At 69.5% G+C, this 54,255-nt stretch carries 52 protein-coding genes and 7 pseudogenes (1 of these 59 only partly in view); 23 read left to right on the plus strand and 36 right to left on the minus strand.

The window, feature by feature from the left end; all coding sequences use genetic code 11:
• Nucleotides 1-299: pseudogene (locus ACFWP7_RS08130) on the plus strand (DMT family transporter) (its annotated part extends 538 nt beyond the left edge of the window); the annotation flags it as partial.
• A gap of 45 nt (nt 300-344) precedes the next feature.
• Here the strand turns inward: ACFWP7_RS08130 and ACFWP7_RS08135 are convergent.
• Entirely contained in the window at nt 345-1,175 is an 831-nt protein-coding gene (locus tag ACFWP7_RS08135) for an alpha/beta fold hydrolase (protein ID WP_384377874.1), read from the minus strand.
• 214 nt (nt 1,176-1,389) lie between these two features.
• Between ACFWP7_RS08135 and ACFWP7_RS08140 the strand changes: the two genes are divergently transcribed.
• Nucleotides 1,390-2,280, plus strand: a complete 891-nt coding sequence (locus tag ACFWP7_RS08140; RefSeq protein ID WP_384377877.1) for an RNA polymerase sigma-70 factor — start codon at nt 1,390-1,392, stop codon at nt 2,278-2,280.
• A 276-nt stretch (nt 2,281-2,556) separates the two neighbouring features.
• A complete protein-coding gene (locus ACFWP7_RS08145; protein ID WP_384377880.1) occupies nt 2,557-3,318 on the plus strand; it encodes a GntR family transcriptional regulator in 762 nt (253 codons plus the stop codon).
• 107 nt (nt 3,319-3,425) lie between these two features.
• Here the strand turns inward: ACFWP7_RS08145 and ACFWP7_RS08150 are convergent, their stop codons facing one another.
• The 3 genes from ACFWP7_RS08150 to ACFWP7_RS08160 all read right to left on the minus strand — a co-directional run bounded on the left by ACFWP7_RS08150 (nt 3,426) and on the right by ACFWP7_RS08160 (nt 6,517).
• The gene (locus tag ACFWP7_RS08150) at nt 3,426-4,583 is read right to left on the minus strand and encodes an ROK family transcriptional regulator (RefSeq protein ID WP_384377883.1); all 1,158 of its coding nucleotides are present in this window, start codon (nt 4,581-4,583) and stop codon (nt 3,426-3,428) included.
• A 99-nt stretch (nt 4,584-4,682) separates the two neighbouring features.
• Complete coding sequence (locus ACFWP7_RS08155; protein ID WP_384377886.1) at nt 4,683-5,345, minus strand: response regulator; 663 nt, start codon at nt 5,343-5,345, stop codon at nt 4,683-4,685.
• 14 nt (nt 5,346-5,359) lie between these two features.
• Nucleotides 5,360-6,517 (minus strand): sensor histidine kinase, encoded by a 1,158-nt coding sequence (locus ACFWP7_RS08160; RefSeq protein WP_384377889.1) that lies wholly within the window; start codon nt 6,515-6,517, stop codon nt 5,360-5,362.
• A 107-nt stretch (nt 6,518-6,624) separates the two neighbouring features.
• On the opposite strand from ACFWP7_RS08160, the gene ACFWP7_RS08165 reads away from it, so the two are divergent.
• Nucleotides 6,625-7,560, plus strand: a complete 936-nt coding sequence (locus tag ACFWP7_RS08165; protein ID WP_384377892.1) for an ATP-binding cassette domain-containing protein — start codon at nt 6,625-6,627, stop codon at nt 7,558-7,560.
• A gap of 2 nt (nt 7,561-7,562) precedes the next feature.
• Nucleotides 7,563-8,285 carry an ABC transporter permease gene (locus tag ACFWP7_RS08170; RefSeq protein ID WP_384377895.1) on the plus strand — a complete coding sequence of 241 codons (723 nt, stop codon included), beginning with the start codon at nt 7,563-7,565 and terminating at the stop codon, nt 8,283-8,285.
• Between the two features lie 153 nt (nt 8,286-8,438).
• Here the strand turns inward: ACFWP7_RS08170 and mug are convergent, their stop codons facing one another.
• The 3 genes from mug to ACFWP7_RS08185 form a co-directional block, all read right to left on the minus strand.
• Complete coding sequence (gene mug / locus ACFWP7_RS08175) at nt 8,439-8,987, minus strand: G/U mismatch-specific DNA glycosylase (protein ID WP_384378242.1); 549 nt, start codon at nt 8,985-8,987, stop codon at nt 8,439-8,441.
• Entirely contained in the window at nt 8,984-10,426 is a 1,443-nt protein-coding gene (gene purB / locus ACFWP7_RS08180) for an adenylosuccinate lyase (protein WP_384377898.1), read from the minus strand. Before purB ends, mug begins: the two co-directional genes overlap by 4 nt.
• 313 nt (nt 10,427-10,739) lie before the next feature.
• Nucleotides 10,740-11,036 (minus strand): hypothetical protein, encoded by a 297-nt coding sequence (locus tag ACFWP7_RS08185; protein ID WP_384377901.1) that lies wholly within the window; start codon nt 11,034-11,036, stop codon nt 10,740-10,742.
• Between ACFWP7_RS08185 and ACFWP7_RS08190 the strand changes: the two genes are divergently transcribed.
• Nucleotides 11,035-11,454, plus strand: coding sequence for a carboxymuconolactone decarboxylase family protein (locus tag ACFWP7_RS08190; protein WP_384377904.1), 420 nt, complete (start codon nt 11,035-11,037; stop codon nt 11,452-11,454). The two genes, ACFWP7_RS08185 and ACFWP7_RS08190, sit on opposite strands and share 2 nt — an antisense overlap.
• Nucleotides 11,455-11,680: 226 nt before the next feature.
• On the opposite strand, the gene ACFWP7_RS08195 is transcribed toward ACFWP7_RS08190, so the two are convergent.
• The 8 genes and pseudogenes from ACFWP7_RS08195 to ACFWP7_RS08230 all read right to left on the minus strand — a co-directional run bounded on the left by ACFWP7_RS08195 (nt 11,681) and on the right by ACFWP7_RS08230 (nt 19,275).
• Entirely contained in the window at nt 11,681-12,031 is a 351-nt protein-coding gene (locus ACFWP7_RS08195) for a DUF4326 domain-containing protein (protein WP_384377907.1), read from the minus strand.
• 44 nt (nt 12,032-12,075) lie between these two features.
• Nucleotides 12,076-12,858, minus strand: coding sequence for an SGNH/GDSL hydrolase family protein (locus ACFWP7_RS08200; RefSeq protein WP_384377910.1), 783 nt, complete (start codon nt 12,856-12,858; stop codon nt 12,076-12,078).
• A gap of 117 nt (nt 12,859-12,975) precedes the next feature.
• Nucleotides 12,976-13,989, minus strand: a complete 1,014-nt coding sequence (locus tag ACFWP7_RS08205; RefSeq protein ID WP_384377913.1) for a hemolysin family protein — start codon at nt 13,987-13,989, stop codon at nt 12,976-12,978.
• Entirely contained in the window at nt 13,986-15,311 is a 1,326-nt protein-coding gene (locus tag ACFWP7_RS08210) for a hemolysin family protein (RefSeq protein ID WP_384377916.1), read from the minus strand. The genes ACFWP7_RS08205 and ACFWP7_RS08210 overlap by 4 nt, the downstream gene beginning before the upstream one ends.
• Before the next feature lie 177 nt (nt 15,312-15,488).
• A pseudogene (locus ACFWP7_RS08215) lies at nt 15,489-15,713 on the minus strand (GNAT family N-acetyltransferase); the annotation flags it as partial.
• A gap of 39 nt (nt 15,714-15,752) precedes the next feature.
• The gene (locus tag ACFWP7_RS08220) at nt 15,753-16,172 is read right to left on the minus strand and encodes a GNAT family N-acetyltransferase (protein WP_384377919.1); all 420 of its coding nucleotides are present in this window, start codon (nt 16,170-16,172) and stop codon (nt 15,753-15,755) included.
• A 569-nt stretch (nt 16,173-16,741) separates the two neighbouring features.
• Complete coding sequence (locus ACFWP7_RS08225) at nt 16,742-17,470, minus strand: spermidine synthase (protein WP_384377922.1); 729 nt, start codon at nt 17,468-17,470, stop codon at nt 16,742-16,744.
• A 119-nt stretch (nt 17,471-17,589) separates the two neighbouring features.
• Nucleotides 17,590-19,275: a ribonuclease J gene (locus tag ACFWP7_RS08230; protein ID WP_384377925.1), complete on the minus strand. Its 1,686-nt coding sequence runs from the start codon at nt 19,273-19,275 to the stop codon at nt 17,590-17,592.
• 230 nt (nt 19,276-19,505) lie between these two features.
• Between ACFWP7_RS08230 and ACFWP7_RS08235 the strand changes: the two are divergent.
• From ACFWP7_RS08235 to ACFWP7_RS08245, 3 genes and pseudogenes are all read left to right on the plus strand, one after another.
• Nucleotides 19,506-19,852 (plus strand): annotated as a pseudogene (locus ACFWP7_RS08235) (helix-turn-helix domain-containing protein); the annotation flags it as partial.
• 419 nt (nt 19,853-20,271) lie between these two features.
• Complete coding sequence (locus ACFWP7_RS08240; protein WP_384377928.1) at nt 20,272-22,431, plus strand: hypothetical protein; 2,160 nt, start codon at nt 20,272-20,274, stop codon at nt 22,429-22,431.
• 337 nt (nt 22,432-22,768) lie between these two features.
• On the plus strand, nt 22,769-23,131 hold the full coding sequence (locus ACFWP7_RS08245; protein WP_384377931.1) for a hypothetical protein: 363 nt from the start codon (nt 22,769-22,771) through the stop codon (nt 23,129-23,131).
• A gap of 323 nt (nt 23,132-23,454) precedes the next feature.
• Here the strand turns inward: ACFWP7_RS08245 and ACFWP7_RS08250 are convergent, their stop codons facing one another.
• Genes ACFWP7_RS08250 through ACFWP7_RS08260 form a run of 3 tightly spaced genes read right to left on the minus strand, consistent with a single transcriptional unit; the run spans nt 23,455 to nt 27,968 of the window.
• Nucleotides 23,455-24,327, minus strand: coding sequence for an LLM class F420-dependent oxidoreductase (locus tag ACFWP7_RS08250; RefSeq protein WP_384377933.1), 873 nt, complete (start codon nt 24,325-24,327; stop codon nt 23,455-23,457).
• Between the two features lie 40 nt (nt 24,328-24,367).
• On the minus strand, nt 24,368-26,935 hold the full coding sequence (locus ACFWP7_RS08255) for an ABC transporter permease (protein ID WP_384377936.1): 2,568 nt from the start codon (nt 26,933-26,935) through the stop codon (nt 24,368-24,370).
• A 7-nt stretch (nt 26,936-26,942) separates the two neighbouring features.
• Entirely contained in the window at nt 26,943-27,968 is a 1,026-nt protein-coding gene (locus tag ACFWP7_RS08260; RefSeq protein WP_384377939.1) for an ABC transporter ATP-binding protein, read from the minus strand.
• Between the two features lie 205 nt (nt 27,969-28,173).
• On the opposite strand from ACFWP7_RS08260, the gene ACFWP7_RS08265 reads away from it, so the two are divergent.
• Entirely contained in the window at nt 28,174-28,449 is a 276-nt protein-coding gene (locus tag ACFWP7_RS08265) for an antitoxin (protein WP_384377942.1), read from the plus strand.
• Nucleotides 28,450-28,453: 4 nt separating this feature from the next.
• A complete protein-coding gene (locus tag ACFWP7_RS08270; RefSeq protein ID WP_365442790.1) occupies nt 28,454-28,828 on the plus strand; it encodes a fic family toxin-antitoxin system, toxin component in 375 nt (124 codons plus the stop codon).
• Here the strand turns inward: ACFWP7_RS08270 and ACFWP7_RS08275 are convergent.
• Together ACFWP7_RS08275 and ACFWP7_RS08280 are read right to left on the minus strand one after the other, a co-directional pair.
• Nucleotides 28,823-29,533: a class I SAM-dependent methyltransferase gene (locus tag ACFWP7_RS08275; protein ID WP_384377945.1), complete on the minus strand. Its 711-nt coding sequence runs from the start codon at nt 29,531-29,533 to the stop codon at nt 28,823-28,825. The two genes, ACFWP7_RS08270 and ACFWP7_RS08275, sit on opposite strands and share 6 nt — an antisense overlap.
• A 137-nt stretch (nt 29,534-29,670) precedes the next feature.
• Nucleotides 29,671-30,354, minus strand: coding sequence for an esterase/lipase family protein (locus ACFWP7_RS08280; RefSeq protein WP_384377948.1), 684 nt, complete (start codon nt 30,352-30,354; stop codon nt 29,671-29,673).
• A gap of 250 nt (nt 30,355-30,604) precedes the next feature.
• Here ACFWP7_RS08280 and ACFWP7_RS08285 point away from each other — a divergent pair, with 250 nt between their 5' ends.
• Nucleotides 30,605-33,184 carry a LuxR C-terminal-related transcriptional regulator gene (locus ACFWP7_RS08285; RefSeq protein ID WP_384377951.1) on the plus strand — a complete coding sequence of 860 codons (2,580 nt, stop codon included), beginning with the start codon at nt 30,605-30,607 and terminating at the stop codon, nt 33,182-33,184.
• Nucleotides 33,185-33,256: 72 nt separating this feature from the next.
• On the opposite strand, the gene bioD is transcribed toward ACFWP7_RS08285, so the two are convergent.
• From bioD to bioB, 3 genes are read right to left on the minus strand one after another with little or no spacing between them, the layout of a single operon-like run.
• Entirely contained in the window at nt 33,257-33,973 is a 717-nt protein-coding gene (gene bioD / locus ACFWP7_RS08290; protein WP_384377954.1) for a dethiobiotin synthase, read from the minus strand.
• A gap of 1 nt (nt 33,974) precedes the next feature.
• Nucleotides 33,975-35,267 (minus strand): adenosylmethionine--8-amino-7-oxononanoate transaminase, encoded by a 1,293-nt coding sequence (locus ACFWP7_RS08295; RefSeq protein WP_384377957.1) that lies wholly within the window; start codon nt 35,265-35,267, stop codon nt 33,975-33,977.
• Nucleotides 35,260-36,420, minus strand: coding sequence for a biotin synthase BioB (gene bioB / locus ACFWP7_RS08300; protein WP_384377960.1), 1,161 nt, complete (start codon nt 36,418-36,420; stop codon nt 35,260-35,262). Before bioB ends, ACFWP7_RS08295 begins: the two co-directional genes overlap by 8 nt.
• 368 nt (nt 36,421-36,788) lie before the next feature.
• Between bioB and ACFWP7_RS08305 the strand changes: the two genes are divergently transcribed.
• Both ACFWP7_RS08305 and ACFWP7_RS08310 read left to right on the plus strand, forming a co-directional pair.
• The gene (locus ACFWP7_RS08305) at nt 36,789-37,052 is read left to right on the plus strand and encodes a transposase (protein WP_384378245.1); all 264 of its coding nucleotides are present in this window, start codon (nt 36,789-36,791) and stop codon (nt 37,050-37,052) included.
• 43 nt (nt 37,053-37,095) lie between these two features.
• The gene (locus ACFWP7_RS08310) at nt 37,096-37,524 is read left to right on the plus strand and encodes a DUF4240 domain-containing protein (protein ID WP_384377963.1); all 429 of its coding nucleotides are present in this window, start codon (nt 37,096-37,098) and stop codon (nt 37,522-37,524) included.
• Between the two features lie 82 nt (nt 37,525-37,606).
• Here ACFWP7_RS08310 and ACFWP7_RS08315 read toward each other — a convergent pair.
• A pseudogene (locus ACFWP7_RS08315) lies at nt 37,607-37,696 on the minus strand (AraC family transcriptional regulator); the annotation flags it as partial.
• Between ACFWP7_RS08315 and ACFWP7_RS08320 the strand changes: the two are divergent.
• Nucleotides 37,684-38,186 (plus strand): annotated as a pseudogene (locus ACFWP7_RS08320) (DJ-1/PfpI family protein). The pseudogenes ACFWP7_RS08315 and ACFWP7_RS08320 overlap by 13 nt on opposite strands.
• Nucleotides 38,187-38,725: 539 nt before the next feature.
• On the opposite strand, the gene ACFWP7_RS08325 reads toward ACFWP7_RS08320, so the two are convergent.
• From ACFWP7_RS08325 to ACFWP7_RS08335, 3 genes are all read right to left on the minus strand, one after another.
• Entirely contained in the window at nt 38,726-39,781 is a 1,056-nt protein-coding gene (locus ACFWP7_RS08325; RefSeq protein ID WP_384377966.1) for a CU044_5270 family protein, read from the minus strand.
• Nucleotides 39,778-40,497, minus strand: a complete 720-nt coding sequence (locus ACFWP7_RS08330; protein WP_384377969.1) for an RNA polymerase sigma factor — start codon at nt 40,495-40,497, stop codon at nt 39,778-39,780. The genes ACFWP7_RS08325 and ACFWP7_RS08330 overlap by 4 nt, the downstream gene beginning before the upstream one ends.
• A 353-nt stretch (nt 40,498-40,850) precedes the next feature.
• Entirely contained in the window at nt 40,851-41,162 is a 312-nt protein-coding gene (locus tag ACFWP7_RS08335) for an HAD-IA family hydrolase (RefSeq protein WP_384377972.1), read from the minus strand.
• Nucleotides 41,163-41,293: 131 nt separating this feature from the next.
• On the opposite strand from ACFWP7_RS08335, the gene ACFWP7_RS08340 reads away from it, so the two are divergent.
• Entirely contained in the window at nt 41,294-41,551 is a 258-nt protein-coding gene (locus tag ACFWP7_RS08340) for a hypothetical protein (RefSeq protein WP_384377975.1), read from the plus strand.
• Nucleotides 41,552-41,654: 103 nt separating this feature from the next.
• Here the strand turns inward: ACFWP7_RS08340 and ACFWP7_RS08345 are convergent, their stop codons facing one another.
• Nucleotides 41,655-41,900 (minus strand): DUF6233 domain-containing protein, encoded by a 246-nt coding sequence (locus ACFWP7_RS08345; RefSeq protein WP_384377978.1) that lies wholly within the window; start codon nt 41,898-41,900, stop codon nt 41,655-41,657.
• Between the two features lie 631 nt (nt 41,901-42,531).
• Between ACFWP7_RS08345 and ACFWP7_RS08350 the strand changes: the two genes are divergently transcribed.
• From ACFWP7_RS08350 to ACFWP7_RS08365, 4 genes are all read left to right on the plus strand, one after another.
• A complete protein-coding gene (locus tag ACFWP7_RS08350; RefSeq protein ID WP_384378254.1) occupies nt 42,532-42,816 on the plus strand; it encodes a hypothetical protein in 285 nt (94 codons plus the stop codon).
• Entirely contained in the window at nt 42,798-43,298 is a 501-nt protein-coding gene (locus ACFWP7_RS08355; protein ID WP_384378248.1) for a transposase family protein, read from the plus strand. The genes ACFWP7_RS08350 and ACFWP7_RS08355 overlap by 19 nt, the downstream gene beginning before the upstream one ends.
• A gap of 97 nt (nt 43,299-43,395) precedes the next feature.
• Nucleotides 43,396-44,265, plus strand: coding sequence for a DUF3592 domain-containing protein (locus tag ACFWP7_RS08360; protein ID WP_384377981.1), 870 nt, complete (start codon nt 43,396-43,398; stop codon nt 44,263-44,265).
• 652 nt (nt 44,266-44,917) lie between these two features.
• Nucleotides 44,918-45,595: a transposase family protein gene (locus ACFWP7_RS08365; RefSeq protein WP_384377984.1), complete on the plus strand. Its 678-nt coding sequence runs from the start codon at nt 44,918-44,920 to the stop codon at nt 45,593-45,595.
• Nucleotides 45,596-45,711: 116 nt separating this feature from the next.
• Here ACFWP7_RS08365 and ACFWP7_RS08370 read toward each other — a convergent pair.
• From ACFWP7_RS08370 to ACFWP7_RS08380, 3 genes and pseudogenes are all read right to left on the minus strand, one after another.
• Nucleotides 45,712-46,251: pseudogene (locus ACFWP7_RS08370) on the minus strand (reverse transcriptase N-terminal domain-containing protein); the annotation flags it as partial.
• 948 nt (nt 46,252-47,199) lie between these two features.
• Nucleotides 47,200-47,679 (minus strand): hypothetical protein, encoded by a 480-nt coding sequence (locus ACFWP7_RS08375; RefSeq protein WP_384377987.1) that lies wholly within the window; start codon nt 47,677-47,679, stop codon nt 47,200-47,202.
• Entirely contained in the window at nt 47,676-47,876 is a 201-nt protein-coding gene (locus ACFWP7_RS08380) for a hypothetical protein (RefSeq protein ID WP_384377990.1), read from the minus strand. Before ACFWP7_RS08380 ends, ACFWP7_RS08375 begins: the two co-directional genes overlap by 4 nt.
• Before the next feature lie 553 nt (nt 47,877-48,429).
• Here ACFWP7_RS08380 and ACFWP7_RS08385 point away from each other — a divergent pair.
• Nucleotides 48,430-49,008 carry a peptidase inhibitor family I36 protein gene (locus ACFWP7_RS08385; protein WP_384377993.1) on the plus strand — a complete coding sequence of 193 codons (579 nt, stop codon included), beginning with the start codon at nt 48,430-48,432 and terminating at the stop codon, nt 49,006-49,008.
• A 107-nt stretch (nt 49,009-49,115) separates the two neighbouring features.
• Here the strand turns inward: ACFWP7_RS08385 and ACFWP7_RS08390 are convergent, their stop codons facing one another.
• Both ACFWP7_RS08390 and ACFWP7_RS08395 read right to left on the minus strand, forming a co-directional pair.
• A complete protein-coding gene (locus tag ACFWP7_RS08390; RefSeq protein ID WP_384377996.1) occupies nt 49,116-49,685 on the minus strand; it encodes a maleylpyruvate isomerase N-terminal domain-containing protein in 570 nt (189 codons plus the stop codon).
• Nucleotides 49,686-49,740: 55 nt separating this feature from the next.
• Nucleotides 49,741-50,430 (minus strand): annotated as a pseudogene (locus ACFWP7_RS08395) (IS630 family transposase); the annotation flags it as partial.
• Between the two features lie 286 nt (nt 50,431-50,716).
• Here ACFWP7_RS08395 and ACFWP7_RS08400 point away from each other — a divergent pair.
• Complete coding sequence (locus tag ACFWP7_RS08400) at nt 50,717-51,841, plus strand: 8-amino-7-oxononanoate synthase (RefSeq protein WP_384377999.1); 1,125 nt, start codon at nt 50,717-50,719, stop codon at nt 51,839-51,841.
• 63 nt (nt 51,842-51,904) lie between these two features.
• Here the strand turns inward: ACFWP7_RS08400 and ACFWP7_RS08405 are convergent, their stop codons facing one another.
• Both ACFWP7_RS08405 and ACFWP7_RS08410 read right to left on the minus strand, forming a co-directional pair.
• Complete coding sequence (locus tag ACFWP7_RS08405; RefSeq protein ID WP_384378002.1) at nt 51,905-52,129, minus strand: DUF397 domain-containing protein; 225 nt, start codon at nt 52,127-52,129, stop codon at nt 51,905-51,907.
• Between the two features lie 9 nt (nt 52,130-52,138).
• Nucleotides 52,139-52,996 carry a helix-turn-helix domain-containing protein gene (locus ACFWP7_RS08410; RefSeq protein WP_384378005.1) on the minus strand — a complete coding sequence of 286 codons (858 nt, stop codon included), beginning with the start codon at nt 52,994-52,996 and terminating at the stop codon, nt 52,139-52,141.
• Between the two features lie 212 nt (nt 52,997-53,208).
• Between ACFWP7_RS08410 and ACFWP7_RS08415 the strand changes: the two genes are divergently transcribed.
• Nucleotides 53,209-53,670 carry an ATP-binding protein gene (locus ACFWP7_RS08415; RefSeq protein WP_384378008.1) on the plus strand — a complete coding sequence of 154 codons (462 nt, stop codon included), beginning with the start codon at nt 53,209-53,211 and terminating at the stop codon, nt 53,668-53,670.
• Between the two features lie 30 nt (nt 53,671-53,700).
• On the opposite strand, the gene ACFWP7_RS08420 is transcribed toward ACFWP7_RS08415, so the two are convergent.
• Nucleotides 53,701-54,222: a DUF6328 family protein gene (locus ACFWP7_RS08420; protein WP_384378011.1), complete on the minus strand. Its 522-nt coding sequence runs from the start codon at nt 54,220-54,222 to the stop codon at nt 53,701-53,703.
• Nucleotides 54,223-54,255: the final 33 nt, after the last annotated feature.

The raw sequence follows: 54,255 nt of genomic DNA on the forward strand, positions 1-54,255 counted from the left end.
TGACGGCCGCTGTCTGCGGGATCGCCGCGGTCGAGTCGGCGGCGGTCGGCGTGCTCGCCGACGGCGGCGCCTGGCTGCGGAGGCCGGACGCGACCGAGGTCGCCGCGCTGCTGTGGCAGGCGGCCGTCGTCACCGTCGTCGGCTTCCTCTGCTGGTACACGGGCATGCGGCGTATCGGCGTGGAACACGCCACGCTTTTCACCGGCCTCATCCCCGTCGCGGCGGTCGGTACCGCGCCGCTCGTCGGCACGGGCTCCTACGGCGCCGCGCAGGCCGTCGGTAGCGCGCTGGTCGGCGCTGGAGTCGCCCTGGGATCAGGTGTGTTGGCGCGGGCGGCGCGTCGGTCAGCGGCTGCCGTCGAGGATGACGCGGGCGACGAGCGCCGGGTCGTCGTTCATCGGGACGTGGCCGCATCCGGGCAGCCTGACCAGCCGGGCGCGCGGAATGATGTGCTTCGCGCGGATTCCCTGGCGGCGCACCAGCAGCCGATCCCTGGTGCCCCAGGCCACGGTGACCGGAAGCCCGGGGACGTCGTCGGTGAACTGGACGGTGGCGCCGGCCCGGAGGGTCTCCGCGAAACCCTCGGCGTGGGCCAGTGCAAGGGTCTCCGCGACGACGGCCTCGGGTGAACGGCGGCCCGGACGGGCGTAGATGGTGCCCGTCAGTACCGCACGCCCGGCCGCCGTACGGGAGAGCCGCTCGACCGCCGGGACGGGCATCCGCCGCGCGGTGTGCCGCATCGCGAGCAGCACGCCGAAGGCGTACCGCCGCTCGGCCTGCGACCAGAACCCGGCCGGCGAGAAGGCCGTGACGGACCGTACGAGCTTCTCGCGGCCCAACTCCAGTGCCAGCAGGCCGCCCAGGGAGTTGCCCGCCACATGCGGACGGTCGATCTCCAGCGCCTCGCACAGCGCGCCGAGTATGGGCACCACCGTCCCGAGGTCGTGCGTGAGCCCTTCCGGCAGCGGCGGGGACTCGCCGAAGCCGGGCAGGTCGACGGCTATGACGTCACGCTCGGCCGCCAGGATGTGGACGACCGGGTCCCAGGCCTGCCGGTGGTGGCCGATGCCGTGCAGCAGGAGAAGCGGCTCGCCGGTGCCCACGCGCGCGTAGGACACGGTCACGGTCCTCGGGCCGCGCGGAGAGGGGAGGCTGAAGGAGACCGTGGCGGACATGATGCTGCTCCTCGTCTGGGACACGCTGACAGACCGTCTCGTAGACAGCTTGTCAGCAACTGCTACCGACGGGTAGCCCCCGGTCGTCACGAACTCCACGCGCGCGGGTCGTCCTGAATCAGGCGCGCGAGGGTCGTCACGAACCCCCCGCCCGTACGCGCTTTGGACCGATTCCGCCTGGACACGGGCACGGTGAGTCGGATGGGATGGAACCGTGACCACCGACACCGCGACCGAGATCTTCGAAGAGCACCGTCCCGTCCTCATGGGCGTCGCCTACCGCATGCTCGGGCGGGTGGCCGACGCGGAGGACGTCGTCCAGGAAGCATGGCTGCGGTGGTCGGGCGCCGACCGGGCGGAGGTGCGCGAACCACGCGGCTACCTGGTCCGGGTCACCACCCGCCTCGCCATCGACCGACTGCGCCAGGTGAAGTCACGCCACGAGTCGTACGTGGGTCCGTGGCTCCCCGAGCCGTACGTCACCAACTTCGGGGACACCGTCCCCGATGCCGCGGAGCGGGCCGTACTCGCCGACTCCGTCTCGGTCGCCGTCCTCGTCGTCCTGGAGTCCCTGTCGCCCCTGGAGCGTGCGGTGTTCGTCCTCAGGGAGGCGTTCGGCTATCCGTACGCGGACATCGCCGTCGTCCTCGACCGGGGCGAGCCCGCGGTACGCCAACTCGCCGCACGGGCCCGCCGGCACGTCGACGAACGGCGTCCGCGCTACGAGGTCGACCCGGCCGAACGCCGCGAACTCACCGAGCGGTTCCTCGCCGCGGCGGCCGAGGGCGACCTGGAAAGGCTCATGTCCCTGCTGGCGCCGGACGTACGGCTGGTCGCCGACAGCGGCGGGCTGTCCCAGGCGCCGCTGCGGGTCATCGAGACCGCCGACAAGGTGGGCCGGTTCCTCCAGGGCGCGGCGCGCAAGGGACTGGTCGGCGCAGACGTGTCGTTCCGCCTCCTGGAGGTCAACGGCGGCGCCGCGATCCTGGCCCTGTTCGACGGCAAGCCCGACAGCGTCTTCCAACTGGACGTCACGGACGGCCGGATCCAGTGCGTCTACATCGTGCGGAACCCCGAGAAGCTGCTTTCGTTGCCCGAGCAGTAGCCCGGCGGAAGTCCGCGAGCAACCGCACCGGCCCCTCTGGTCCACCGCCGGCCCCCGTCACTTGGACGGGGGCTTTCGGCGTTGTGTCGCGAACATCACCCAGCACCAACGTCGTGTGAACGCTCTGCGTCATCGCCCCTGTGCGGTCCGTAAGGGATTGAGGATTGGTCTTGACCAAGGGGGGAGGTGGACATATGGTCACAGGGATAGTGCAAGAACCTTTAATAAACAAGGGCGTTAAAACGCCGCCGGGCCACGGCGATTGCGGAGGACAGGGTGGGGACCCAGCAGCTGGAAGCGGTGCCGGAGCCTAAGTACTGGCATCTCAAGACCGTGCTCAGTGAGGCATTGGACTCCGACTTCACGGTGGGCGAGATCCTGCCCAACGAACGTGATCTGGCAGCACGGTTCGGGGTCGCCCGCGCCACGCTCCGCCAGGCTCTGGAGCAGCTTGAACTGGAAGGCCGTCTGCAGCGCCGTCGCGGGGTGGGCACCACCGTCGCCCCGCCGCGTGTGGGTGTGGCCGTCGGATCCGAGCAGCACGTGTGGCCGGGGGCAATCGGCGACGCCTGGCAGCCCGCGGACTGCACGGTGGCGGTCCCGCCGACGGCCGTCGTCGGCATCCTGGAGTCAGGCGACGACGAGCAGGTGCACACGGTGCGCCGGTCCCGGGTGACACACGGTCAGCCGGTCGCCGCCGAACTGCTCTACATCCCGGCGTCCTCGGTGCCGGACCTGTCCGCCATAGACGCGCCCTCGGGTCCGGCACGCGCGCGTGCCGTACTGCGTGAGCTGCAGCGCCTGGACCTGGACGGTCAGGACAGCGCCGTGGAACTCGGCTCGGCCCGCGCGGACGACGCCAGGGAGCTCGACCGGCTTCCCGGAGCGCCCGTCCTCGTCGTGACGACCCGCTTCTTCACCGAGGGACGCACCGCCGCGGTGTCCATCGCCACCTACCGTGCCGACACCTGCCGGCTGACCTTCGGAGACTCCGGCGGCGTGGAGATCCACCACGACGCGGAGCGCAGGGCTTCCTGAGCCGCGAGCGGGGCGGTCTGCCATCGAGCAGCAGCCCACCGTACGACCGTCCCGCCCCGGAGGACTCCGGGGCGGGACGTTTTGCGTGCCCCATGGGCCGGTTCCGCTCAGCGGCGCGCGGTCACGGTCCCCTCCACCGCGAACAACTGCTCCTCCACATGGTCCAGAGCCAGCCGCAGGGCACCCGTCGCCACGGCCGCCTCACCCAGGAGGGAGAGCGCCACCTTCGGCGGGCGCAGACAGTAGCGCGCCAACTCCCGCCGCAGCGGCTCCAGTACGCCGTCCAGACCGGCCGCCCAGCCGCCGATGACGACCAGCTCCGGGTCGAGCGCCAGGACGAGCGCCGCGACGTCGTGGACGAGACGCTGGATGAAACGGTCGACCGCAGCGACGGCCCGCTGGTCGCCGCCCCGGGCATAGGCGAACACCTCGGCGACCGCCTGCTCGTCGAGCGGGTGCAACGGCTCGTCCGTGGTGGACAGCAACGTCTCCGGCGTAACCCCACGGCCCAGCAGATGCAGAGCGCCGATCTCCCCGGCCGCGCCGCCGTACCCCCGGTGCAGCCGTCCGCCGATCAGCGAACCGGCGCCCGGGCTCAGCCCGGCCAGTACGAACACCATGTCGTCGGACTCGGTGGCCGCACCCTTCCAGTGCTCGGCGACCGCCGCCGCGTTGGCGTCGTTCTCGACCAGTACAGGGCACTTGAAGGAGCGGCTCAGCCGCTCGCCCAGGCGCAGGCCGGTCCACTCGGGCAGCGCCGTGCCCAGGCGTACCGTGCCGTCCGCCTCGACGATCCCGGGGCTGCCCACCCCGACCGCGCGCAGCGAACTCCGGGCGACACCCGCCCGGCGCAGCAGCTCGGCGACCGCCGTACGCAGCCGCTCCAGCCGCTCGTCGGCCGACGCCGCCTCCTCCACGTCCTTGGACATGGCGCCCAGCACCCGGCCGTCCAGATCCGCGAGCAGCGCGGACACCCGGTGCGGGCCGATCTCCAGGCCCAGCAGATGCCCCGCCTCGGCCCGGAACCGGTACCTGCGCGCCGGACGTCCCTGGCGCCGGGCAGCGCCCTCCTCGGCCGCCTTCTCGACCACGAGGCCGGCTTCCATCAGCCCCTCGACCACTCCCTCGACCGTGGGCCGGGACAGTCCGGTCACCCGGGTGATCTCGGTGAGGGTTGCACAGTCCGCGGTGCGCAGTGCGTGCAGCACCACCGCGGAATTGATCCTTCGCAGCAGAGAGGGATCCCCGCCGGTCAACTGCCCCAACGTCTGTCCTCCCAGCTCGTGCGCGTGTTGGCCGGATCGTACTCGGCGCGGCGGACCCCGGCGAGTGCCGGGGACCAGTTGGCTCCTGACGAGTCGGATTCACCCGGGCGCCACGAACCCCGACTCGTACGCCGCGATGACCGCCTGCGTACGATCCCGGGACCCCAGCTTCGTCAGTACGGCGCTGACGTGGGACTTGACCGTCTCCGTCCCGACGATCAGCCGTGCGGCGATCTCGGCGTTCGACAGGCCCCTGGCCATCAGCCGCAGCACCTCCGCCTCACGCTCGGTCAGGGAGGCCCGCTCCATGGCGGCCCGCGCCGCGGGATTTCCTGCGCTGTCCCCGTATTCGGCGGCCAACTGCCGTACGGAGGCGGGGAACAGCAGTGACTCGCCCTCGGCAACGAGCCGTACGGCATGCACGATCTCGGCGGGCCGCGCCCGCTTCAGCAGAAACCCGTCGGCTCCGGCGCGCAGCGCCTCGTAGACGTACTCGTCGTTCTCGAACGTCGTCACCACGAGGATCTTCGGCGGATCGGCCACCGTCCGCAGCACCGCGCGGGTGGCCTCTATGCCGTCCATCAGGGGCATCCGTACGTCCATGGCGACGACGTCGGGCCGCAGCCGCCGCACCAGGGGGATCACCGCGGCCCCGTCGGCCGCCTCCCCGACGACCTCGATGTCGGGCTGGGCCTCCAGGACGGCACGCAGACCGGCGCGGACGAGGGCCTCGTCGTCGACGAGGAGAACGGTGACCGGCATCGGGCCAGCGTAGATCAGCTCAGTGGCAGTTCCACATGCACCTGCCAGTCACCCTCGTCCGGTCCCGTCCGCGCCCGGCCGCCGAGCAGCGCCGCGCGCTCCCGGATGCCGCGCAGGCCGCTGCCCCGGCCCGGCCCCGGTATCTCCGCGGTGAGCGGATTGCGGACCTCCAGGACGAGCCTGCCGTCCTGGACCTCGATACGCACGCGCGCCGGGACACTCCCCGCATGCCTCAGGACGTTCGTGAGCGACTCCTGGAGGATGCGGTACCCCTCGCGGGACAGCGGCGCCGGTACGGTCTCCAGCGGGCCCGTGACCTCGGCGTCGACCTTGGCGCCGGAAGCGCGCGCCGACTCCAGGAGCCGGTCGGCCTCGATCAGCGTGGGGCGGCCGCCCACCGGGCGCTCCGCCTCCCGCAGCACCCCGAGCACCCGCTCCAGATCCTCCAGGGCGGCCCGCCCGGTGTCCTCGATGGCGCCCAGCGCCCGGTCGGTGAACGCGGGGTCGCCGGCCGCCCGGGCCGCGCCCGCCTGCACCACCGCGACGGTCAGCGCGTGGCCGATGGAGTCGTGCAGCTCACGGGCGATGCGGTTGCGCTCCAGGAGCTGCTCGGTGCGCTCCTCCAGCGCGGCGAGCCGCTCGCTGGGGGAAGGACCGAGCAGACGGCGCGCTATCACCGTGATCAGCTCACCGAGGCCGACGACCGCGCCGTACAGGGCGAGCAGCGGGAAGGGCAAGAGCAGCGCGTAGGCCCAGTGCGGGTGCGAGACCGGCACGAAGGGGTTGTCGGTCGTCGTGTGGCCGGTCGCCGCCGCGTGAACCAGATCGAAGGCGATGAGCGGCAGCCAGACGGTGATCTCGGAAGCCACCCACCCGCTCGCCAGCCGGATCTCCAGCCAGAGCACGGTCCGCCACCGGTCACGCCACGTGACCGAAGGAGCGACGGAGAAGGCCGCTTCCCCGCCGTCTCGCGCCAACATGAACTGCGCCTGGACGCCCTCGCCCCGCCGGACGGCCGGAATCAGCCCCAGTGGAACCAGCAGCACGGCGGGCACCCACGGCTTCGACGTGTCGATGAACATCCACACGCCGGTGAACAGCATCGGCACCGACAGGTGTAACCAACGTGTGTACGTCGTCCCCCGAAGCAACGGGCGCAGAAAACGAGCCATTGGGTCATCGTGACAGGCCGCACTGACCACAGGCTTCCCCCGGGCGGGGGAGACGAAGTCCCCCCGCGGGGGAGGTGACGCGCCCTCACGGCGGCAAGGCTGGGGCCATGACCAGCATCGACGTCCAAGGCCTCACCAAGGAGTACGGCAGCAGGCGCGCCGTGGACCAGCTCACCTTCAGCGTTGTCCCCGGCCGTGTCACCGGCTTCCTCGGTCCCAACGGCGCCGGAAAGTCGACCACCATGCGGCTCGTGCTGGGCCTGGACCGGCCCACCTCCGGCACCGCCACCATCGGCGGCCGTGCCTACGCCGCCATACACGAGCCCCTGCGCCACGTCGGCGCCCTGCTCGACGCGCAGGCCCCGCACGGATCGCGGACCGCCCGGGACCATCTGCGGGCGCTCGCCGCGAGCAACCGCATCCCGGAGCGCCGCGTGCACGCCGTGCTTGAGGAGGTGGGGCTCGCCTCTGTGGCGCGGCGCCGGGTGAAGACGTACTCCCTGGGCATGCGCCAGCGGCTGGGCGTCGCGGGGGCGCTTCTCGGGGACCCGCCGGTGGTGCTGCTCGACGAACCGTCGAACGGGCTCGACCCCGAAGGGATCATCTGGATCCGGGAGTTGATGCGCGCGCTGGCCCGCGAGGGCCGTACCGTCCTCGTCTCCAGCCACCTCATGAACGAGACCGCGTCCTTCGCCGACCACCTCGTCGTCCTGGGCCGGGGTCGACTGCTCGCCGACACGCCCATGCGGGACTTCATCGACGCGCGTGTGCAGCCCCGCGTCCGGGTGCGCACCACCGATGGCGGCGCTCTGGGCGGCCTGTTCGCGGAGCACGGCATCGAGGCGGTCGAAGGTGACGACGGACGTTGGACCGTGCTCCACGCACGCCTGGAGGACATCGGTCTCCTCGCCTCGGCCGCTCGGGTGCCCATTCTCGAACTCGCCGCGGAGGAAGGCACGTTGGAACAGGCCTATTTGGATCTGACGGCCGCCGAGACCGAGTTCGCCGCCACGCCGTCCCCGACGCAGACCCAGGAGGCCTGACCATGACGTTCGCACCCGCACTCCACGCGGAGTGGATCAAGATCCGGACCCTGCGGTCGCTGGTCGGAGGGCTGTGCGGCGTTCTCCTCGCCACCGCGCTCTTCTCGGCAGTCGCAGGGCTCGACACCGAAGGGGAGGACTTCGACCCGCTGTTCTCGGCGTTCTTCGGCGTCAGCTTCGGACAGATCGCGGCGATCACCTTCGGCGCGCAGGCCGTCTCGGCCGAGTTCCACGGCGGTGCGCTGCGCGTGTCGTTGGCCGCGGTGCCCGACCGGCTGCGGTGGTTCGCGGCCAAGGTGGTGGCGATCGCGGTTCCCGTGCTGGTCGTCGGTCTGGTCACGGGGGCGGTGAGCCTGGCCGTGGGAAAGGCGACCCTCGGGACGAAGGCGAGCGGGCTGAGCTGGGGTGAGGCGCTCCGTGGTGTCGTCGGCTGCGGCATCTATCTGACGCTCATGGCCCTGTTCGCGGCCGGTCTCGCCGCCGTCCTGCGCAGTGGTGTCGCCACGCTGAGCACCCTGATCCCGTTCCTCCTGATCGTCTCCTTCGCCGTCGGGAACGCCTCGGGCGGCGCGGCCGACTTCCTGCCCGACAAGGCGGGCCAAGTCGTCTTCCACGAGACGTGGGACGGCGCCCTCGGACCCTGGACGGGGCTCGCCGTGACCGCGGCCTGGACGGCGGCGGCCCTGGCGGCCGGTGCCTGGTGCATTCGGCGCCGCGACGCCTGACCCGTCGGGAAGGCCGACGTGGACGTCGGCCAGTCGAGGTGGGGCCGTGCCGTCCCTGGTGTGTCGAGGTGGACCCGTGCCGCCCCCGGTCTGCCGAGGGCGAGCCACGGCGCCCCCGACCGGCCGAGGGTGAGCGGGGCCGTCCCCGACCCGTTACCCCTCGGCGGAAGCCGTCCGCAACCGCCCGAACTCCTCCGCCATCGTCGCCGCCGTCCAGTGCGCGTTGAGTCCACTGGGATTGGGCAGCGCCCACACCCTGCTGGCCCCGATCAGCCCCTCCTGGGGACCGATGGCTGCCTTGCGGTCACCGAACGCCGCCCGGTACGCGGTCACGCCCACCACGGCCAGCCAGCGCGGCCGTAGCCGCTCCACCTTGGCGGTCAGCAGCCGCCCGCCTTCGAGGTACTCCTCGGCGGTCAGTTCGTCGGCACGAGCGGTCGCGCGCGCCACGACGTTCGTGATGCCCAGTCCGTACGACGGCAACTCGCCCTGTTCCGCGGGCTTCATGAGCCGCGGCGTGAAGCCGGACAGGTGGAGCACCGGCCAGAACCGGTTGCCGGGACGCGCGAAGTGGTGGCCCGTGGCGGCCGTCATCAGACCGGGATTGATCCCGCAGAAAAGCACCCGGAGGCCGGCCGCGGCCACGTCGGGGACGAGACGGTCGCGGGCGGCCTCCAACTCCTGTGGGGTGAAGCGCGTCAGAGGATCGCCCCCGGCGTGTAGGCCGCGGCCTCCGGGTGCTGCTTCACGATCTCCTCGACACGGCCGACGACGACGGCGACCTGGTCGGCGGCGGCGCCGGTGAAGGACAACTTGTCGGCCATCAGCTCGTCGAGCCGGGCGCGGTCCAGCGGGATACGGTCGTCCGCGGCGAGCTTGTCGAGCAGTTCGTTGCGCTCGGCGCCCTGCTCACGCATGGCGAGGGCCGAGGCGACCGCGTTCTCCTTGATGGCCTCGTGCGCGACCTCCCGGCCGACGCCCGCGCGCACCGCGGCCATCAGGACCTTGGTCGTCGCGAGGAACGGCAGGTAGCGGTCGAGCTCACGTGCCACGACGGCCGGGAACGCGCCGAACTCGTCGAGGACGGTGAGGAAGGTCTCCAGCAGGCCGTCCAGCGCGAAGAACGCGTCGGGCAGCGCGACCCGGCGTACGACCGAGCACGACACATCGCCCTCGTTCCACTGGTCGCCCGCCAGCTCGCCCGTCATCGACGCATAGCCGCGCAGGATCACCATCAGGCCGTTGACGCGCTCGCAGGAGCGGGTGTTCATCTTGTGCGGCATCGCCGAGGAGCCGACCTGGCCGGGCTTGAAGCCCTCGGTCACCAGTTCGTGCCCGGCCATCAGCCGGATCGTCTTGGCGGTCGAGGACGGGGCGGCCGCCAGCTGCACCAGCGCGGTCACCACGTCGTAGTCGAGCGAGCGCGGATAGACCTGGCCGACGGAGGTGAACGCCTGCGAGAACCCGAGGTGCCGGGCGATCCGCTGCTCCAGGTCCGCGAGCTTCGCCGCGTCGCCGCCGAGCAGGTCGAGCATGTCCTGAGCCGTGCCGACCGGGCCCTTGATGCCACGCAGCGGGTAGCGGCCGAGCAGCTCCTCGACCCGGCCGTACGCCACCAGCAGCTCGTCGGCGGCGGTCGCGAAGCGCTTGCCGAGAGTGGTGGCCTGCGCGGCCACGTTGTGCGAGCGGCCGGCCATGACCAGCTCGCCGTACTCGCCCGCGAGCTTGCCCAGCCGCGCCAGGACGGCGACCGTACGGTCGCGCACCAGCTCCAGCGAGAGCCGGATCTGCAGCTGCTCGACGTTCTCCGTGAGGTCCCGGGATGTCATGCCCTTGTGGACCTGCTCGTGCCCGGCGAGATCGTTGAACTCCTCGATCCGCGCCTTCACGTCATGCCGCGTGACCTTCTCGCGCTCGGCGATGGATGCCAGGTCCACCTGGTCGAGCACTCGCTCGTAGTCGGCGAGGGCAGCGTCCGGCACCTCGATCCCGAGATCCTTCTGAGCCCGCAGCACGGCAACCCAGAGCTGACGCTCCAGCCTCACCTTCTGCTCGGGCGACCAGAGCGTGGCGAGCTCGGCGGAGGCGTAACGTCCGGCGAGGACGTTGGGGATACGGGGCTTTGCGGGCGCGGGGGTCACGTGTACGGAGTTTACCCGGCGTCTTTGGGGGTCCGGACCGTGCGCACCGTCCAGGGAGACCAGGTCGGAGGCCTCCCGGAACACGCATCACGCGCAGCGTGTGAGAGACGCGCGAGACACCGCCTCGCTGCGCATCTCAGTCGGGCGGTGCTGCTTCGAGATGTATCTGAACGGGCGGGGGTACAGGCCGCGCGGCGGGTACCGGGAGATCTGTTGCGTGCAGCGCGGTCGTCCGCGGAGATCTCACGCGGCCATGTGGCAGGCGAGGCGCCGTCCGAGCGCGCGGACTGCACACGTCCGAAGGCCCGGGGGTTCACCAACGCCGGAGCGTCGGCGTGGCGTGGTGCAGGATGCCGTCAGCGGCCGCCTGCCTCATCGCCACCGCCAAGGGGGCTTGCCTGCCCGCCCTCTCGGCGTTTGACCTGGAGCGCACTTCAAGTCCTAGGGTCAAGCCATCACTGTCAGACACTCCTTTCCCTGGCAGCAACTGGCGTTCCCCGAGCGCCGGGCGGGCATCGACGAGCAGGTCCGCAGCGTTCTGGCAGAGAAGTTTCACCACTACCAGTTGCCGCTCGCCGACCCCGGCGACCAGCAGAAACGGGAGCACCATGAGCAATCCCTCCTCGGCCGAGGCCCGCCAGGATCGTTTCGACCACGGGATGGAGACTCTCGTAGGCGTTGTTGGCGAAGGGGGCCGACGCGTCATCGATGCCCTTGCCGACATCAACCCCGAGTTCGCCCACCAGATCGTCGCCTGGGGCTTCGGGGAGATCTACAGCCGCCCCGGCCTGCCTCCCCGCGATCGGCAGCTGGTCACCCTCGGTATGCTCACCGCCCTCGGCGGCTGCGAGCCGCAGCTGGAGGTGCACATCAACGCGGCACTGAACGTCGGCCTCACCCCCGTAGAGATCACCGAAACGCTGCTGCACGCCGCGGCGTACTGCGGCTTTCCCAAGGCAATCAACGCCACCCTCGTCGCCAAGAAGGTGTTCGGCGAGCGGGACCTGCTTCCGGTCGCGAACCAGTAGGGCACTGCACGGTCGGGGGCCTTGGCGAGTTCACCGGATTTGCTGCGGCTCAGCGCAGGTCCCACACCAGTGCGCGGTAGAACGGGGGTTCATCCCGCGGATGCGGCCCGCCCCACCTTCTGCACAAGGCTGCCGACTGTCTCGGCCGCGCCTTCGTCGGCCTCTCCGGCCCGCACCAGACCGCGCGTGAGGTGAGCCGGTACAGCGTCCGGTTACGACGGGGAACCTACGAGGCCGGGTCGGAGCTCTCCGCGATCTCGGCCAGGATGTCGGCGTGGCACAGTTCGGGGGCGCACCAGCAGGCCAGGGTCCTGCCGCGGAGGGCGGGTACCTGGGCGAGCAGGGCGGGGTGGTCGAGGAGATAGGCGCGGTACTTGTCCATGACCTCGGCACGGGTGCCGTCCCGCTTCTTGGTGGGGGTGTCGTAGGCGAACGGGTTGTAGAGCGGGTGCTGGGGGAGATCCCAGTGGCCCATGGTCCAGCGGCGGCCGACGTAGACGAGGTCCGCGGGGGCGTGTTCGAGCCGGGGGCCGAAGTCGTGGATACGGCCCTTGAGGTTGATGACCGTGGCGCTCACAGGCGGCTCCGTTCTGTCGGGTGTGACCTCCGGTGCCCAGCGGCCTACGCCGGCGGCTCCTCGTACGGATGCAGCTCGGGGCGCTTCGGCAGGAGTCCGTCCCCGGACGAGCGTCCCGTGAGGCGGCGGCCGATCCACGGCAGCAGGTGCTGTCCGGCGAAGCGGGCGTCGGCGGTCCGGCGGGAGATCCAGCCGGGCGGGGGAGTGGGCGGCATCGGGGTGTGCCAGTCCGCGTCCTCCGGGTCGTATCCGAGTACCTGCCACACGGCCTCGGCGACGCGGCGGTGACCCTCGCCGGTCAGGTGCAGCCGGTCCACGTCCCACATACGGGGGTCGGCGAGCGAGGGCGCGCCGTACAGGTCGACCACCAGCGCGCCGTGCCGCTTGGCGAGGTCGTCGACGTGGTTGAAGAGCTCCTCCATGCGGGGGCGGAACCGTTCGAGAACCGGGCCGGTGCGGCCCGGGCTGCGCATCAGGACCAGTTGCTCGCACGCGGGGGCGAGACGCTCGACGGCCTGCTCCAGGAGCCCGCGGACACGTCCCATGTCGACCTTGGGCCGCAGCGTGTCGTTGAGCCCGCCGACCAGCGTGATCACGTCGGGCGCCATCGCGACCGCCACGTCCACCTGCTCGTCGACGATCTGTCCGATCATCTTCCCGCGCACGGCGAGGTTGGCGTACCGGAACCCGGGTGTCCGCGCGGCCATCCGGGACGCCAGGAGGTCGGCCCAGCCCCGGTAGGAGCCGTCGGGCAACAGGTCCGACATGCCCTCGGTGAAGGAGTCGCCGACCGCGACAAGGCTGGTGTAAGTGGCATTCGTCTGCATGGCTCAAAAATGTTAACCCGCGCGCATACCGGTCGGTAGGTCGGGCCCGCCGGAACACGCGAGCCGATCCCGACCCCGTCGACGCGGCCTATCGCCCCCTTCACCGCCGTCTCGCCCTCACACCGGCTGCCCGAACAGCTCCCGGAGCACGTCCTCCATCGTCACCAGACCCGCGAGCCGCCCGTCGCTGCCCAGCACGGCCGCAAGGTGCGTACGACTGCGCCGCATCGCGGTGAGCACGTCGTCCAGCCGGGTGCTCTCACGGACGCGGGCGATGGACCGCATGTCCTGCACCTCGAAGGGGACGTCGCGCGGCGTCGCGTCCAGGGCGTCCTTGACGTGGAGGTAGCCGACGATACGGCGTCCCTCGTCCACGACGGGGAAGCGCGAGAAGCCGGACTCGGCGGACAGCTGCTCCAGTTGCTCCGGAGTGACGCCCACGCGCGCGTAGACCACGCGTTCCAGCGGGAGGACGACATCGCGGACCGGTCGGCGGCCGAGCTCCAGGGCGTCGTTCAGCCGCTCCTGGGCGCGGTCGTCGATGAGTCCCGCGGCGCCGGAGTCCTTGACGAGACGGGCCAGCTCGTCATCCGTGAAGGTCGCGGAGACCTCGCCCTTCACCTCGACCTTGAGCAGCTTGAGCAGCGTGTTCGCGAAGGTGTTGATGGTGAAGATCACCGGACGCAGCGCCCGGGCGAGCCACACCAGCGGCGGTCCCAGCAGCAGCGCGGTGCGCACCGGCTCCGCGAGCGCGACGTTCTTCGGCACCATCTCGCCGAGCAGCATGTGCAGATAGGTCGCCACGGCGAGCGCGATCACGAAGGAGACCGCGTGACCCGCACTGTCCGACACCCCCACCGCGTGGAACACCGGCTCCAGCAGGTGCTCGATCGCCGGCTCGGCCACGATGCCGAGGACGAGGGTGCACAGGGTGATGCCCAGCTGCGCGGCCGCAAGGAGCGCGGAGACATGTTCCAACCCCCACAGCACGCTGCGCGCCCGCCGGTCCCCGTCCTCGGCGTGCGGCTCGATCTGGCTGCGCCGGACCGAGATCAACGCGAACTCGCCGCCTACGAAGAACGCGTTCACGACCAGCGTCGCGAGGCCGATCAGCAGTTGTACGGCGGTCATCGTTCGCCCTCCTCCTCGGTGCGCGGCGCGTGCAGCAGCACCCGTGCGGCCCGGCGGCCCGAGGCGTCCACCACGTCCAGCCGCCACCCGGCGACCTCGACGCTGTCCTCGACGGCGGGAATCCGGCCGAGCTCGGTCGCGACCAGGCCCGCGAGGGTCTCGTACGGACCGTCGGGCACCCTGAGCCCGACCCGTGCCAGCTGGTCGGTGCGGACGGAACCGTCGGCCGAGTACAGCGCGCGGCCGTCGTCGTCCGTGCCGACCGGGTCCAGGTCGGACAACTCGTGCGGATCGTGCTCGTCGCGTACCTCGCCGACGACCTCCTCGACGATGTCCTCCAGCGTGGCGACCCCGGCGGTGCCGCCGTACTCGTCGATGACCACGGCCATCGTGCCTTTGCCGGACAGCCGGTCGAGCAACCGCTCCACGGTCAGCGACTCCGGTACGAACAGGGGTTCGCGCATGATCTGGGAGACGGGGGTGCGGGCCCGGAGCTCCGCCTGTACGCCCAGCACGGCCTTGATGTGTACGACGCCGACGACCGAGTCGAGGCCGCCGCGGTGGACGGGGAAGCGGGACAGCCCCGTCGCCCGGGTCGCGTTCGCCACGTCCTCGCAGGTGGCCTGGACGTCCAGCGCGATGACCTGGACGCGCGGGGTCATCACGTTCTCCGCGGTCAGGTCGGCGAGGTTCAGCGTCCGCACGAACAGCTCGGCGGTGTCCGCCTCCAGGGCACCCTCCTTGGCGGAGTGCCGGGCGAGGGCCACCAGCTCCTGCGGTCCGCGCGCGGAGGCCAGCTCCTCCGCGGGTTCGAGGCCGAAGCGTCGTACGACACGGTTCGCCATGTTGTTGAGATGCGCGATGAACGGGCGGAACGCGGCACTGAACCAGCGCTGCGGCGTCGCCACCCGCTTGGCCACCGCCAGCGGCGAGGAGATCGCCCAGTTCTTGGGCACCAGCTCGCCGACGACCATCAGGAAGACCGTCGACAGGCCCGTACCGATGACCAGCGCCACCGAGTGCGCCGCGGAGGTGGAGACGCCGGCCGACTCCAGCGGGCCCGCGATCAGCTTCGCGATGGACGCCTCGGAGAGCATGCCGACCACCAGGTTGGTGACGGTGATGCCGAGCTGGGCGCCGGACAACTGGAAGGTCAGGTTCCGTACGGCCTTCAGGGCGCCCGGGGCGCCGACCTCGCCGCGCTCGACGGCCCGCTCCAGCTCGCTGCGCTCGACCGTGGTCAGCGAGAACTCCGCCGCGACGAACGCGCCGCAGGCCAGCGAGAGCAGGACGGCCACCAGGAGGAGGAGCAGTTCGGTCATCGGGTCACCTCCGTCCCATGATCGGCCAGGGGCGGGGGGACCGCGCGATGTCGCCCGACGCCCCGACAGTCACGGCGTCGGTGATTGGAGGCTCGCCCATGGGCGGACGCTCACGCACCTTTCAGAGGGCCGACAGATCGACCCATGGTAAAGAGATGGCAAAGGAGCCCGGCTGTCGAGGGGTTTCACCCAACGGCGCCACTGCTCCTCGGGCGCATACCCCGCCGCCCGCCACGCATGTTGCGCGGTCTCGTTCCGTTGGGGCACCCTCGCGTCCGCGCGGCGCCCGCCCAGTCGTACGAACCGTTCCTCGGCGGCCGGGAGGAGCGCCGAGCCGGTTCCCGGCCGTCGCCGCCCGGGACGCACCGCGAGCCGGGACAGATGGCAGCGCCAGCCGTCGAATCTTTGCTTCTGGCAGATATCCGGCAGACGGGCCTGTGCCTACAGGGGCTTGACCCAGCGCCGCCAGTGGTCTTCGCGATGGTAGCCAGCCGCGGCCCAGGTGCGGTGGGCCTGTTCGTTGGCCTCCAGGACCATGGCATCGACGCGTCGCCCGCCCAGGGCGGTGAATCGTTGTTCTGCAGCTTCGAGCAGGGCGGTGGCAATGCCCTGCCGGCGGTGGTCAGGGTGTACGGCGAGTCGGTAGGCGGAGCATCGCCATCCGTCGAAGCCGGCTATGACGGTTCCGGTGAGGATGCCGTCGCGCTCTGCGAGGAGCAGGACTTCGGGGTCTCGGGTGAGGAGTCGGGCCACTCCGTCGTGGTCGTCGCTGATGCTGGTTCCTTCTGCGGCGTCGCGCCAGAACTGCAGCACGGTGTCGACGTCCGAGAGAGTGGCGTGGCGGATGTGGAGATCGCTCATGTGGCGAGCCAAGCAGAGCGCCGGCCTGCTGGCGAGCGGTTTCCGTGGCGGGGAATCGACGGAGGGGAGGGTGCTCGGTCTCGGTTTTCTGCAGGCCGCGAGCTCGTCGGCCGATTCCTCGTACACGGCCCCCACTCCGGCGGATGTCGGAAAGGGGCGCAAATCCGGCGGGCCTTGAGCTCGTCGAACGTAAGGGTGGGTGTCCGGCCGCACGGACTCCCGACCTGCTGTTTTGTCGGTGCGTTATGCGTTATGCGTTATACGCGCTGTGGGTGTTAGGGGCGATACCTTGACGCCGAAATGACACTTGCGGCGGTCGTTCTGATCGGGCGTCAGGTGTGTTCATGGGCTGGTCAGGCCCTGAAATGACGGGTGCAAGGGTTTCTTCGACGGAATAAGACGTCAGTCAAGTCCTCGCGGACGAGCGCCGGCACGACCTCTGCTGTCAGTGAGGTCGTGCCGGCCCACGCGCCACCGACCATCCAGCGATGGCTCGGGTCGCTGACGGCGAACGCCGCGACGTCGGCTCGCTCGTACTCCCGGTTCAGCAACAGGGAGTACGCGTTTGCCTACGCTGGTCCCGGCTGTGTCCCGGCCACGTAGACGGTGTTGGTCGAGGTGCCGCCTTGCAGGGGATTGTCGAAGTCGACGACATGGGCCGCTGATTGCGGGAAGACCTCGGTGAGTGTGGAGGTGAACTGTTTGTCCGGCGGATCGTTCGACCACAGGGCGAAGATCCCGCCCGGGTGGAGGTGTTCGGTGAGAGCGCGGAGCCCTGCAGGCTGGTAGAGCGCCGCGTGGCGCGGGTGGAGCACATGGCGCGGCGAATGGTCGACATCCAGCAGAATGGCGTCGAAGCGGCGGCCCGGCTCCCTCGGGTCCAGACCGCACGAATCGGCCGCCATCGCGAAGAAGTCGCCTTGAACCAGGCGGCATCGGGCGTCCGAAGTCAGTCGGGCGCCGAGAGGGACCAGGCCCCGCTGATGCCAGTCGATGACTTCGGCGAGCGTGTCGATCACGGTCAGCGAGCGCACCCGGGGATCGTCCAGCACCGCCGCGGCGGTGTACCCGAGCCCGAGTCCGCCGACGGCGATGTCCAGTTCGGTGCCGGGCAGTTTCGCCAGTCCGAGTTCCGCAAGCGCGATCTCGCCGGTTGTGAAGAGGCTGGACATCAAGAACTCGTCGCCGAGCTTCACCTCGTACACATCGGTGTCCGATGCCGGGTTGCGTCGGCGCCGCAGGCTGATGTCGCCCATCGCTGTCGGGCGCCAGTCGATCTCCTCGAAACGCGCGCTCATCCGTTTACCTTTCTGACGCACCGTCGGTTCCCGAAGCCGGTGCCTGGAACGCCGCTCTGCCCAGGTGCCTCTGTGACAGGGCAGGCAGGCAGGGCAGGGCAGGGGAAGGGGGCTGTCGGTCAGGCGTCGATGATGACGGGGATGATGAGGGGCCTGCGGCGGTGAGTACGGAAGGCCCAGTTCGCCACGGCACGGGCGATGAGCTGTTCCAGCTGGTGTGCGTCGCCGACGCCTTCCTGGGCTGCGGTCGCCAGAGTCTTCTCGATGACAGGGATGACCGATTCGAAGGTGGTGTCGTCGTGGACAAACCCGCGGGCCAGGAAGTCGGGAATCTCGGCAAGGGCGCCCGTGTCGGCGTCGACGATGGCCACCACGGTGACCACGCCTTCCTCCGCGAGAGTGACGCGGTCCTTCAGGGACGCCTCGGTGGCGCCGCCGACCTCCATGCCGTCCACGTAGACGTTGCCCGCGGGCACCTTGCCGGTGATCGACGCACGCCCGTCCACGAGGTCGACGACGACGCCGTCCTCGGCGATGACCACCCGCTCGGGATCGACCCCGGTACGGATGGCCAGGTCGGCGTTGGCCCGCAGGTGGCGCCATTCGCCGTGCACGGGCATGACATTGCGGGGCTTGACGATGTTGTAGCAGTACACGAGCTCACCGGCGCTGGCGTGCCCGGAGACGTGCACCTTGGCGTTGCCCTTGTGGACGACATGGGCGCCCCACCGGGTCAGCCCGTTGATCACCCGGTAGATGGCGTTCTCGTTGCCGGGGATCAGGGAGCTGGCGAGCAGGACGGTGTCGCCCTTGCCGATGCGGATCACATGGTCGCGGTTGGCCATCCGGGACAGAGCCGCCATCGGCTCGCCCTGGGATCCGGTGCACACCAGGGTGATCTTGTGGTCCGCCAGCTTCTCCATTTCCTTGGTACTCACGACCAGGCCGCTGGGAACCTTCAGGTACCCGAGGTCGCGGGCGATGCCCATGTTGCGGACCATGGAGCGGCCCACGAAGGCGACCTTGCGGCCGTGCTGGTGCGCGGCATCCAGGACCTGCTGGATGCGGTGCACATGGCTGGCGAAACTGGAGACGATCACCCGGCGCGGGGCGGTACGCATCACCTGCTCGATCGCCGGGTTCAGGTCGCGCTCGGAAGTGGTGAAGCCAGGGACCTCGGCGTTGGTGGAGTCGGTGAGGAAGAGATCGACGCCTTCCTCGCCGAGGCGGGCGAAGGCGCGCAGGTCGGTGATGCGGTCGTCGAGCGGGAACTGGTCCATCTTGAAGTCGCCCGTGTGCAACACCAACCCGGCACCGGTGCGGATCGCGACCGCGAGACCGTCCGGGATGGAGTGGTTGACTGCCACGAATTCGCAGTCGAACGGGCCGAAGGTGCGCCGCTCGCCCTCACGTACCCGGACCGCGCGCGGCCGGATTCCGTGCTCTTTGAGCTTGGCCTCCAGGAACGCCAGTGTCAGCTTCGAGCCCACGACAGGAATGTCGGAGCGCTCTCGCAGCAGATACGGCACGCCACCGATGTGGTCCTCGTGGCCGTGGGTGAGCACCACGGCCACGATGTCGTCCAGGCGATCACGGATCGAAGTGAAGTCCGGCAGGATCACGTCCACGCCGGGCTGGTTCTCTTCGGGGAACAGCACGCCGCAGTCGACGATGAGCAGCTTGCCGGCATGCTCGAAGACGGTCATGTTGCGGCCGATTTCACCCAGACCGCCCAGGGCGACTACCCTCAGCCCTCCTTCGGGCAGGGGAGGGGCGGCTTTCAGTTCGGGATGCGGATGACTCATATTCCGACGTTACCGGAGAGTCTGCCGAGGTGATCACTGGCCGCCCGATAAGCCGGTTGAACACGGCGCGGCCGAGGCGGTCAGTGGGGGGAGCGGCACTGCCAGGTGTACTGCCCAGGCAGATTGGTCGATTTTGTGCTCTGACACCGTCCGGGTCTGGGTGACAGGTGAAGGCCGCCGGTTGTGGAGTGGAGCTGTCGAGGAACCGCTCCGCCAAGCAGGAGGCCTTCGTGTCTCACGCTCACGCTGCTTTGACGCCTCGTGCACGTCTGCGCCTGGCACGTCTGATGGTTGATGACGGATGGCCGATGATTGTTGACGACGGATGGCCGATCGCCCGTGCGGCCGAGCGCTACGACGTGTCCTGGCCCACCGCCAGACGGTGGCCGAGCGTTACGCCGAGCCCGGACCGGCCGCAATCCTCGGCCGGTCCTCACGGCCCTACCACAGCCCGGCCCGAACCACACAGCCTCAGGTCCGCAAAGTCGTGCATCTGCGCGGGAAGCAACACCTCGGCCCGGTCCAGATCGCCGGACGGCTGGGCATGCCCGCCTCGACCGTGCATGCGGTGCTGACCGGGTGAGTGCGTGGTGGAGATGCGGGTGTAGCGCGGTGCAGGAGACCGGCCCGTCCGTCCGCCAGGTCTTGACGACTCGGAAGAGAACCGGCCGTTCCGTCGTCCCGGTGACTACGGGCGGCATCCGCTCACGAGCTCTTCTGTACGGCCGGGGACTTGAAGCTCCAGCCCGTACGTTTCTCATGAGACGCCGCCTGCGCTACTCGACCTCGCACATCTTGTTCTCCACCGAGGCGATCCAGATCCGGGCCTGCGTCAGCTCCTCGATCGAGCGGCGCTCAAAGGCAGTAGCCCAAGGACTGTCCTGTAGTTGCCGTCGAGGGTGGGATGATCTTGCTGCGGCAGGTGTGATCATGGGGTCGGAGCGCGTACAGAAAACTCCTGTGTGCCGGCTTGCACACCTCTGCGATCATCCCCGAATGGCGCACAGTCTCGAATCGCTGGTCATCCGGCACACCCACCGCCTTTCCTCCCCCAAGGGCTCCGCCGGGGAAGGAGCCATCGCCGCGCGGCAGTTCGACGCGGCGCTGACATCCGTGGGCTTCAAGCTCTCGGCGGAGCTGCTGGAGCGGCTGTCGGGGCTGTCCGAGGCCGCGGTCGTGCACACCGCCAAGCGGACGTTGCGCACCGTGGGCGAGATGGTGGGCGACCACGTCCGGCACAACTCGTACTTCATCGACTTCCCGGCGAACGTGCCGGACACCGAAGAGTTCTGGATCAGGTGCGTGGCGAAGGCACTCGGCGACGAGAAGTCGCGCGAGGACGTGCTGACGCAGCTGGCGCATGGGGTGCTGGACCTGCTCGGCCTCCCCACGTACGGCCGGTACCAGCACACCTACGAGGAGATGCTCGCGGTGCAGGACGAGCTGATCGCCTCGGCGGGAGACCGGGTGACCGTCCTGCACCTCGGGCGGGACCTGGACGACGAACTCACGGACCTGTACCAGGCCTTGGCGGGCAGCACGACGCCACTGGGTGAGGACCACCTGCGTGATCTCAGGACCCTTGCCGAGCGGTGCGCGCTGGGCCCCCAGCCGGAGGCGATCCCGGTCCGGGAGAACCGGGCGGTCGTCAACGAGGCCCGTCTCGCTGTCGGCGCGGACCTCCTGCTGGACACCGTCATCGATGTGCTGCGGCTGGCCTGCGCGCTGTCGGGCGGCGACGTGACGCTGCAGGAGCCGACCCGGTTTCGGGCTCTCGCGCGGCCGGTGCGCCGTGCGCTGCTCGCGGGCCTGGATGCCGTGGTCGCGGCGAACCCCGCCAAGCTGGCCGATGTGCACGCGCACCGCGAGCCCTTCAAGCGGCTCGGTGAGCGTCTCCATCCACACGAGTACCCGCGCTGGCCGCACGCCGCCGAGGTGTTCGCCGTCGCGCGGGGCGAGAAGGAGGCGCGCTCCTTCGACGGCCGGGTCGAGATGCTGCTCGACGCGTTCGACGTCCTCGGTGCGGCGCAGTTGCTGAAGTCCGCTCCGGGCAAGCTGTTCCGCGCCCTGGATCTCCTGCTGCGCACCGCCGCGGACCAGGAGGAACGGGACGCGGTGGTGGCCGCCGCGGTACAGGTCGCTCCCGACGTCTCCGGCCGGGTCGTGCTCTCGGTGCGCGAGCATCTCCACAACCGGGAGCGGGAGAGCGACGAACCCCGCATCTTCGTCAACCGCCGGGGCCGCGCCTGGGTGACCCCCGACTTCCGGCCGCCTCTACCGGCGGCCGACCGCGACCGGCTGATCGCCGCCCTCGACGCCGAGGTGGGTCGTCGGCTCCCGGCGCCGGACCGGCTGCTCATCGACCCGGACGTCCTCGATGTGGCGCTTCCGCTCAGCGGCAGGGCGACCACGGCCGGGCTCGGTGTCCTGCCGCGAGGATCGGTCTCGGCGGTCGACGGCGAACAGCTGCGCTTCTTCGTGTACTGGAAGGAGACCGAGCGTCGGACCGACTACGACCTGTCGGCGCTGCTTCTCCACTGCGACTCCTGGCTCTCCTACACATCACTCACGGCCGTCGGGGGTGAGCACTCGGGCGATGTCATCGAGGCGCCCGAGGGGGCCTCGGAGTTCATCAACCTGTCCCTGGACCGGGTGCGCAGCACATTCATCGTTCCGCAGGTCAACATCTATGCCGGCGAAAGCTTCGAGGAGGTCGAGGAGTCGTTCTTCGGCTTCATGCTGCGTGACGGTGAGCAGAAGGGCCGGCCGTTCGAGCCGCGCACGGTGCGGATGAAGTCGGAGCTGCGCGGGGTGGGCCGGGTGGCGCTGCCGCTGGTGTTCCGGCGCGGGGATGACGGCCGGTGGCGTGCGAAGTGGCTGCACCTGTACCTGAAGGGCATCTCGTCGGCCAACGGGGTCGAGGAGAACCAGGTGTCGGTGTCCAAGGTGGTGCGCGCCATCGTGGAGCGCGAGCAGCTGACGGTGAGGTACCTGATCGACCTGATGTCCGGCGACACCACGGCGGTGGACCTGTGGGACGGCGAGCCGGTCCCGGACGAGCCCGTGATGTACATCGGCCTCCAACGTCCCGAAGGACTGCACCCCGACTCCCGGATCATCACCCTCGAAAATCTGCGCGACTTGATCCCGGGCTGAGTGCTAGCGTTGCCCACGGCGAGGCCATGAAAGGGCTTCCTTCTCAATCATTGCAATGAACTCAAGTCCTTTCGCTCTCCTCGCCGTCGACGTCGCGCCGGGTGGCGCCCGCGCTCACCGCGTGAGCGTCACCCGTGCCGTGTCCAGGGCCTGTTCCGCGTAGCCACGGCCGAAGCGCACGGAGTGCACCGGCAGCACCCGATCCTCCAGAGGTCCCCCGGTGGCCGACCCTTACCGGCGGCGTCCGCGCCCTCTCGCCGCAACACGGCCGCCGACCTCCCGAACAGACGCGGGCTTAGTCCCTTCAACTTCCACATCAACCCGTAAGGATCTCGCGGTGGGGTCGGTACTGATTGACCGCTCGTCCTGGCCGCGGGACGGCAGGATCGGTCGTATCACCGCAGGCGAGTACGCGAGGTCGTACCTGCTCCTCGCTGCGGAGATCAACGACTCATGGGCCTTCTACATCAGTGAAGACCCGAGAACCGAAAGAGTCGACGAGCTTGAAGCCGATGACTTCTGGGCCACAGATGAGGACACACTCCAGCTTGTCGGGGAAATGGCGGTTGTCTGGGCCGACGAGTCGCAGGATGCGGCACTGGAGAAGGAGATCTTCGACATCCGCAGCGAATGGCACAGACGGCGCCGTAGGGGCTCCATGATCCGGTCACTGTTCCGACGTCCGGGACAGTCCGACTGATCTACCTCGGGGCCACCGGCCGGAGCGGACTTCCGGCCCGTGGCCCCACCCGCCGAAGCAGCCGCAGTTTGCGGACAACCGCATCGATGGCCCACCTCACCGCGACCGGTGCCGGCCTCTGCGGCGTCTCACGCGGCAGTCGGCGCCTGTCCTCCGGAGCCAGAGAACTCAGGGACATCTCTCCCCGCGTGCCGTCCTGCACGACCAGCCGTGTCCGGCACCCCGGCAGCGTCCTCGTCAGCAGGCAGGCCCCGGCCATCCGCTCATGGCGCCCCGCTGCACGGGCCGACACATCGCGGAATTCCCCTGTCCGGGCAGCGGGTTCACTCCCCGCGCAGCGCCTTGATCACTGGCTCGAAGGCTTCCATGTACGGCTCCAGGACGGTCAGATAGGAGAACCCGTACCGTTCCCGCTGTGCCCGTACCTGCGCGGTGATCTGTTCCAGTGTGCCGATCAGGAGGATGGGAAGGTCCAGGACCTGTTCCACGGTCAGATGGGGCATGTGGGAGAGCAGTTCCCGCGCCGCGGCCTCGCGGTCGTCGGTGACGACGACCATCTGGATCAGCACGTTCAGCTCGGCGGGTTCCTTGCGGCCCGCCGCCAGGCGCCGGTACGCCGCCACCCGCTCGTCCAGCTCCTCCGAAGTGAGCGGCGCCAGCGTCCCCGTCGTGCTGCCGGGCACCGACCGCGCTCCCGTGAACGCCGCGATCTCTGCGTGCTCGGCGGTGAGCCGCAGCATCCGGTTGCCGTTGCCCCCGATCAGCAGCGGTACCCGCGATGGCTGTTCGGCCGAGCCGAGCAGCCGCTCCAACTCCTGGACCGTACGCAGGAGATGGTCCACCCGCTCGCCTGCGGAGCCGAAGGGGAGGCCCGCGGCGTCGTGCTCCGCCTGTACGTAGCCGGTGCCGAGCCCGAGTTCGAGGCGGCCGCCGGTCAGCGCGTCCGTGGTGGCCACCTCGCGGGCCAGCAGGGTGGGATTCCAGAAGCCCGCGTTGAGCACGAACGTACCGACGCGGGGCCGCTCGGTCGCCTCGGCCGCGGCCACCAGGGACGGGAACGGCGCGGGCATGTCGAGGTGATCGGGGACCAGGATCACGTCGTAGCCGAGCTGTTCGGCCCGGCGGCACTTCTCGCGCCACTCGTCGGCGGGGGCGGGGTTCGTCAGGTTGACGCCGAAACGGAAGCAGCGCGGCATGAACTCTCCTCAGCCATAGGCGACTTGGCAGAGCGATACATTACTCGTGCGCGATGGCTGCCAGCACATTCATACGGGACGCGCGCAGCGCCGGGAGCAGCGCCGCCACGATGCCCACGAGCGCCGAACCGACCACCACCGCGATGATCGTCGTCCACGGAACGGCGAACGCCTTCATGCCCTGAAGGGCCAGCACCTGCTGCACACAGACACCCCAGACCAGACCGAGCGCCAGACCGAGGATCGCGCCGAACACGGCGATCACCACCGACTCGAGGCGGATCATCCGGCGCAGCTGACGCCGGGAGAGCCCGATGGCGCGCAGCAGCCCGATCTCGCGGGTGCGCTCCACGACCGACAGGGCAAGGGTGTTGACCACGCCGAGCACCGCGATGACGATCGCGAGCCCGAGCAGCGCGTACACGAGGTAGAGGAGCACGGCGATCTGGTCGTGGACCAGCTTCTTGTAGTCGGCCAGGTCGCGTACCTGCACCTGCGGATACTGATCGAGCGTCCTGTCCAGATTCGAGCGCAGCGTGTCGGCGCCGGTGCCCGAGGCCGCGTTCACGTACAGCGCGGAGTCCTGGCCGCCCGGCACGTACTTCTCGATCGTGGCGAAGCCGAAGAACAGCCCGCCCTGCATCCCGAACCCGTCGGAGCCGTCCTGGTCGGTGAGCGCCCCCACCGTCAGCTCGGTGTTCCGTCCGGCCGGGAACTCGACGGGGATCGTGCTGCCGATGCGTACGTCGTGATCCTTCGCGAAGTCCGCGTCCATGGCGATCCTCCCGTCGCCGAGCGCGGCCGCGCTGCTCCCCTGCGTGTACGTGACGTGGGCGACGTCGTCGAGTTGCGGATCGTAGGCGGTGGCGGTCGTCTCGATCCGCTTGCCGTCGGGCAGCCCCACCGCGACCGGTGAGAAGCGTTGGCGGACGACGAGCCCGGCGCCCTCCGTGCCGCGCACCTTGTCGGTGACCTCCTGCGAGAACGGCACGAAGTTGCTGTTCTGGATCACGAAGTCGGCGCCCAGCGTCTTGTCGATCTGCTCGTCGAAGGACTTGGACATGGACGCGCTCGCCACGGACATCCCGCCGACCAGGGCGAGACCCACCATCAGGGCGGCCGCGGTGGCGCCCGTGCGGCGCGGATTGCGCAGCGCGTTGCGCTGGCTCATCCGGCCGACCGAGCCGAACAGGGCGGGGAAGGCCCCGCCGAGGACCCGGATCACCGGCCGCACCAGCAGCGGACCGGCGATCACCGTGGCGATGAGCGTCAGGACGACACCGAGTCCCAGGAGCGAGGACGAGGTCGCGGTGCTCGACGACGCGGCGCAGCCCGCGAGCGCGGCGGCGCCTGCCGCCCCGACGACCGAGCCGACCACCGCGCGCACCCGCAACGGCCGTCCCACACCGGCGACTTCGGCGTCCGCGAGCGCCGCCATGGGGGAGACACCCGACGCGCGCCGCGCCGGGAGATAGGCCGCCACGAAGGTGACGCCGACCCCGACGACGTACGCAGCGACAGGAGTCACCACCCCGATCACCATCTCGGTGGACTTGAGGTTCATGCCGAACACGCCCATGAGCTCGATCAGTCCGGCGGCGAGCCCGATTCCCGCCGCGAGGCCGAGTGTGGAGCCCACCAGACCGAGCAGCAGTGCCTCGGTCAGCACCGATCGGCGCACCTGGCGGCGGTCGGCGCCGAGTGCGCGCAACAGGCCCAGTTCGCGGGTGCGTTGGGCGATCAGCATCGAGAAGGTGTTGACGATCAGGAAGACGCCCACCAGGACGGCGATTCCGGCGAAGCCGAGCATCACGTACTTGATGATGTCCAGGAATCCGCCGAGTTGGGCGGCGGCGTCCTCGGCCTGCTCGTCGGCCGTCTTCAAGTCGTAGGTGCCCGTGCCGAGTTCGGCGGCGATGCGCTGTTTCAGTACGGCGTCGGTGACACCCGGGGCCGCGTCCACCGAGATGCTGGTGGCGGCGTCAGGACTACCGAGCAGCTGATCCGGCGCGGTCCGGCTGTCCAGGAACACCAGTGCGGCACCGGGGTTGGTGGTGGTGAAGGTGGCGATGCCGACGATCTCCACCTTGAACGTGCCGGGCTGCGCGAGCACGGTCAGGGTGTCGCCGACGCCCACGTCCTTGCCCTCGGCGGTGTCCGCGTCGAGCAGTGCCTCGCCTGCCCCTTCCGGTGCGCGGCCGGAGGTCAGCTTCACCGGGCTGCGGTCGGTGAGGTACCAGTCGGTGGCGATGGTGGGGGCGCCCGTGGTCGGTCCGACCGACTCGTTCTTGCTGTCGACGACCGTGATGTTCTCGACGGACGCGTCCGCGTGGGTGGACTCGACGCCGTCGATCTCCGAGATACGGCCGGCCAGCGAGGCGGGCACGGTCTCGGCGGCCCCGGACGGGATCTGGGAGTTGAGATCGTCCTTGGGGCCCACCGTCACATCGGCAGAAGTGGAGGCGAAGAGCCGGTCGAAGGTGCGGGTGACCGTGTCCGAGAAGATGAGGCTGCCCGCGACGAACGCCACGGACAGCACGACCGCCAGCGCCGAGAGGAGCAGCCGCCCCTTGTGCGCGAGAAAGCTCCGCAGTGTCGCCTTGAGCACGACCGCCTCAGTCCTTGTCGAGGGTTACGTCGCGGGAGCCGCCGTCGGTGCTTGCGCGACGGGCGTCGGGGTCTTCCGTTACGTCACCGGTGTTGGTGTCGGTGGTTACGTGACCGGTGTCGGTGGTTACGTGACGGGAGCCGCCGTCGGTGGTCACGGCATCGGAGCTGACGTCAGGAGTCCCGGCACCGGAGCTGGTGCCGTGCCCGTCGTCCAGGGGCACCGGAGTCGCGTCCGGACCGGGCGTCTGCCGGCGACCCTGGCCCCCCGTGAAGCGGCGCAACCGCTCCAGCACCGCGTCTGCCGTCGGCCGCTCGATCTCGTCCACGATCCGCCCGTCGCCGAGGAAGAGCACCAGGTCGGAGTGGGCGGCGGCGCTCGGGTCGTGCGTGACCATGACGACGGTCTGGCCCAGGGTGTCGACCGCCTCGCGCAGGAAGCCGAGGACTTCGAGGCCCGCGCGGGAGTCGAGGTTGCCGGTCGGCTCGTCGGCGAAGATCAGCTCGGGGCGCGACGCGAGCGCGCGGGCGCAGGCCACGCGCTGCTGCTGGCCGCCCGAGAGCTGGGACGGCCGGTGCTTCAGCCGGTCCCGCAGGCCGAGCGTGTCGATGACCTGGTCCAGCCACTTCTGGTCGGGCTTCTGGCCCGCGATGTCCATGGGCAGGGTGATGTTCTCGGCCGCGTTCAGCGTCGGGATCAGGTTGAACGACTGGAACATGAAGCCGATCCGGTCCCGCCGCAGCCGGGTCAGTTCTCGGTCCTTCAGCCCGGTGATCTCGGTGTCGCCGAGCCATACCTGTCCGGCCGAAACGGTGTCGAGCCCCGCCAAACAGTGCATGAGGGTGGATTTCCCGGAGCCCGACGGACCCATGACCGCGGTGAAACGGCCACGCGCGATGTCGACGTCGACCGCGTCGAGGGCCAGCACGGTCGTCTCGCCCGAGCCGTACGCCTTGGTCAGGCCGCGGGCGCGGGCGGCGGTCCCCTCGGCCTCCGCCCGGCCGACGACGTGCTCCGCAGCAGGTGTGGACAAGGCCGCCTCCTCAGTGATGGACGTCCCGACTCCCTTGTCGCGGCCGAGCCTAGTGTGATCCTGGGCACACCCGGTATCCCCCCGAGGTGCCGGGTCCTCTCCGCCCCAGGTCCTGCCCCTGATGCCCGTGTAAGGGGCAATCTCCACCCCCAGGGTCAGGGATGCCCTCTTGCCTGTGCTAGCGATTCAGCGCTAGCTTCGAGGTATGGCGAAGACTCAGCTGAACGTACGGGTGGACGAGGGCACGGCCAGGGCCGCCCGCGAACGAGCCCTGGAGCGCGGGATGAGCGTGAACCGCTACATCGAAGAACTGGTCAGACAGGACACCGGGGAAGTCGGCCACACCTTCGTCGACGCCGCCTCCGACTTCATGAAGCAGTACGAGTCCGTCTTCGCCGAGGAGTTCGGCACGGACCGCGAAGGCAGTCGAGCGGTCGGCCGGGCCGGCAACCACGAAAGCACGCGCGAAGGTCGTCGTTGATCCCTTGAGTAGTCTCAGAGTCGACCTTGCCTGGCTCCTCATGATCGCCGAACATCAGACGCCCGGAGACCCCCAGGTCACCGACTGGGGAGCCCTCGTCGCCGCCGTCAGTCGGCATGAGGCGGAGATATTCGGCATTCCCGTCTACGACAGCCCGCACGCCCGAGCCGCCGCGCTGCTCCAACTCCTGCTGCACGTACCCGCGCTCGAACGCTCCAACGCGATGTTCGCCTCGGCCGTCGCCTACGGCTATCTCGTCGCCAGCGGCCTCAAGGTCGTCACCTCCCCCGAGCAGGTGCGGGAGCTCGCCCGCCTGGTGAAGGGCGGCGACGCGACCGTGCACGACATCGCCCAGGAACTCCGTCAGTGGAGCCTATGAGGCCTCCGCCGAGGGTTCGCGCTCGCCGGCGGCGGGGCGACGGGCGGTGCCCAGTACGCAGTACGAGGTGGGCAGCCGCGGTCCCTTCTCGGGCATCAACATCCGCTTGTACGGGCCCAGTTCGAACCCGGCATCGCGCAGCGCGGCGATCGGGTCGCGTGCCAGATGGCAGCCGCCGTTGAGCCGCGGCCACACCGTGCGGTCCAGACCGCGCTGGGTGTACGTCATCGAGCGGCCGCCGCCCCTGCCGTGCTCGAAGAACCGCAGGGTGCCGCCGGGCCGCAGCACGCGGCGCAGTTCGGCGAGGGTTCGCGGCACATCGCGCACGCTGCACAGCACCAGCGAGACCACCGCCGCGTCGAAGGCCTCGCTCTTGACCGGCAGCGCCTCTGCCGTGCCCGGCGCCACGTCGACGGGCACCTCGGCGCGCAGGGCGGCCTCGACCGCCAATTGCCGCAGTATCCGCTCGGGTTCGATGGCGACGACCTCCGAGACGGTGCTCGGATAGTGCGCGAAGTTCAGACCGTTGCCCGCGCCGATCTCGATGACCCGCCCCGAGAGCCCGGCGAGCAGCCGGTCTCGTACGCCGCCCAAGCCCATCCGTGTCTCGGCGGCGACGCTGACACGGGCGTAGTAGCGGGCGAACAGAGGATGGTGCACGGGATCCCGCGACACCTTGCCGGAGCTGGCGGAGCGGAGCGGCATGACGGACCTCCCGGGAGGACGGGTCTTACCGTGATTGTCCCCCGTACGGGTCCGTGGCACCCCCGCTGTGGGGTCCCGGCGGCGCAGGCCCCCCACAGCGGGGACGCTCCGACGGCTGTTCCGGCTGTTCCGGTGCGTCAGGCGATGAAGTCGCGCACCTGCGTGTAGACGCCGTAGTCGTTGTTCGTGTCGGTGTGCCCGATGCAGCCGACTCCCACATTCGTGGCGCCGTTCAGAAGGGCGGTGCTGTCCGGGTCGAGGTACTCGTCGCAGTTCGACCAGTAGCTGGCGTAGGAGACGCTGCCCGGTGTCTCGTCATCCGAGTTCAGCGCGGTCAGGAACGAACTGCCGGTGTTCATCTGGGCGCAGGACGTGTAGAGCCACGCGCACCAGCCGGCCAGGCTCGTGCCGTGGTTCGTCCCGGCGACCGAGACGAAGTCGTCCACGTACGCCGTTCCGCCGAGGTTCTTGAGGTAGTAGCGGGAGCTGAGCGGGCCCATGGAATGGGCGACCAGGTCGACCTTGGACGCGCCGGTCGCCGCGAGCACGCTCTGGACCTTGGTGGCGAGCTGCTGGGCGGTCGTGACGTTGGACTGTCCCCAGCTGTACGACCACGCGTACAGCTGGGAATCGGTGTAGCCGTCGGCCTTGAAGTCGGCGATCCAGTCGTCCCAGCTGCTCGCCGAACTGTTCAGCCCGTGGACGAAGATCACGGGGTTGTGGGTCGCGGCCTGTGCGGGCGCGGAGAGGGAGAGTGACAGAAGGAGAACTGCGGCCACGGTGGAGAAGAACGCGGCGATGCGACGCATGCGGGTCTGCATGGTGCCTCCTGAGTCGGGTGGGGTAATCAGGAGTGTCAGCCGGGGTCTACGCGCGCCGCATCGGTGAACTCGCCGGTCTTTACTTGCCAGTTAACTCGCCAGTAACGTCATGGGTGTGGTGACTCCGGTGAACCCCCCACGTCTCCCGCCCACTTCGCCACCGCCGCGCACACCCGCGTGGCAGCATCCCGGCCCGGCACAGCGCGGACCAGCCCCACAGTCCGGGCTCGGCCCCTCACTTTCCGAGGGCGTGCGCGTACGGGTGCTGCGCGCAGCCCACGGCGACCGGCACGCGGCCGCGGAACTCGCCTCGCTGCTGACGGAGCGTCAGCTGACCGGTCTGGACCCGCTTCCGGCGGGCCCGCCCGCGCTGCTGCGCGCGTACCGCCAGGAAGTCCGCGCCCTGCCGGACAGCACTCGCTTCCTGCTGCTCCTCGCGGCGGCCGACCAGCACCCGGTGACCACCCACGCCTACCTGCGCGCGGTCACCGCGGCCCGGCTCGACACGCGGCACCTCGACGCCGCCGAGGCGGCCGGGCTGGCCCATGGCACGGCCGACGGGATCGTCTTCCGCGACCAGTGGACCCGGATCGCCGCGTACGAGACGGTCCGTCCGTCGGACCGGCGCGAGGTCCACCAGCTGTTGGCACGTGTCCTGCGCGGCGAGGGCGAGGAGCCGCGCCGTGCCTGGCACCACGGCGCCGCCGCGCTCGGCCCCAGTCGAAGGCTTGCCGCTCGGCTCCGAGTGGCCGCGGACCTGGCACGTGCCGCGCGCGAACACGCCCTCGCCTGCGCCCTTCTGGAGCGCGCCGCCGCTCTGGCGCCCGATCCGCGCGACTGCATCCATCTGCTCGCCCGCGCAGCCACCGACGCCTGGCACTCCGGCGACACCGACCGCGCCCGCCGCCTCGCCGCGTCCACCCCCGACGACGCACTCAGCGGCCTGCTGGACCTGCGCGCGGGTAACGCGACGGACGCGTTCGACGCACTCCTCACGGCGGCGGTCCGCTGCGTGGGGCAGGGGGCGAGCGGGTCCACCGGGGCCGCCGGCGGCGAGGGCGCTTGCGCAGCGCGCCGGCACGCAGTCGATGCCGGTTCGGTTGTTCGTGGTTCTGGTGGTGAGCGGTCGGAGGCTTCCGTTCGGGCCGACGGTGAGGGCGCTTGTGCAGTGAGTCGGCCTGCGCCTGACGGTGGTTCGGTTGTTCGTGGTTCTGGTGGTGAGCGGTCGGAGGCTTCCGTTCGGGCCACCGGTGAGGGCGCTTGTGCAGCGCGCCGGCCAGCGCCCGACGATGGTCCCGCTGTCCGGGGTCCCGGTGGTGAGCTGCCGGAGGCTTCCGTCCGGGACACGCCTGGCGTGCACGACGCCGTTGGCGAGCTGCCGGTTGCTGGGGTCGGCACTGTCGGTGGGCTGTCAGTGGCCGATGCCGGCACCGTGCTCTCCGTCGGGTCGCCGCCGGACACCGATCGTCTGGGGGCCGGCTTTCGAAGACCTGGCAGGAATCGGCCGACCGCCGAGGCCCGGCCCGCACATGGTGCCGCCGCCGTCCACCTCCTCGCCCGGGTCACGGAAGCCGCCATCTACACCGGCGATCTGCGCCGGTGCCGGGAGGCGGTCGCCGTCGCAGACCGGCTCGGGATCGCGCCGCCCGGCACGCTGGGCGGGCTGGCCGCCGCCTTCGAGGGACGCTACGAGGACGCGCGGGACCTGCTCGAAGCGGCAGCCGGGCGGTGCGGACCCGGTGGAGACCCCACTCTGCTCATCCACGCCGCGATCGCGGCGCTGCTTCTCGGCGACCACGCGCGAGCTGCCTCCGCCGCCCTGCGGGCCGCCGCCTCGGCCCGCGCCAGGGGCGAGACCGTGACCGTGCCGCAGGCGATGGAGTTCAGGGCCTACGCCGAGTTCTGGACCGGCCGCTCCCGCGCCGCGGAGGCCGACACCCTCGACGCGCTGCGTCAGGCGTACGCCACAGGTCAGGACAACGGGGCCTGTCATCTCCAGGCCGCCCTGGCCATGTTCGCCGCCCTCACCGGCGACGAGGACGTATGCCGGGAGCGCGCCGAGTCCGCCCGCTCCTACGCCCTGGCCCGCGGGCTCGGCCTGCCCGCCGCACTGGCCCTGTTCGCGCTCGCCTTCCTCGACCTCGGCGCCGGCCGGTTCGCCGCCTCCGCGGCCAGACTGCGCGCCCTCGCCGGATTCGGACCGGGCCACGGGCACCGCGCCATCCGCCACCTCGCGACCCCGCTCTACGTCGAGGCGGCCGTCCGCAGCGGCGACACCCGCGTCGCCCGGGCCGCCCACGCCGACTACGACCGCTGGGCCCGTACCATCCGCAGTGCCGACGACCTGGCCCTCAGCGCCCGCTGCCACACACTCCTGGCCTCCGGCCCCGAAGCCGTCGCCCACTACCGCACCGCCCTCGACCTGCACGCCGCAGGCACCCGCGACTTCGAACGGGCCCGCACGGAGCTGCTTTTCGGCGGCGCGCTACGACGACTGAGGCACCGTACGGAGGCACGCGACCGGCTGCACAGCGCCCTCGAAGCATTCGAGCACTTCGGGTCGCCGCGGTGTGCTGCACAGGCCCGGGCGGAGCTTCGCGCCCTGGGGGAGCCGGCCGTCCCCACCCCCGGCCAGGTGGACCTCGAGACCCGCCTGACCGCTCAGCAACTGATGGTGGCTCGCATGGCCGCCGAGGGTGCCACCAACCGGGAGATCGCCGCGCGGCTCGCGCTCAGCCCGCGCACGATCGATCACCATCTGCGGGGTGTTTTTGCCCGGTTGGGCATCCGGTCGCGGATTGAACTGGTGCGGTTGCTTGGGGAGAGGTAGGGAGAGGTAAGGGGGACGGGTGTGGTTTTCGGCTGCGGGCTCGTCGTGGCTGGTCGCGCAGTTCCCCGCCCCTCAAGAGGCGTACCCGGCGCTGAAAGCGACCGCGTCCCAGCCCCCGCCGAGCCTCGGCGCCAGCCAACTCGGTGCCCCCGCGCGAAAGTCGGCGGGATCAAGTACCCCCGCCCCCTCCGGCATCGCACCCAGCAGCGGAGCCCCCGCCACCACCGGAAGGTCCGCGAGGTTGCAACGGGACGCCAGGTCAGGCTCGTTGGGCCAGCTTCCGATCACCACTCCCGGGAAGTTGAGCCCCCGGCGCCGGAGTTCACGCGCCGTCAGCTCCGTCGTGTTCAGCGTGCCCAGCCCCGCCGAAGCGACGACCAGCACCGGCGCGTCCAGCAGCCGTGCCGCGTCCGCCAGCGTTCCGCCCTCGTCGTCGAACCGTACGAGTAGGCCGCCCGCCCCCTCCACCAGCACCAGGTCGTGCTCGGTGGCCAGCTTGGCCGCCGCCTCCGCCACCTCGTGGGGCCGCACGGGCGCGAGACGGGCCCGCCGCGCGGCCGTGGCGGGCGCCAACGGCTCGGGATACCGGGCGAGTTCGAGTGTGGTCACAGCGCCCGCGAACCGGGCCACCTCGTCGGCGTCACCGCGCTCGTCCGGACGTACGCCGGTCTGCGCGGGCTTGAGCACGGCCACGGACCGGCCGGCCTCGACGGCCGTGGCGGCGACGGCGGAGGTGACGATCGTCTTGCCGACCTCGGTGCCCGTCCCCGTGATGACCAGGATCGTCATGTCAGCCTTCCCGGGCCGCGGCGCACACCGCGCGCGTGATCCGTGCCAGGTCCGTGTCGCCGGTGACGTAGGGCGGCATCGTGTAGACGAGGTCGCGGAACGGCCGTAGCCAGACCCCCTCGCGAACAGCGGCCCGCGTGGCCGCCCTCATGTCCACCTCGTGGTCGAGCTGGACGACGCCGATCGCCCCCAGGACACGTACATCCCGAACTCCTCGCAGCTCAAGGGCGGGCTCAAGACCCTCCCGCAGGCCCGCCTCGATCCGCTTCACCTCGGTCCGCCAGTCCTGACCGAGCAGCAGGTCGATCGAGGCGCAGGCTACGGCGGCGGCCAGCGGATTGCCCATGAACGTGGGCCCATGGGCCAGCACCGGGACCTCGCCCCGCGAGATCCCGTCGGCGACCCGTGTCGTACACAACGTCGCCGCCATCGTCATATAACCGCCGGTCAGCGCCTTCCCGACGCACATCACGTCGGGCGTCACACCCGCGAGCTCCGCCGCGAACAGCGCGCCCGTGCGCCCGAACCCGGTCGCGATCTCGTCGAAGACGAGCAGCACGTCGTGCGCGTCGCACGCCTCTCGCAGCACCCGCAGATACGCGGGGGAGTGGAACCGCATCCCGCCCGCGCCCTGCACCACCGGCTCGACGATCACGGCGGCCAGTTCGTCGGCGTGCCGCTCGATGAACGAGTGCAGCTGGTCCGCGTACGACTCCTCGTACGCGTCCGGCGGTGCGTCCGCGAAGATCTGCCGCGGCAGCACGCCCTGCCACAGCTCGTGCATCCCGCCCTCGGGATCGCATACGGACATCGGCTGCCAGGTGTCGCCGTGGTACCCGCCGCGCCAGGTCAGCAGGCGTTGCTTGGCGGGGCGGCCGAGCGAGCGCCAGTACTGGAGGCACATCTTCACGGCGACCTCGACCGAGACCGAACCGGAGTCGGCGAGGAAGACGTGCTCAAGCCCCTCGGGCGAGATGTCGACAAGGCGCTTCGCCAGCCGTACGGCCGGCTCATGGGTCAGCCCGCCGAACATGACATGGCTCATGCGCTCCAGCTGGCCGCGCGCCGCGGCGTTGAGCACCGGGTGGTTGTAGCCGTGGATGGCCGACCACCAGGACGACATGCCGTCGATCAGCTCGCCCGAGCCGTCCGCCATCCGCAGCCGTACGCCGCTCGCCGACTCCACGACGAGCGGTTCCTGCCGGCCGGGCATCGGCCCGTACGGATGCCACACATGCCGTCGGTCGAGATCGAGCAGCTCGCGTACGGACCCGGCCACGGGCAGGTCAGGCATTGGGCGCGAGATCCGTTCCGGCACCTCGACGGCGTACGGCGACGAGGTCCGTACGCGCCTCGGGCGACGTTTCCACGGAAGCCGAAGCAGAAGTGGAACCGCATGCTCCACCGCCTTCCTCGTGCGAACCGCAGCCCCCGCCCCCGGCAACCCGGTGCTCCGGCAAGGTCACCTCGCCCGCGCCCTCCACCTCGAACCCGGCGTCCGCGATCATGTCGAGGTCGGCCTGGCCGGCCTGGCCCTCGCTGGTGAGGTAGTCGCCGAGGAAGATCGAGTTGGCGAGGTGCAGGGCGAGCGGCTGCATCGTGCGGAGGTGGACCTCGCGGCCACCGGCGATACGGACCTCGGCGTCCGGGCAGACGAACCGGACCATCGCCAGGATCCGCAGGCACCTCTGAGGCGTCAGGTTCCACTCCTTGGCGAGCGGAGTGCCCTCGAAGGGGATCAGGAAGTTCACCGGAACGGAGTCGGGGTCCAGTTCGCGCAGTGCGTAGACGACATCGACCAGGTCCTCGTCGCTCTCGCCCATGCCCGCGATCAGGCCCGAGCACGCGGACAGGCCCGCCGCGTGCGCCTTCTGGACGGTGTCCACCCGGTCGGCGTACGTATGGGTGGTCGTGATGTCCCCGTACGTCCCCTCGGACGTGTTCAGGTTGTGGTTGTACGCGTCCGCGCCCGCCTCGCGCAGCCGCTCGGCCTGGCCGTCGCCCAGCAGGCCGAGGCAGGCGCACACCTCGACGTTCTCGTTCCCGTCCTTGATGGCCCTGATCGTGTCGGAGACCCGGTCCACGTCACGGTCGGTCGGACCGCGTCCGCTGGCCACCAGGCAGACCCGCTTGGCGCCGCCGGCCAGGCCTGCCGCCGCGGCCTTGGAGGCCTCGTCCGGCTTGAGCCAGGTGTACTTGAGGATCTCGGCCTTCGACCCCAGCCGCTGCGAGCAGTACGAGCAGTCCTCGGGGCACAGACCCGACTTGAGGTTGACCAGGTAGTTGAGTTTCACCCGTCGGCCGAACCAGTGCCGGCGCACCTTTCCGGCCGCGGCCACCACGTCGAGCACGTCGTCGTCGGAGGTGGCCAGCACGGCCAGAGCTTCGTCGCGGGTCGGCAGCTCGCGCCGAAGCCCCTTGTCCACCAGCGTGTTCAGCAGGTCCATGAGGTCCGATCCTGGCGTATGCGACCGCTCGCGGCCAAGGAGAGTTTGCACAACAGACGCGGTTCGACGTGTGGGGTATGTAACACGACCACCCCAGTACGTAGGGTCAACAGAGAGCATGGAAGACCAGGTCAGAGGCCCAAAGTCCGCATCTCGCCGCCGATTTGGTGAGAGACATGAGTGAGACGACAGGGCCAGTGGATCAGTATGGAGGGTTCCTACAACACCGCCGAAGGGGCTGGGTCTCCACGCATGTACGCGGAGAGGATGCCGATCGCGTCAACGGCTCCTGACCGTGCGATTCTGCCGTCCTCGCCCAATGCCCAGAACTCACCCTCCTCCAAGGGCACGTCCGCATCTTCGCTGAGATCCTCACAACGCGCTCCGGCCAGCACCTCAAAGACTGGATTACCGCCACCCGCGCCGAGGATCAACCCGAACTCCACACGTTCACCCCCGGCCTGGAGGAAGACTGGGACGCCGTCGTCCGGGGCCTCACCACCTGTTGGAACTCCGGTCCGGTGGAAGGACGGGTCAATCACATCAAAATGATCAAACGCCAGATGTTCGGACGCGCCAAGCTCCCCCTGTTACGCAAGCGCGTCCTCCTCACAGCAGCAGCAAACAGGTGACGCGGGAACCGGAGTGTCAGACCCTTGCGTCATGATCGCCAGCATGAACGAAGACACCTTCTGGCAGCTCATCGAGGAATGCAGGCCCGCAGGACCGGACCCTGACGCCGAGCAGCTTGCAGTCGCGCTGACCGAACACCTTGCCCAGTCCCCGGTCTACGTGGTCACCGGTTTCGCCGAGCAATTGTCATGGATGCTCTACCGTCTGGACCGCAAGGAGCTCGGACAGAACCTGTCCAGCGACGCCTTCCTCTACACACGCAGCGCCGTCGTCGCCGCCGGCCGTACGACATTCGAGAGTGTCCTCCAGGACCCTGCGGCCTTCGCCCCGTTCGCCACCGATCTCATCTGGGCCGAGAGCCTGCTCTACGCACCAGACCACGCCTACGAACGGATCACCGGCGAGGAATGGGACCGCAACACGCGCTACTCCTACGAGTCCCACATAAACACCGCCGGCTGGGCTGTCTGACCGCCGCCGCCCCTCTGGCGACATCGCCAAATCTCGTTGATCGCCCTCACGGAATTTGTGCCTGATCCCACTCGTGGATAAAGCCAGCCTTGCTTTGAGGAGATGCCAGCGCGGAGGCGATGAAACTGTCGAGCTCGTTGAATCCGTCAAAGGTGACCACTGCCACCTGCATGGCAGATCAACCGGTGCCGAAAGGACGGCTTGGAGGCCTTCATTAGGACGCCGCACCGGTGGTCACCTCCATGACCGGTGTCGACGTAACCGGACAGCGCTCGATGGAGTTCGTGACCGAAGCCGACGTCGTGCTGATCGGTAGCGGGGTGAAGGCGCGAGAGGTGGTCGCAGACGACCGGCTGATCGCCAGGCTGCCGTTCGACCCTTCGCGACAGCTGATCGGCGCGCAGTGCTCCGGCGCGCTGGTGCTCGCCCGGCTCGGATTGCTGGACGGCATGCCGGCTTGCACGGACATGAAGAGCCGCCCCTTTATGGAAGCCCGCAACGTCACGGTGCTGGACGAGCCGTTCCACGCCGAGGGGAACATCGCTACGGCGGGCGGTTGCCTGGCGTCCCAGTATCTCACCACGTGGGTGATCACCCGAATGCTCGGGGAGGACGCCGCGCGCGATGTCATCGAGTACGTGGCGCCGGTCGGCGAAAACTAGGAGAGCGTCGAGCGCGCCATGCGCGCGGTCCACGCGGGCGAGGTCGCACTACGCTGAGCGCCTCCGCGAATCAGCCCTCTGGACTGCCGCTCCGTCGGCCAAAGGGCCTTCTCGGCCCGGCCTTGGGGCGGCGGGCGCGGACGCCGATCCCGCTCCGATGCAGCCCTTGCTCAGGGACGTGGCCGATCGGCCTTTGAGTGGCCGTCGGTTGTGCGGTTCGGCCACGGAATCTGAGATCCCGCAACCGTGGAGCCGTAGGTTCTCAGGTCGCGTGTCACTCATCGAAGCTGTGACCTGCCGCTTGCCGGATGTCTCACGCTGGCGGCCGAGAACGCTCGCGACTGACTGGTCGAATGCATGGCGTCGACCGCGTCTTGGTCCGCGACTGTGGCATCGAAGAGCGCCGCAGTTGCCGCGCGGGCGGTTGTCGCGGCTGACGGGTCCCGGTCCATGCGCGCAGATACTCCGGCGCCGTCGTACAAGCAGCTCACCGCTCCGGGGGGCGTCCGCCGGAGCGGACACCCCCCGGAGCGGCTTACTCAGGATGAGCTCACCGGCACCTCACCCGCTTTGTCCGCGACGCCGACTTCCAGGAGAGCGGCGTCGGTTGTTCCGAGATAGACGAGGCTGGACGAGTCGAAGACCCAGGCGTAGCCCTTCGGGGTGCCGTCGAACGTAAGGCCGATACCCTGCCGCCCTGCGGCGTCCTCGACGTGGTCCACAACGCGCACTCCCGGGAGCTTGGCGGTGGCACGGTAGAGCGCGGCACTGAGGTCGGGCAGCAGGGTGGCGTCGTCGAGTATGGCTCCGAGGTTCTCGACGACCACTTCCGTGACGCGGCTCGATTCCACATTCTTGGCGTCGCCGGAGAGCTTCTTCAACAGCGCGTCGGGATCGGTGGGCAGAGCCTGAAGCTGCCGGAAGGTCAGGTATCCGGCGCCGATCATGGTCATTTCGTTCTTGTGGGAAGGGTCGGGTTCGCCCGTTGAGGACAGCCCGACGGACTTCCTCAGTCCCTCCCGGTTGCCGTCCACCGAATCCCATTGCTCTTGTCGGACGGTCCCCTTGTACGCCACCGGGGCCGTGGTGAACTCCTTGGTGTCCTTGGGGGGCGTCGCGGGCCAGCCCAACTCGTCCGACGACCCCTGCAACTTGGTGTAGATGTACTGGCCGTCGCGTACCGTGACCGCCGGGCGATCGGCCGCGGCCAGGGCGATCCGGTCCAGCAACTGCGTGGCCTTCTGGTGGTCGTCCCCGGTGACACCCGCGGCAGCTATGCCGCGCTTGCCGTCCTGCGCGCCGCCGACCGCCACCACGCCCAAGCCCACGACGGCGGCCAGTGCCAGCGGCGCTGCGAAAAGAACGAGGCGCCGCCCGGGGTGCCGGCGTGCGGGGGGCGCAGGTGATGCGCTCAGTGATGTGTTCGTCGCACCCGACTGCTCATGGGTGGTCTCGTTTGTGATGTGCTCCATCAGGTTTTCCCTCAGTACGCGGTGGCGGTCCTGCGCGAGCACCGGACGGCCCGGCGCGGGCAGCAACTCGGCCAGATCCTGGTACTCGACCGGCTGATCGCGCCGTCGCGGGTTGGTGTTCATCGCTTCTTCTCCTGCGTGGACCGAGCCGCCTGATGGCGGCTGACCGGTAACTGTCCGACCGTGGCTGGGCGTTGCACTCCGCTGTGCCCAGTGCCGCGTTCCGTGCCGCGGCTGCCGCCCGTGCCGTTGATACCGTCCGTGCTGCCGGTGTCGCCTGTGCCGGCCGTGCCGCCGTCGAGTTCGAGTTGGGTGAGCCTGCGCAGGCGTTTTCTCGCGCGCGAGAGCCGGGCCCGTACGGTGCCGACGGCCACGCCCAGGGCCTCGGCCGCCGTGGCGGCGTCCAGGCCCTCCCACACGCAGAGTGTGAACACCTCGCGCTCACCGCGACGCATCTTGCTCAACGCCTTCTGCGCGGCGGCCAGTTCCTCCGTGTCTGCGATGCGCTGTGTCACCTCGTCGGCGAAGTCCGGCACGGGGTCGGGGGGTGGGACTCTGATGAGCGCGGCCTGGTGTCTTCGCGCCGCCCGCGCGGTGTTGCGCGTGACGTTCGTCGCGATCCCCAGCAGCCACGGGCGCAGGCTGTCGTCCCCCGGAAGCACCCGCTCACGCAGCCGCCATGCCTCCAGGAAGGTCAGGGACACGATGTCGTCGGCCATGACCCAGTTGCCGGTCATCCGGACGGCGTGCCGGTGGACCACCGAAGCGTGCTCGTCGAAGAGTTGCCTGAACGCATCTGGATCCCCGGCTCGCACGCGGGCCCGCAGTGAAATCTCCACACTCCTCCCTGTCCTCTGCGCGGATCGCGCTGCGGTGATACGCGTCACACCGTGGCCGGACCGACAGTGCACAGAGCATCGGTGTTCCCGGGAAAGCGCCGAACGGCCTCCCTCAATGCGACACCGTCCAGGTGGGTGCGGCGTATCTCCTGAAGGAGCCCAGGACTGAACAACCAATCGGGGCGGTAGCCCGCCAGGAAGCGGATGTTCTCCAGCTCTGTTTCCGGCGGTTCGGTCCACACCTCGTAGCGTCACCCGCGTGTCATACGTGATGGCATCAGCCTGCTGTCTCAGACGCGTGTCATTTCTTCAGTTGCGTAGCTCTGACCTGGGTTCTTTCACGCTGTCTCGTGTCAGGTGTCATTTCCACGTGGCTCGTCGAGTCGGCAACCAGGTGTCGATGACGGCGCCAGCTCGTCGAGTTCGGTGAAGACGTGTCCCTTCAGGCCCATGGCCTGCGCGGCGAGCACGTTCTCCTCACGGTCGTCGATGAAGAGGAGGTCGGTCGGGGCAGCCCGCATGGCGACGACGCAGTGATGGAAGGCTGCTGGGGCCGGTTTCGCCGCTTTGATCTTCCCGGAGAAGGCAACGTGGTCCAGATTGTGCAGCCAGGGCTGCGCGGCGAGGAAGGCGTCCGCGTGATCCGAGGGGATGTTGGACAGCAAGTCGACCTCGGCGACATCGCAGAGGGCCCAGCGCGACGGCCAGCTGCTGGCAGCGCATGCCCTCCCGGCCCGCTTCCGACTCCAGCACCGACAGGATCCGCTGGTAGTCCGGCGCGAGGACCTGCGCCGCCATGCCCGCATCCCGCCGGGGCACCGTCGACCCCGCCACCGGCGCCCCGTGCCGACTCCCCGACCACGGAAGGTGGACTGGCCAGCACTTCGACCACCGTCGCCCGGGCATCCACCAGCCGCTGAAGCACATGTTCGGCATTGCCGAGCGCGGCCTGCACCCGCTCGGCCTCCTCCCGCAGCCGCGCGATCTCTTCCCGGACCCCCTTCTCCCGGGCCTCCAGCAGACCGAGCACCGACGGCACCAGCCACCTCCGTAAGCGAGAAGAACGGACGAACCACGCCCATCTTTCCCGCTACAAAGCGGAGTTCATGCCCACCCACCCCGAACCAATCGATCACGTTCGGAAAGCGGATGGCGTCTCAGTCGATGATGTGCAGCTGGATGTCGGGGTGGCAGAACGGGCACGCCGGCACCCCCTCCGTGGTGAGGAGACGGCGGGCTTCGTCGCGGTCGATCGCGCGGTGTTCTTTGCCGGTCATGCCGCACTCGCCGTCGTGGACCTGGAGCGGCTTGCCTGTACCTATGCTGAGTTGGACGACCCAGTCCGGGGGGCGCGGCACGGTTGCGGCGGCCGCGATCCACTTGGGCCTGCCGCTTCTGGACACAGGTGATCTTGCCGTCGGTACGCTCCAGCCACAGGGCGAGCCAGATCCTCAGAGCGTTCAGTCGCACCAGGTCGGGCGGCAGATCATCGAACATACTTCCGATCCTGGATCGATGGAGTCAGGTTGCCTACTCGCGTGTTCGAATACTAGTTCTATAATGTGGGGCTGGAGGAGGTGGGCGCCATGACGGCTGGAGTTCAGGCGCGAGGGGTGTCGAGTGTGATGCACGTGCGCTGCCCATCTGCCGGAGGACAAGTTCCGGCAGGTCTTGGAGCTGCTGGCGGAGCTCTCACGGTGAAGGGCAAGCTGGAGCCGTTGCGCGGGAAGCTCCGCAAACTCGATGACCGCGGCTGGCTGCGGAAACGTCCCGACGGGAAGTTCACCGTTCGCCTGTGACCCGCCGTGATACCGGTCTCGGAGCCGCGGTCCGGCCGTAACCACGATGCCCCCGGCGACCGTTGGAATTGTGTGACGAATACCAATAGAGCACGCCGAGAGCACCGTGTCCCATGTGTATCAGTGCCGTCTGTCGCTGTCCGCGCGGTCCGTCAACCACCTCGCAGACCTGCTCAGGCGTCACCTGAAGGCGATAGGTTCGAGGTGGCGGACCCGAACTCCGAGGAAAATCGCCGTGATCGTGCTGGCCGTGCTCCGGCACGACCAGCGGCTAGCCGACATGGCCGGCGGCAACGACATCTCCGCCACCACCGTCCGCCGCTGGCGCGACGAGATGATCTCTCTGCTCGCTCCGCAGGCCCCGCGCCTGGACCGCGCCCTGAAGAAGATCGCCAAGCGGGGCGGGGAAGTCATCCTGGTCGACGGCACCCTTGTACCCACCCAGCGCCGCACCGGAAAGCGAACCGCCCGAACTACTCCGGCAGACACCACACCCATGGCCTGTACTTCCTCGCCCTGACCGACGAGAAGGGCCCCCTGATCTGGATCTCCGCGGCCCGGCCCGGCCGCACCCACGACATCACCGCCGCCCGCCGCGACCACCTCCTGGCCCAACTCCGCGCCGCCGCCCTCGGAGCCCTCGCGGACCTTGGCTTCCTCGGACTGGACGACGACCCGGACGACCCCGTGGTCGTCACCGGCTTCAAGGCCACCCGCTACCGCAAGCTCACCACCTGCGAAAAGGACGCCAACCGGGCCCTGGCCGCCGGACATGCCCCCGTCGAACACGGCTTCGCGCACCTCAAGAACTGGCGCACGCTCACCAAGCTCCGCACCGACCCCGCCCGCGCCACCCACCTCCTGCGCGCACTGCTCGTCCAGACGAACCTCGAAGTCCACCGCGGACAAGTGACAGGTGATCTTCGGCGCAGACAACCGCCCACGATCAGCACCCCGACCGGACATCACGGAAGGCCACTTGACCAGCGACTTTCAAGATAGCGCAGGCTCACTGATGACTTCCAGTCCAGCAAATGGAAGGCTTTCGCCGTTGTGGACAGAGTTCGACCTCACGTGTGGCGAGGCGGGGGATTGGCGAATGTCAGGAAACGCATTGTTGCTGCTGTTGGCCGCCGGCTTCGGCGCGTGGGCGCTGGTGGAGGCGGTCTGGTACGCGACAGGGTTCACCTCGGACCCGGTGGCGCGCTCCGTCGGCTCCCGGGTCGTGCGGGTCGACGTACCGCCGCCCGAGACGGATCGAACGCACGGCCTGCCGGTGGCCGTGGCCTTCCAGGACCCGTCGACTGCGCAGGAGCTGACCCTGCGAACGGCCGGCGGGAAGAACGGCGCGCTGTACGTCGCCTGGGCGGGCCGGCCGGTCTGGGTGCGTTTCCCGTCGGGAGAACCCTCCCGGTTCCGCGTGCAGAGCTCGCCGGTCAGCAGGGGACAGGAGCTGGCCGGCGCGTTCTGGGCCGCGGTGCTCTGTGCGGCCGTCCTGCTCGTGCGTTTCACGACCGTCCAGCACCACAGTTACGGCTGGGCCCTGCTCGGTTTCGGCGATGGCCTGACCGTCCTCCTCGCATGCGCCTGCGTCGGCGCCATCCGGCGGCGAGGGCGTCGCCGGGCTCTGCTCGACGGTGCACCGACCGTTCCCGCTGAGGTCGTCTCCCTCATGCGCGACGCCCACCACAACGAGGAAATCACCACATACACCTACACCGCCGTCGTCACCTTCATCACGCACGAGGGTTTGACGGTCATCGGCATCGGCCCCGCCGGCCTGACCCACCACGACGACGTCCCCCTCGGGACCCGGCTGTCCGTCCGCTACAGCCCCGAGGACCCCGCGACCTTCGCCTTCGCCCCACCCTACGATTCCGATCCTCACCGCACGGTGATCGCGTGGATCGTCGTGACGATCGCCTGGGGCGCGATCGTGACGCTGGCCGGCATGCACGCTCTACTCTGAGCCCCACAAGACGGGCCGGGCGGTCGGTTCCGCGGCGACGCCCACCCCGCGCACAGCCCCGCGCTCGCCCCGAACCCGACCAGTCGCCGTCGACTGGAACGGTGGCCTTGGCATTTCGGTAAGTCGACCTGCCCACACTGTCGCTGGTCGCGGGTCCGGTGTACACGGGCGGGGTGCCCGGACTGGCTGCGGACGGATGACTCCCGTCAAGATCGCCTGCCCGTTCGGCCGGGGACGTCCTCGGGTTCTGCTGCGCTCGCCGCAGTGCCGCTCCTACGATCCGTCACCGGGCCGGTACGCCACGGGATCGCGGGGAGGGTGTGCGGCAAGCTGGAGCCGTCGCGCGCCATGATGACCGAGCTCGCCGACCGCGGCTGGCTGCACAAACGCCCCGACGGAAAGTTCACCGTCCGCCCGTCACCGCGATCTGGTCCTGCCCAACACCCGGTCGGGGCCGTAACCGGGTTGCCCCCTGCCGCCGTTGGAATTGTGTGACGAAAACCAATGATCCCGCCGAGGGCACCGTTTCGCTTGGCTACCAGTGCCGCCTGTCGTTGTCCACGCGGTCCGTCAACCACCTCGCCGACCTGCTCAGGCGCCACCTGAAAACGATAGGTTCGCGCTGGCGGGCCCTGCCGCCCGGGAGGTCGCCGTGATCGTGCTGGCCGTGCTCCGCCACGATGAGCGCCTGGCTGACATGGCCAGCGGCAACCAGGTCTCCGCCAGCACCGTCCGCCGCTGGCGCGACGAGGTGATCGGCCTGCTCGCCGCGAAGGCCCCGCGTCTGGACCGCGCTCTGAAGAAGATCGCCAAGCGGGGCGGGGAGGTCGTCCTGGTCGAAGGCACCCTCGTCCCCACCCAGTGCCGCACCGGAACCGCCAACCGGAAGAACTACTCCGGGAAACACCAACGCCACGGCCTGCACTTCCTCGCCCTCACTGACGAGAAGGGCCGCCTGATCTGGATCTCCGCGGGCCGGCCCGGCCGCACCCACGACGCCACCGCCGCCCACCGCAACCAGCTCGTCGAGCACCTGAAGGCAGCGAGCCTCGGCGCACTCGCCGACCTCGGCTTCCTCGGCGTCGACAAGCCTGACGACCCCGATGACCTGGTCATCGTCACCGGCTTCAAGGCCACCCGCGTCCGCAAACTCAGCCCCGGCCAGAAGGAAGCCAACCGGATCCTGGCCGCCGGACGAGCCCCGGTCGAGCGCGGCTTCGCGCACCTCAAGAACTGGCGGACCCTCACCAAGCTTCGCAACGACCCCGCCCGCGCCACCCACCTCCTGCGTGCCCTGCTCGTCCTGACCAACATCGAAGTCAGCCGCTGATGTCACGCTGACAAACGATCTACACCCCAGACTGCCGCTGACGACCAGCGCGAGCAACCCGAACGACCTCCACGGAAGGACCCCTGAACAGCGGAAATCAAGATGGCGCTACCTCAGTAGATCGCCGCAATGGCGTCCTGGCAGCTGCGGGCGGGCCGGAAGCCATAGGACCTCGGCTCGACCCGCGCTTCCCACTCAGGTTCCAGCGCGTTCTTCACGCGGGCCTGGAGCACCCGGTCACGGATGACCGGGATACCGAGTGGTCGCTGTTTCCCGTTGCTCTTCGGGATGAACACTCGCTTGACCGGCCTGGCCTGCCAAGGCTTCGACGACCGCTGAACGGAGGCCGCCAACCTCCCCCTCGCCTCAGGAGTGAGGGCGAGGTGCCCGTCGATGCCAGGGGTCTTGCGGCCACTGCTTTGCTGCGTGACCCGCTTCACGCTGATCAGCGTGTTGCTGCGGCTGCGCAGCATGAGCTTCTGCAAGTTACGGACCTTCTCCAGGTCCCCTTCCTGCGTCGCCTTGAAGATCCTCTGCCTCAAACGCCGTACGTTCTCTTCGCACTGAGCCCAGTCGATGCAGTGCCAGTCGAGAGTCCCGTCCTCGGGTCCGTTCCCCGCAGCCGCATGGGGCTCAGCCTTGGCTGTGTCCTGCATGTGCGCCTCCGGTGTCTAACTTGTCCCTTGGTTCCGGTGTCTTTGCGTCGGAGCCTTCAAAGGTTCACCTGACCCACGTGGGCGCCCTTTCAGGCCGGGCCCCAGGGCCCGTATCCGGCGAGTTGTACGGGAGCGGGTGAAGACCCCAGCTTCCCGTTTTCCTCTGGCCTTTCGGCCCGCCGACATTCGCTTCTTGGGTCATCCTGTTCCCGCCGGGGAGTTCAACTCTCCTTACGGCCGGCCTACCAGGCCGTTGGCCTGGACCCCGACGGGGTTTCCACGTTCCGCACCAGGAAGATGCGGCTGGGGAGGGCGCCCTCTCTACCCCGGGACCAGCGGTATCCGCCCCTGGAATGAGATCCCCAGGGGGCGCTCCGTGCCTTCCAACACGCGGGTCCTACGACTGCCGCATACACGCCATCGCGCAGCCTCAACCTCACGGGGCATGATCAAGGGTTCACTTTCGTTCGCCCGTCCAACCTTCCCCTCACCTGTAGCTCCTCGATGGCCGAGGTGCCCTTGGGCTTGAACGCTCAGCTCCACCCCGCCGTTGCCAGCGACGCATGTGAGCGCGGGGACGAGCCTGGATACTGGCTCGAAGTCCAGCCCTCTATCTCTCCTTCATCTGGCTGTCCTTACTTCTCTGGTGCGACTTCGTGTCGCACTCTCCGGAGGTTGGTTCCACAAGGTCCTTGAACGCCAACTGCGCTGGATCGCAGGCTAGGTTGATGCGACTCCAGGCAGCATCAACGTGGATGAGGAGCAAGGAGTTCCCTCCCAGTTCGAAGAAGGGGTCGAGCACACCGACCGGTTCATCTTCAACACGGTGCGCCACACACTCGCCCATGCGGCGCTCCCGCCCTGGAGATCCGCGACAACTTCGATGACCAGCGGTCGCGAGGTTCTCCAGCGCGGGGACCGGGACGGCGCAGGACGGTGGCGCTGTGGTCAGTACAGCTGGGAGGCGGAAGGCGTCACAGCCCGTTGCCGGTCCGCTGTGGTGTAGGCGAAGTTGAGGACTGTACGGCGCGGGCCGGGGCGGCGCAGCGGGGTGACGCGGTGGACGGTGGTGTCGCTGCGCAGCAGGTAGCCCTCGCCGTGCCGGTGCTGGGCCCGGCGGACGGTGTCGGTCTGCAGGGTGTCCAGGTCGATGGTGTGGGGGACGTATTCCAGCAGTCCGCCGTGGGCGGGGTCGGCTGGTGCTTCGGTGAACAGCACCAGAGCCAGGGGGTAGTCGTCGGTGTGCGCGACGTGGGTGTCTCCTTGCTGGTGGAGGCTGTTGATGACGTGCCGTTCGAGCGGGTCACTCACCGGGACGGCCTGAATACCCGCGATCCGGCCGAACAAGCCGAGCAGGTGCTCGTCGCGGTACAGCTGCAGGATCAGTTCGGACTCCCGGGCGATGACGTGGCCGCCGAGGGTGGTCATGTGGCGGGGCGAGCGATCCGTGCATCCATGGCGAAGTCCCGCCGTACGGCAAGTTTTCCTAGCCGTCGCACCTCGCCGTCGAGGACGGGCAACACCTCGGGTGGCATCAGCGCGGGCAGGGGCAGGGGCAGGTAGCCGTCGGCGGCGAAGCGGTCTCGCAGGGCACAGGTGTACTCAGGTAGGGACAACACGGACACGCCTTACCCGGCTCCTCCCGCGACCATGCCGTCCGGTCGCGCGATACCTCGTCCCACCGCACCTCGCCGTTGGACCCAGGAACAAGGCCGGCCGACGACATCGAACGAGACGGGACGCCCGGCGCCCGGCGGCGATCAGCCAACCGATCCGCCCGACGGGCTGCGGCCCCTGCCTTCCCCGGATACCGGCCGGGAACCGGGGAACCGACTTCGCTGCGAGGCCCGTCACTTGGGTCCGCTGCGCCGGGTGCACGCCTTGGAGCGTTTCCGCAGCTCACGCCACGGATGACAGGTTTGCGGCGGCGTTGTGACTCGTTCGTGTGGACACCTCTCCGGCCCTCTATTCGTCACTTTGCGCATCCGATTAACTTCTCTACGCGACGGAATGACTTTGGTGTCAACCTCAACGACACGGTCGCAATGGGCGTACCCGACAACGGGCCGGAATCCCACAGCCCCGACGTGCGACGCGAACCGACCGCACCCTGCGGCAGCAACCCCAACACCATCACGATGCCCACCGCCGCGACCGGCCGGGGCCGTTAGGCCGGGCATGAAGATCCGTACCGTGCTGGCCGCTGTCCTCGCCGCGGCCGCGCTGCCCCTGGCCCTCCCTGGGAACAGCACCGCAGCGCCCGCTCCCACTCCTGAGATCCTGGTGAAGACCGCGCAGGGACTCGCCGCCTGTCCCACCGCGCACCTGTGCCTTTACGAACACGAGCAGTACAACGCCTCCGGGCCTGCCCGGATCTGGCTCTTCGGGAACAACGGGGACGCCCGGCAAGTCGAGTACAACCTCGACGGCCGGCCGCCCGCGCGCAAGGGCCGCTCCGCCTACAACAACACCAAGCTCTACCTGGTCAACCTGCGTGACCAGTGGACTCTCAACCAGAGCACCGACCTCATCTCCATCAGCCCCGGCCGCAAGCTCGCCAACCTGAGCGATGTGACCGAGGACAACGGCGGACGCCGCCTCATCTCCCACACCACCACCGCCCAGGGCGAGGACGTCTACAAGTTCGAGCACGCGTCCGTCCGCATGAACGACCGCGCGGGCTCCATCGGGCTCCTGAAGCTCACCACCGACAAAGAGTTCATCGGGAAAGAACTCCACAGCGGCTGGGAGAAGTAGCGAAGGACGAAAGGCCGGCCGGGGGATGCACTCTCTGCGGCAGGATCGAACAGCCTGTAACGAGTAGCTAGTGCTGTGACCGGGAACGTTCGCCGGGGTCAGCTCGATCAGTCCGATCGTGCTGCTTCCCACCTCCATGAGGTTTGGCGAGGGAGGCCGTCGAGTTCTCCGCGGCCGGTGCACCAGAGGAGTACCTGAGTGGGGTCTCCGGGCGGGGCGGCGGGGAAGAGCCGGTTGAGTACTGCTGCGCTCAGTGGTGCTGGTGGCAGCCAGTTCACGGACAGTCCCTGCGTGATGTCGTAGGCGTGCAGCAGGATTTCGGCGACGCCCATCGCGGCGAACCCTTCGGGGTCGCACGGGCCCCAGTGCCAGGCCCTCAGGGTCGGGTTGGCTGTGGCCAGGGCGCTGCTGAGCAGTCCGCCGCAGGCGGTGACGGCCTGGAGTACTTCGGCGGGCGAGGCAGTGGGGCGAACGTTCAGGTCGATGGGAAGGTAGGCGTCGGTGGGCTGTGCTGCCAGCTGCCCTGCGTAGGCCAGCAGGTCGTGGCCGATGTGGGCTGCTGTTTGCCAGCAAGTCCATTGGAGTGGCCCCGCTGGCACCGTCCAGTCCTCGGCGGTATGGGGGCCGAGTACTCGCAGCATCTCTGCCACGGCGGCGTCGACGTCTTTGTGGTCCATGCAGAGCTCCTTGCGGTCCGTGTGGTGGGAGTGGGCTGCGCCGGTTGTCGATCCTTCACGCCGCCGGGCATCTGGCACGTCCGCCCCAGCGGATGCCCTTCTCGCTGCGGATGCGGGCATGCTCTCGGCGTTGTGCGGCGAGTACGTCGGGATGGCGGGCGTTGGCATTGCGCCAGCGCAGGTAGCGGTGCAGAGCCCGGGTCTGCGCGGGATGGCTGCGATGGTGGGAGTTGGCCAGGGTGAACTGCCGCAGCGGGCCGAAGTGGGCCTCGATCGGGTTGGCCCAGGAGGCGTAGGTCGGGGTGAAGTACAGCTCAACCTTGTTCTTCTTCGCCCAGCGGCGGATGTCCGCGCCGGTGTGGGCGGAGAGGTTGTCCAGGATGATGTAGATCGGGGCGCCGTCGGGGCAGGCGGCGCGGATCGACTTCAGCGCGGCCAGGGTGTTGGCGGTGCCTTTGCGGCGGCGGTTGACGCCCCACAGCTGGTCGTCGCCGACGGAGTAGCAGCCGTGGAAGTAGGTGACGCCATGGGTGCGGTAGTACATCGCCGGCAGGCGGTCGTGCTTGCCCTGCTTCGCCCAGCAGGAGCCCGCGGTGGGCCGGATCCCCAGCGGCCCGAACTCGTCGAAGGCGAACACTCGGTCCGGGAAGCGTCCCTTCACGTGCTCGATGCGGTCGAGCTTGGCGTCACGCTCGGGGTCGGGCGATTCCTTCCAGGTCTTGGTGCGCTGGAAGGTGATGCCACGGCCCTTGGGGCGGCTCGTGACGCACTCGGCAAGTTGGCTTCCCTGGACGCGGCCGTGAGAAGCGATCTTAGATCTAGGGTGTGATAGTCGCTCTGACCTGGTGCTTCTCCTTGCTTGATAAAACCAGGTGTGGGTATTGCCACATCCTGGGTGGCTGGGACGGCCGCTAGGGTCTGTGCACTGCCTACAAAAGCCACGGCCCACAAAGAACCGCGGCATACAGAAACCACGGCTCGCACGAACACCGGTGGCACAACTCCCGTCCCTCCGGTCCGGAGGAGGACCCATGGCGTTCGGCTGGATCGACGAGCAGGCTCAGGCGCGCCGTCGGGCCGGACTCGTCCGCACCCTGCGCCCGCGCCCCGCCGACTCCCCCCTGCTCGATCTCGCGAGCAACGACTACCTCGGACTCGCCCGCCACCCGGAGATCACCGAGGCCGCCGGGGCCGCCGCGCGGACATGGGGAGGCGGAGCCACCGGTTCCCGGCTCGTCACCGGCACCACCGAGCTCCACGGCGAACTCGAACGCGAGTTGGCCGACTTCTGCGGCTTCGAGTCCGCGCTCGTCTTCTCCTCCGGATACGCGGCCAACCTCGCCGCCGTCACCGCGCTCGCGCCGCACGGCTCCCTCGTCGTCTCGGACGCGGGCAACCACGCATCGCTGATCGACGGCTGCCGACTGGCCCGTGGCACCACACAGGTCGTGGCGCACACCGACCCCGAGGCCGTACGCAAGGCGCTCGGCACCCACAAGGGACCCGCCGTCGCCGTCTCCGACGCGGTGTTCTCGGTGGACGGGGACGCGGCGCCGCTGGCCGATCTCGCCACCGCCTGCCGGGAGTTCGAGGCCGGGCTGATCGTCGACGACGCGCACGGACTCGGCGTGCTCGGCGACGGCGGCCGGGGCGCTCCGCAGGCGGCGGGCCTCGCGGGCGCCCCGGACGTCGTCGTGACGGTCACGCTGTCCAAGGCGCTGGGCAGCCAGGGCGGCGCCGTCCTCGGCCCCGCACCGGTGATCGACCACCTGGTCAACGCGGCGCGCACCTTCATCTTCGACACCGGTCTCGCGCCCGCGGCGGCGGGCGCGGCCCTCGCGGCGCTGCGACTGCTGCGCCGCGAGCCGGAGCGTGCGGCACGGGCCCGCGCGGTCGCGACGGCGCTCCACAGCGGCCTGACGGCCGAAGGCCTGGAAGCGGTACGACCGGACGCCGCCGTCGTCTCCGTGCGTGCGCCGTCCCCCGAACGGGCCGTGCGGTGGGCCGCCGACTGCCGCGAGGCGGGGCTCGCTGTCGGCTGCTTCCGCCCACCGTCCGTGCCCGACGGCATCTCCCGGCTGAGGCTGACCGCACGCGCGGACCTCACCGACGTACAGATCGAGCACGCGGTACGGGTGATCGGCGCAACCCGATGATGCTCGGTCCGGCGCGATGACGCTCGGTCCGCTCCGACGACGGCCAGCGCGGTCCGATGACGGTCAGCTCAGTCCGGCGATGAATCCCTCCCAGGTGGCAGGGGTGAACAGCAGGGCGGGACCTGCCGTGTTCTTGGAATCGCGGACGGCCACGAGTCCGGACCAGGGTCCTGGTCCCGGCCGGGCCGTCTCGACGCAGTTGTTCATTCCCGTACTACGGCTGCTGCGCAGCCAGCGCACGTCGTGCAGAGAAGTACTGGAAGGTACGTACCGAGGCAGTGCAGACATGGTGCCTCCTTACGCGCCGTCACCTATCACGGCGATGTAATCCAATGAGTCCTCGGGCGAAAGGGCTTGGATCTGAAGGGCGTTGAAGGCCTCGCTGTAGGCCTCTAGGTCTTCTTTCCGTTCGAGATAGAGGCTACTCGTCAAGTGGTCTAGAACAACTACATCCAGATCAGATGTGTTCGGAAAGGAGAAGATAACGAAAGGTCCTGTGACTCCGATGTGAGCCCCGGCGCCGAACGGCAGAACCTGAAGCCGCACTTGGGGCAGGGTGGCGGCCTCCCGCAGCCGGTGCAGCTGGCGAGCCATGACCTCCGGGCCGCCGACATCCCGGCGCAGCACCGCCTCGTCCAGAACAGCGCTCAGTTTCAGCGGCGGATTCGAACGCAGCACGTCCTGCCGGGCCAGGCGCACCTCGACCAGCGTGTCGAGCTTGCCGTCCTCAAGTCCCCCTACGGCGGCCTGCGTCACCGCACGGGCGTACTCGGGTGTCTGCAGCAACCCCGGCACCACGGACGTCTCCAGCGTGCGCATTCCGCTGGCCTGGGACTCCAGACTGATGAAATCGCGGTACGTCGGGGGCAGGACACCCCGGTAGGCGTGCCACCAGTGGTGCCGTCCGTCGCCCTCAGCGCCCGCCAGTACGACCAGGAGATCCCGTAACTCGGGTTCCTCGACGGCGTACGCGTCCAGGAGCCGTTCCACGTCGGGGGGTTTGACGCCGCTGGTGCCGGTCTCGATCCGGCTCACCTTCGACTGGTGCCAGCCCAGGAGGCGGGCCGCCTCGCCGCTGGTGAGACCCGCGCCGACGCGCAGCGAGCGCAGCTCGGCACCGAGCTTGCGGCGGCGTACTGCGGGACCGTTCTGCATGGCCGTACTCCTTACTCCTTCCGGGCCGCCCAAATACGGTCCTCCGTCGCAGAGTTCACCGCTTCGAGCGACAGATATATGCATATCTCGGTGGATCGCACCCGTGACAGGCCTGGTAATGGCAGTCTGGCGCGAAGCACCAGTCCGGGACCGTACTCGAACCATCCGCTCCGTGTCGGACCCCGGTCCCGTGGGAAAGGGACGACCGCGCCATGGCAGACCACCAGGAAGCATCCGTCACTCTGCCGAGCGATCCAGCCTCGGTCTCCGCGGCCCGGAAATTCGTCGCCGAAGTGCTGGCGGAATGGGGCCTGCCGAGTGACTCCGAAGTCGCCGACACCGTACGCCTGATCGTGTCCGAACTGGCCACCAACGCCGTTCAGCACACTTTCGGGCAATCACCCACCTTCAGAGTGGACGTCCGCCTCGACCGGGACGAACACCTGCGCCTCGGCGTCACCGACAGCCACCCGCGATTCCCCAAGCGACTGCCCGCCGCCGTCCAGCAGGACAACGGGCGCGGCATGGTGATCATCCGCTGGCTGACCGCGGAGTGCGGCGGCAGGCTTACCGTCCGGCCCACCCGTGAAGGCGGCAAGACCATCTCCATCGAACTGCCCTGGACGGCGCCGGCCGAGCCGGTGGTGACAGCCGGGGGGCCACAGGAGTCCTGAGGGCCGTGGAGACGGGCAGTGGCACTGTGCTCACTCTGCGGGGTCCGATCCTTCTCCTCGGCCCTCGGTGGCGGACGTGACGTAGCGCCGCACCAGCCGGGGCAGGACGCCCCACAGCATCAGACAGACAGCCAGAGTTCCCGCGCCCGCGGCGATCCCGGCGCCGCGCCCCAACGTCACGTCGACGACGAGAAGCACCGATCCGGTGAACGCCAGCATCAACACGTACAGGCCGACGTGGGTCAGCGAGGAGGCGACCCGCACGATGGCGGGTTTGGCGTTCTGCTGGAACAGCGCCCGGTGCAGGGCGGCGGGCGCCGTGAAGAGGGCGGCGGCCAGGAACGCGAGCAGCAGCGTCGTGACGTAGATGGCCCGCTGTGTCGTGTCGAGCGACGGGAAGCGCTGGGTGAAGGCCAACGTCAGCAGGAAGGCGAAGAGGATCTGCACGCCGGTCTGGGTGACCCGCAGTTCCTGGAGGAGCTCGGCGAAATTGCGGTCGGCGCGCTCCAGCGGCTTCTCGTCGCGCTCCGTGCGGGGGCGTTGTTCCACCATGGTGGACGAGTAACCGGTCCGTCCCGTTTCAAG

The organism is Streptomyces sp. NPDC058470 (genome assembly GCF_042721055.1).
Lineage (GTDB): Bacteria > Actinomycetota > Actinomycetes > Streptomycetales > Streptomycetaceae > Streptomyces.

What these genes read in the sequence shown, in the direction of transcription:
- ACFWP7_RS08135 (WP_384377874.1), bottom strand. Translation starts at nt 1,175, where the DNA reads ATGTCCGCCACGGTCTCCTTCAGCCTCCCCTCTCCGCGCGGCCCGAGG.
- ACFWP7_RS08155 (WP_384377886.1), bottom strand. Translation starts at nt 5,345, where the DNA reads ATGCCGGTCACCGTTCTCCTCGTCGACGACGAGGCCCTCGTCCGCGCC.
- ACFWP7_RS08160 (WP_384377889.1), bottom strand. Translation starts at nt 6,517, where the DNA reads ATGGCTCGTTTTCTGCGCCCGTTGCTTCGGGGGACGACGTACACACGT.
- ACFWP7_RS08165 (WP_384377892.1), top strand. Translation starts at nt 6,625, where the DNA reads ATGACCAGCATCGACGTCCAAGGCCTCACCAAGGAGTACGGCAGCAGG.
- ACFWP7_RS08170 (WP_384377895.1), top strand. Translation starts at nt 7,563, where the DNA reads ATGACGTTCGCACCCGCACTCCACGCGGAGTGGATCAAGATCCGGACC.
- ACFWP7_RS08190 (WP_384377904.1), top strand. Translation starts at nt 11,035, where the DNA reads ATGAGCAATCCCTCCTCGGCCGAGGCCCGCCAGGATCGTTTCGACCAC.
- ACFWP7_RS08185 (WP_384377901.1), bottom strand. Translation starts at nt 11,036, where the DNA reads ATGGTGCTCCCGTTTCTGCTGGTCGCCGGGGTCGGCGAGCGGCAACTG.
- ACFWP7_RS08200 (WP_384377910.1), bottom strand. Translation starts at nt 12,858, where the DNA reads ATGCAGACGAATGCCACTTACACCAGCCTTGTCGCGGTCGGCGACTCC.
- ACFWP7_RS08205 (WP_384377913.1), bottom strand. Translation starts at nt 13,989, where the DNA reads ATGACCGCCGTACAACTGCTGATCGGCCTCGCGACGCTGGTCGTGAAC.
- ACFWP7_RS08210 (WP_384377916.1), bottom strand. Translation starts at nt 15,311, where the DNA reads ATGACCGAACTGCTCCTCCTCCTGGTGGCCGTCCTGCTCTCGCTGGCC.
- ACFWP7_RS08220 (WP_384377919.1), bottom strand. Translation starts at nt 16,172, where the DNA reads ATGAGCGATCTCCACATCCGCCACGCCACTCTCTCGGACGTCGACACC.
- ACFWP7_RS08225 (WP_384377922.1), bottom strand. Translation starts at nt 17,470, where the DNA reads ATGAGCGCGCGTTTCGAGGAGATCGACTGGCGCCCGACAGCGATGGGC.
- ACFWP7_RS08230 (WP_384377925.1), bottom strand. Translation starts at nt 19,275, where the DNA reads ATGAGTCATCCGCATCCCGAACTGAAAGCCGCCCCTCCCCTGCCCGAA.
- ACFWP7_RS08240 (WP_384377928.1), top strand. Translation starts at nt 20,272, where the DNA reads ATGGCGCACAGTCTCGAATCGCTGGTCATCCGGCACACCCACCGCCTT.
- ACFWP7_RS08250 (WP_384377933.1), bottom strand. Translation starts at nt 24,327, where the DNA reads ATGCCGCGCTGCTTCCGTTTCGGCGTCAACCTGACGAACCCCGCCCCC.
- ACFWP7_RS08265 (WP_384377942.1), top strand. Translation starts at nt 28,174, where the DNA reads ATGGCGAAGACTCAGCTGAACGTACGGGTGGACGAGGGCACGGCCAGG.
- ACFWP7_RS08275 (WP_384377945.1), bottom strand. Translation starts at nt 29,533, where the DNA reads ATGCCGCTCCGCTCCGCCAGCTCCGGCAAGGTGTCGCGGGATCCCGTG.
- ACFWP7_RS08280 (WP_384377948.1), bottom strand. Translation starts at nt 30,354, where the DNA reads ATGCAGACCCGCATGCGTCGCATCGCCGCGTTCTTCTCCACCGTGGCC.
- bioD (WP_384377954.1), bottom strand. Translation starts at nt 33,973, where the DNA reads ATGACGATCCTGGTCATCACGGGGACGGGCACCGAGGTCGGCAAGACG.
- ACFWP7_RS08295 (WP_384377957.1), bottom strand. Translation starts at nt 35,267, where the DNA reads ATGCCTGACCTGCCCGTGGCCGGGTCCGTACGCGAGCTGCTCGATCTC.
- bioB (WP_384377960.1), bottom strand. Translation starts at nt 36,420, where the DNA reads ATGGACCTGCTGAACACGCTGGTGGACAAGGGGCTTCGGCGCGAGCTG.
- ACFWP7_RS08310 (WP_384377963.1), top strand. Translation starts at nt 37,096, where the DNA reads ATGAACGAAGACACCTTCTGGCAGCTCATCGAGGAATGCAGGCCCGCA.
- ACFWP7_RS08325 (WP_384377966.1), bottom strand. Translation starts at nt 39,781, where the DNA reads ATGAACACCAACCCGCGACGGCGCGATCAGCCGGTCGAGTACCAGGAT.
- ACFWP7_RS08340 (WP_384377975.1), top strand. Translation starts at nt 41,294, where the DNA reads ATGCCCGCATCCCGCCGGGGCACCGTCGACCCCGCCACCGGCGCCCCG.
- ACFWP7_RS08360 (WP_384377981.1), top strand. Translation starts at nt 43,396, where the DNA reads ATGTCAGGAAACGCATTGTTGCTGCTGTTGGCCGCCGGCTTCGGCGCG.
- ACFWP7_RS08375 (WP_384377987.1), bottom strand. Translation starts at nt 47,679, where the DNA reads ATGACCACCCTCGGCGGCCACGTCATCGCCCGGGAGTCCGAACTGATC.
- ACFWP7_RS08385 (WP_384377993.1), top strand. Translation starts at nt 48,430, where the DNA reads ATGAAGATCCGTACCGTGCTGGCCGCTGTCCTCGCCGCGGCCGCGCTG.
- ACFWP7_RS08390 (WP_384377996.1), bottom strand. Translation starts at nt 49,685, where the DNA reads ATGGACCACAAAGACGTCGACGCCGCCGTGGCAGAGATGCTGCGAGTA.
- ACFWP7_RS08400 (WP_384377999.1), top strand. Translation starts at nt 50,717, where the DNA reads ATGGCGTTCGGCTGGATCGACGAGCAGGCTCAGGCGCGCCGTCGGGCC.
- ACFWP7_RS08405 (WP_384378002.1), bottom strand. Translation starts at nt 52,129, where the DNA reads ATGTCTGCACTGCCTCGGTACGTACCTTCCAGTACTTCTCTGCACGAC.
- ACFWP7_RS08410 (WP_384378005.1), bottom strand. Translation starts at nt 52,996, where the DNA reads ATGCAGAACGGTCCCGCAGTACGCCGCCGCAAGCTCGGTGCCGAGCTG.
- ACFWP7_RS08415 (WP_384378008.1), top strand. Translation starts at nt 53,209, where the DNA reads ATGGCAGACCACCAGGAAGCATCCGTCACTCTGCCGAGCGATCCAGCC.
- ACFWP7_RS08420 (WP_384378011.1), bottom strand. Translation starts at nt 54,222, where the DNA reads ATGGTGGAACAACGCCCCCGCACGGAGCGCGACGAGAAGCCGCTGGAG.